45 protein-coding genes (2 of these 45 running past the window's edge) are annotated in these 57,671 nt (G+C 60.2%); 38 read left to right on the forward strand and 7 right to left on the reverse strand.

Annotation, left to right across the window (positions count from 1 at the left end; all coding sequences use genetic code 11):
• The 16 genes from DW233_RS00555 to larD form a co-directional block, all read left to right on the forward strand.
• Positions 1–955, forward strand: the 3' portion of a protein-coding gene (locus DW233_RS00555) for a cell wall metabolism sensor histidine kinase WalK (protein ID WP_118266174.1). The gene continues 470 nt to the left of window position 1, outside the view; 955 of the gene's 1,425 nt are visible here — the last part of the coding sequence; the start codon falls outside the window, past its left edge; it ends in the stop codon at positions 953–955.
• Positions 956–1,150: 195 nt separating this feature from the next.
• Positions 1,151–1,807 (forward strand): YveK family protein, encoded by a 657-nt coding sequence (locus DW233_RS00560; RefSeq protein ID WP_055250503.1) that lies wholly within the window; start codon positions 1,151–1,153, stop codon positions 1,805–1,807.
• A gap of 2 nt (positions 1,808–1,809) precedes the next feature.
• Positions 1,810–2,547: a CpsD/CapB family tyrosine-protein kinase gene (locus DW233_RS00565; RefSeq protein WP_055250501.1), complete on the forward strand. Its 738-nt coding sequence runs from the start codon at positions 1,810–1,812 to the stop codon at positions 2,545–2,547.
• Positions 2,548–2,564: 17 nt separating this feature from the next.
• A complete protein-coding gene (locus tag DW233_RS00570) occupies positions 2,565–3,215 on the forward strand; it encodes a tyrosine-protein phosphatase (protein ID WP_055250497.1) in 651 nt (216 codons plus the stop codon).
• A gap of 39 nt (positions 3,216–3,254) precedes the next feature.
• Positions 3,255–3,755: a GNAT family N-acetyltransferase gene (locus DW233_RS00575; protein ID WP_117637372.1), complete on the forward strand. Its 501-nt coding sequence runs from the start codon at positions 3,255–3,257 to the stop codon at positions 3,753–3,755.
• 202 nt (positions 3,756–3,957) lie between these two features.
• Complete coding sequence (htpG, locus tag DW233_RS00580; RefSeq protein ID WP_118266175.1) at positions 3,958–5,982, forward strand: molecular chaperone HtpG; 2,025 nt, start codon at positions 3,958–3,960, stop codon at positions 5,980–5,982.
• 554 nt (positions 5,983–6,536) lie between these two features.
• Positions 6,537–9,311, forward strand: coding sequence for a YhgE/Pip domain-containing protein (locus DW233_RS00585; RefSeq protein WP_233547886.1), 2,775 nt, complete (start codon positions 6,537–6,539; stop codon positions 9,309–9,311).
• Entirely contained in the window at positions 9,312–11,501 is a 2,190-nt protein-coding gene (locus tag DW233_RS00590; protein ID WP_118266177.1) for a YhgE/Pip domain-containing protein, read from the forward strand.
• A gap of 200 nt (positions 11,502–11,701) precedes the next feature.
• Complete coding sequence (locus DW233_RS00595) at positions 11,702–12,685, forward strand: DMT family transporter (RefSeq protein WP_118266178.1); 984 nt, start codon at positions 11,702–11,704, stop codon at positions 12,683–12,685.
• Between the two features lie 116 nt (positions 12,686–12,801).
• Entirely contained in the window at positions 12,802–14,100 is a 1,299-nt protein-coding gene (locus DW233_RS00600; protein ID WP_118266179.1) for a M20 family metallopeptidase, read from the forward strand.
• A 123-nt stretch (positions 14,101–14,223) separates the two neighbouring features.
• Positions 14,224–14,406, forward strand: a complete 183-nt coding sequence (locus DW233_RS00605; RefSeq protein ID WP_118266180.1) for a hypothetical protein — start codon at positions 14,224–14,226, stop codon at positions 14,404–14,406.
• 10 nt (positions 14,407–14,416) lie between these two features.
• Positions 14,417–14,632, forward strand: a complete 216-nt coding sequence (locus DW233_RS00610) for a hypothetical protein (RefSeq protein WP_199574551.1) — start codon at positions 14,417–14,419, stop codon at positions 14,630–14,632.
• A gap of 304 nt (positions 14,633–14,936) precedes the next feature.
• Positions 14,937–16,250: a histidine--tRNA ligase gene (hisS, locus tag DW233_RS00615; RefSeq protein WP_117640032.1), complete on the forward strand. Its 1,314-nt coding sequence runs from the start codon at positions 14,937–14,939 to the stop codon at positions 16,248–16,250.
• Between the two features lie 257 nt (positions 16,251–16,507).
• On the forward strand, positions 16,508–19,321 hold the full coding sequence (locus DW233_RS00620; protein WP_370448029.1) for a phosphoenolpyruvate carboxylase: 2,814 nt from the start codon (positions 16,508–16,510) through the stop codon (positions 19,319–19,321).
• A 418-nt stretch (positions 19,322–19,739) separates the two neighbouring features.
• Complete coding sequence (gene larA / locus DW233_RS00625; RefSeq protein ID WP_164473274.1) at positions 19,740–21,017, forward strand: nickel-dependent lactate racemase; 1,278 nt, start codon at positions 19,740–19,742, stop codon at positions 21,015–21,017.
• Between the two features lie 49 nt (positions 21,018–21,066).
• Positions 21,067–21,798, forward strand: coding sequence for a D/L-lactic acid transporter LarD (larD, locus tag DW233_RS00630; protein ID WP_117765423.1), 732 nt, complete (start codon positions 21,067–21,069; stop codon positions 21,796–21,798).
• A gap of 302 nt (positions 21,799–22,100) precedes the next feature.
• Here the strand turns inward: larD and DW233_RS00635 are convergent, their stop codons facing one another.
• From DW233_RS00635 to serB, 4 genes are all read right to left on the reverse strand, one after another.
• Positions 22,101–22,640 (reverse strand): TetR/AcrR family transcriptional regulator, encoded by a 540-nt coding sequence (locus tag DW233_RS00635; RefSeq protein ID WP_118266183.1) that lies wholly within the window; start codon positions 22,638–22,640, stop codon positions 22,101–22,103.
• Between the two features lie 2 nt (positions 22,641–22,642).
• Positions 22,643–23,560: a LarC family nickel insertion protein gene (locus tag DW233_RS00640; protein ID WP_117842803.1), complete on the reverse strand. Its 918-nt coding sequence runs from the start codon at positions 23,558–23,560 to the stop codon at positions 22,643–22,645.
• A 10-nt stretch (positions 23,561–23,570) separates the two neighbouring features.
• Positions 23,571–24,353, reverse strand: a complete 783-nt coding sequence (gene larB, locus DW233_RS00645) for a nickel pincer cofactor biosynthesis protein LarB (RefSeq protein WP_118266184.1) — start codon at positions 24,351–24,353, stop codon at positions 23,571–23,573.
• Between the two features lie 114 nt (positions 24,354–24,467).
• Complete coding sequence (gene serB, locus DW233_RS00650) at positions 24,468–25,103, reverse strand: phosphoserine phosphatase SerB (protein WP_118266185.1); 636 nt, start codon at positions 25,101–25,103, stop codon at positions 24,468–24,470.
• A gap of 256 nt (positions 25,104–25,359) precedes the next feature.
• On the opposite strand from serB, the gene aspS reads away from it, so the two are divergent.
• On the forward strand, positions 25,360–27,147 hold the full coding sequence (gene aspS / locus DW233_RS00655; RefSeq protein WP_117862452.1) for an aspartate--tRNA ligase: 1,788 nt from the start codon (positions 25,360–25,362) through the stop codon (positions 27,145–27,147).
• Positions 27,148–27,452: 305 nt separating this feature from the next.
• Here the strand turns inward: aspS and DW233_RS00660 are convergent, their stop codons facing one another.
• Positions 27,453–28,469 (reverse strand): LacI family DNA-binding transcriptional regulator, encoded by a 1,017-nt coding sequence (locus DW233_RS00660; RefSeq protein ID WP_117736199.1) that lies wholly within the window; start codon positions 28,467–28,469, stop codon positions 27,453–27,455.
• Positions 28,470–28,845: 376 nt separating this feature from the next.
• Here DW233_RS00660 and DW233_RS00665 point away from each other — a divergent pair, with 376 nt between their 5' ends.
• The 17 genes from DW233_RS00665 to ligA all read left to right on the forward strand — a co-directional run bounded on the left by DW233_RS00665 (position 28,846) and on the right by ligA (position 49,441).
• Positions 28,846–31,854: a glycoside hydrolase family 2 TIM barrel-domain containing protein gene (locus DW233_RS00665; protein WP_118266186.1), complete on the forward strand. Its 3,009-nt coding sequence runs from the start codon at positions 28,846–28,848 to the stop codon at positions 31,852–31,854.
• Positions 31,855–31,857: 3 nt separating this feature from the next.
• Entirely contained in the window at positions 31,858–32,313 is a 456-nt protein-coding gene (locus DW233_RS00670) for a hypothetical protein (RefSeq protein WP_118266187.1), read from the forward strand.
• Between the two features lie 152 nt (positions 32,314–32,465).
• Complete coding sequence (locus DW233_RS00675; protein ID WP_117736197.1) at positions 32,466–33,929, forward strand: amino acid permease; 1,464 nt, start codon at positions 32,466–32,468, stop codon at positions 33,927–33,929.
• Positions 33,930–34,350: 421 nt separating this feature from the next.
• Positions 34,351–34,599 carry an HPr family phosphocarrier protein gene (locus tag DW233_RS00680; protein WP_117634215.1) on the forward strand — a complete coding sequence of 83 codons (249 nt, stop codon included), beginning with the start codon at positions 34,351–34,353 and terminating at the stop codon, positions 34,597–34,599.
• A 185-nt stretch (positions 34,600–34,784) separates the two neighbouring features.
• Positions 34,785–35,027: a FeoA family protein gene (locus tag DW233_RS00685; protein ID WP_231500839.1), complete on the forward strand. Its 243-nt coding sequence runs from the start codon at positions 34,785–34,787 to the stop codon at positions 35,025–35,027.
• Positions 35,028–35,066: 39 nt separating this feature from the next.
• On the forward strand, positions 35,067–35,288 hold the full coding sequence (locus DW233_RS00690; protein WP_006234774.1) for a FeoA family protein: 222 nt from the start codon (positions 35,067–35,069) through the stop codon (positions 35,286–35,288).
• Positions 35,289–35,411: 123 nt separating this feature from the next.
• Positions 35,412–37,739, forward strand: a complete 2,328-nt coding sequence (locus DW233_RS00695) for a ferrous iron transporter B (protein WP_118266188.1) — start codon at positions 35,412–35,414, stop codon at positions 37,737–37,739.
• Positions 37,740–37,914: 175 nt separating this feature from the next.
• The gene (locus DW233_RS00700; protein WP_118258538.1) at positions 37,915–38,115 is read left to right on the forward strand and encodes a hypothetical protein; all 201 of its coding nucleotides are present in this window, start codon (positions 37,915–37,917) and stop codon (positions 38,113–38,115) included.
• A gap of 102 nt (positions 38,116–38,217) precedes the next feature.
• Positions 38,218–40,167, forward strand: coding sequence for an NAD(P)/FAD-dependent oxidoreductase (locus DW233_RS00705; RefSeq protein WP_118266190.1), 1,950 nt, complete (start codon positions 38,218–38,220; stop codon positions 40,165–40,167).
• Positions 40,168–40,373: 206 nt separating this feature from the next.
• The gene (locus DW233_RS00710) at positions 40,374–41,066 is read left to right on the forward strand and encodes a GntR family transcriptional regulator (protein ID WP_118266192.1); all 693 of its coding nucleotides are present in this window, start codon (positions 40,374–40,376) and stop codon (positions 41,064–41,066) included.
• A 123-nt stretch (positions 41,067–41,189) separates the two neighbouring features.
• Positions 41,190–42,212, forward strand: a complete 1,023-nt coding sequence (locus tag DW233_RS00715; RefSeq protein ID WP_158567771.1) for a LacI family DNA-binding transcriptional regulator — start codon at positions 41,190–41,192, stop codon at positions 42,210–42,212.
• Positions 42,213–42,254: 42 nt separating this feature from the next.
• Positions 42,255–42,749 carry a type II toxin-antitoxin system RelB/DinJ family antitoxin gene (locus DW233_RS00720; RefSeq protein WP_118266195.1) on the forward strand — a complete coding sequence of 165 codons (495 nt, stop codon included), beginning with the start codon at positions 42,255–42,257 and terminating at the stop codon, positions 42,747–42,749.
• The gene (locus DW233_RS00725) at positions 42,736–43,107 is read left to right on the forward strand and encodes a DUF86 domain-containing protein (protein WP_118266197.1); all 372 of its coding nucleotides are present in this window, start codon (positions 42,736–42,738) and stop codon (positions 43,105–43,107) included. Before DW233_RS00720 ends, DW233_RS00725 begins: the two co-directional genes overlap by 14 nt.
• A 134-nt stretch (positions 43,108–43,241) precedes the next feature.
• Positions 43,242–44,579: a glutamine synthetase family protein gene (locus DW233_RS00730; RefSeq protein ID WP_118266199.1), complete on the forward strand. Its 1,338-nt coding sequence runs from the start codon at positions 43,242–43,244 to the stop codon at positions 44,577–44,579.
• A 50-nt stretch (positions 44,580–44,629) separates the two neighbouring features.
• Positions 44,630–45,292 (forward strand): response regulator transcription factor, encoded by a 663-nt coding sequence (locus DW233_RS00735; protein ID WP_006234733.1) that lies wholly within the window; start codon positions 44,630–44,632, stop codon positions 45,290–45,292.
• 208 nt (positions 45,293–45,500) lie between these two features.
• A complete protein-coding gene (locus tag DW233_RS00740) occupies positions 45,501–46,964 on the forward strand; it encodes a S1C family serine protease (RefSeq protein WP_118266200.1) in 1,464 nt (487 codons plus the stop codon).
• A gap of 248 nt (positions 46,965–47,212) precedes the next feature.
• The gene (gene ligA / locus DW233_RS00745; protein ID WP_118266202.1) at positions 47,213–49,441 is read left to right on the forward strand and encodes an NAD-dependent DNA ligase LigA; all 2,229 of its coding nucleotides are present in this window, start codon (positions 47,213–47,215) and stop codon (positions 49,439–49,441) included.
• A gap of 58 nt (positions 49,442–49,499) precedes the next feature.
• Here the strand turns inward: ligA and DW233_RS00750 are convergent, their stop codons facing one another.
• Complete coding sequence (locus DW233_RS00750; protein ID WP_233547889.1) at positions 49,500–50,339, reverse strand: MerR family transcriptional regulator; 840 nt, start codon at positions 50,337–50,339, stop codon at positions 49,500–49,502.
• 63 nt (positions 50,340–50,402) lie between these two features.
• Positions 50,403–51,749 (reverse strand): MATE family efflux transporter, encoded by a 1,347-nt coding sequence (locus DW233_RS00755; RefSeq protein ID WP_118266206.1) that lies wholly within the window; start codon positions 51,747–51,749, stop codon positions 50,403–50,405.
• Between the two features lie 261 nt (positions 51,750–52,010).
• On the opposite strand from DW233_RS00755, the gene DW233_RS00760 reads away from it, so the two are divergent.
• The 4 genes from DW233_RS00760 to moaA form a co-directional block, all read left to right on the forward strand.
• On the forward strand, positions 52,011–53,846 hold the full coding sequence (locus DW233_RS00760) for an ABC transporter ATP-binding protein (protein ID WP_118266208.1): 1,836 nt from the start codon (positions 52,011–52,013) through the stop codon (positions 53,844–53,846).
• Positions 53,839–55,737 carry an ABC transporter ATP-binding protein gene (locus DW233_RS00765; RefSeq protein ID WP_118266210.1) on the forward strand — a complete coding sequence of 633 codons (1,899 nt, stop codon included), beginning with the start codon at positions 53,839–53,841 and terminating at the stop codon, positions 55,735–55,737. The genes DW233_RS00760 and DW233_RS00765 overlap by 8 nt, the downstream gene beginning before the upstream one ends.
• Positions 55,738–55,952: 215 nt before the next feature.
• A complete protein-coding gene (locus DW233_RS00770; protein WP_117800027.1) occupies positions 55,953–56,990 on the forward strand; it encodes a hypothetical protein in 1,038 nt (345 codons plus the stop codon).
• A 234-nt stretch (positions 56,991–57,224) separates the two neighbouring features.
• Positions 57,225–57,671, forward strand: the 5' portion of a protein-coding gene (moaA, locus tag DW233_RS00775) for a GTP 3',8-cyclase MoaA (protein ID WP_233547887.1). The gene runs 609 nt beyond the window's last position; only the first 447 of its 1,056 coding nucleotides appear in the window; its start codon is at positions 57,225–57,227; its stop codon lies beyond the right edge, outside the window.

Here is a 57,671-nt window from a genome sequence, read left to right on the forward strand (position 1 = left end):
TTTGCTGTCGATGCTGGCGCCGATGCTGCTTATCGCAGCAGCGGGTGCAGTACTCTCGTTTTTTATGGCGCGCCGTGAGTCCCGCGCCATCATCGCGCCGTTGCAAGAGGTGGATTTGGATCACCCACGCCGTAGCTATGAGCACGCCTATGCCGAGATGGTCCCCATGCTTGAGCGCATCGAGTCGCAGCGCCAGGAACTCAAGCGCCAAATGGCGGTGCTAGCGGACAACGACCGTATGCGCCGCGAGTTCACGGCGAATATCACCCATGAGCTCAAGACGCCGCTTACGGCGATTTCGGGCTATGCCGAGCTCATCGCAAATGGCATGGTCGAGGGCGAGGACGACCTGCGCAACTTTGGCGGTCGCATCTATCGTGAGGCGGGCCGCTTGGCAGCGCTTGTCAACGACATCCTTACGCTGTCTAACTTGGACGAGGCCGAACGTGCAACTGAAGGCGAGGCAGTGCCCATTGGGTCCACGGAGCCTATTGAGCTCTCGCGTGCGATCTACGCGGTTGAGCAGCGTCTTGAACAGGTTGCCCGTCAGGCGAATGTGACGATAAGTCATGAGGCCAAGCCTGTGGTCATCGAAGGCGTGTCGCGCTTGGTCGACGAGCTCATCTATAATCTGGCAAGCAACGCCATCCGCTACAATCGGCCCGGCGGTACGGTTACGCTGCAGTGCGGCACCAACGACGAAGGCCATCCGTTCCTCGCTGTCGCCGACACGGGAATCGGTATCGCGCCTGAAGAACAGGGCAAGGTATTTGAGCGGTTCTATCGCGTGGACAAGAGTAGGTCCAAGGCACGCGGCGGAACCGGCCTGGGGCTTGCCATTGTCAAGCATGCGGCCCTGTATCATCACGCCACGCTCGATCTGTCGAGCGAGTTGGGCGTGGGAACCACCATTACGGTGACGTTTCCCATACAGCAGGACGAGCCATTCGCATAGCGATACAACATAGATATTGATGTAGACGCCGCATTTGACTTTCGGGTGCGGCGTTGTTGTGCAATTTTACGATTGCTTCCGACATTTTTACAGGAGAGCCTGTTTCTTATGTATAGAGTTTGGTCTCGGTAAAAAGATGCGATAACATACGGACAGTTTTGTCAATCCGAACTGGGGAAATGAAAGGCAAGCTGCATGACCCTTCTCGAACTGTTCCAGCTGCTGAAGAAGCACCTCAAGCTGGTCATCACCCTTCCGGTGGTCTGCGCGATCGCCATGGGCATCGTGTCCTTCGTTGCGATGGACAACACCTATACCGCGACGACGAGCATGTACATTCTCGCCAAGACCGACGATAGCGGTCAGATGAGCTACAACGATCTCTCGGCGAGCCAGATGCTTTCCAACGATATCGCCACGCTGCTGGATAGCGATAGCGTTAAGAGCGGCGCCGCCAAAGAACTGGGCCTCACCGATTTGGATGACTACAAGGTGTCTGTTTCCTCCGAGACCACCACGCGTGTCATTACGCTTTCGGTTACCGGCACCGATGCCAAGGAGACGGCTGAGGTCGCAAAGGCCATTGCCAGCTCGGTGAGTACGGTCGCTCAGAACGTCGGCGCTGCCCAGAGCATCAACGTTATCGACGAGGCTAAGACCCCCGAAGCCCCCAGCGGCCCCAAGCGCACGCTGTATATTGCCGTCGCGTTCCTCGCCGGTATCTTTATCGCAGTTGCCTATGTCGTTTTGGCAGACATGCTCAATACCCGCATCCGCGGTGCCGAAGAGGCAGAAGAGCTCCTGGGTATTCCCGTTGTTGGCCGAATTCCGGCTATGAAAGGTGGTAAATAGGCATGGCTAAGGCAAAGAACACCGATAAGCTCGTTGTGCAGAATGCCGCCAAGACCCTTCTGGCCAACATCCGCTTTGCGAGCGTGGACGACCCCATTCGCACCATCACCGTTACCTCCTCGATTCCCAACGAGGGCAAGTCTACGGTTTCCATTAACCTTGCTCAGGCAATCGCCACGAGCGGCAAGTCCGTGCTCCTGGTCGAGGCCGATATGCGCCGCAGGTCCCTTTCCGATATGCTCGGCGTTCGTTCGCGCGGCGGACTCTATGCGGTCCTTTCCGAGCAGATCTCCATTGACCAGGCAATTGTCGAGACGGGTCAGAAGAACTTCTACTTCCTCGATGCCGAGCCGCACATTCCCAATCCTGCCGACATCATCGTCTCCCATCGCTTTGCCAAGCTGGTAAAGGCACTGTCCGCCAAGTTCCAGTACGTCATCTTCGATGCTCCTCCGGTCGGCACCTTCATCGATGCTGCCGAGATTGCCAGCTTGACCGACGGCGCGCTGTTCGTGGTGCGCGAGGACTTTACCAAGCGCGAAGAGGCGCTCAACGCTATCGCCCAGCTTAAGAAGTCCGAGAAGGTCAAGCTCATCGGTACCGTCATGAATTACTGTGAGACCGAGACCAGCGAGTACTACTATTCTTACTACACCAAGGACGGTAAGAAGGTTAAGAAGGGCTCCGACGATCAGGGCACTTCCAAAAAGGGCATCTTCACCAACCGAGCAAACGTTTAGTTGATTAAGGCTGACCTATGCGTGACATTCATTGCCATATCTTGCCGGGTGTAGACGACGGCGCCGCCGATCTCGAAGAGAGCTTGGCGATGCTCGAGGCTGCCAAGCGGGCCGGTGTAACCAGAATCGTTTGCACTCCTCACTGCCGTGATCCCTATTTTGATTACGACAAGATGTGGGATGCCTTTGAGCTGCTGCGCGATAACGCTGACGGTTTTCCGCTCCAGATGGGCTTCGAGGTCAACCATCGAAAGCTCGTTGAGCTTGGTATCGATGCCGCGGATCACTTGCATTTCGATGGGACCAACGAGTTTCTGCTCGAGCTTTCGACGCATGCCGATGCGTATGCGTTTAGAGAGTACGAGAACACGATTTACGATTTGCAGTGCCGTGGCTACCAGGTGATCATCGCTCATCCTGAGCGCTATCGTGCGGTTCAAAAGGATGTAAGCGTGGCGGAGCGCCTGGTCGATATGGGCTGCAAGCTGCAGGCTTCGGCGGACTTTATTGCCGGCGGTCGCTTTGGTCGCGAGAAAAAGCCGGCACAGCGCCTGTTCGATCAGAACCTGTACAGCTTCATCGCGAGCGATGCCCATAACGTGGGTCATTACGACTGCCTGGCGAAGGCTCGCGCGAAGTTTAGCGTGCGCGGAGCTCACTTTCGCTAAAATCTGTCCCTAACGTTCGCATTGAATGAAAGGGCAGCCATGGATATCCAACTTAAGACGGGATGCTTTGATGACGCGGCGTTGGTGCGCCGCGTCGTTTTTATGGACGAGCAGGGCTACGAGAATGAGTTTGACGCTATCGACGAGGATCCGAACTGCATTCATGTGACGCTCTATGTAGACGGTGAGCTTGCCGGTTGCTCGCGCGTGTTTCCCGAAGAACTCGAGCGCGCAGCTGACGCAGAGGCTCCGGTGTCGCCGGCGTGCGACTTGGACGAAGGCGTCGCGGCGGGGGAGACCTACATTATGGGGCGCGTGGCCGTGCTGCCGAGCATGCGCCGTCGCGGTTTGGCGAGCAAGATTGTCGAGGCCAGTGATACGTGCGCGCGTGATGCCGGCGCCAAGCTCATTAAGCTGCATGCGCAGGAATACGTGCTGCCGCTCTATGCCAAGGCGGGTTACACGCAGATTGCCCCGGTGGACTACGAAGACGAGGGCCAGCCCCATGCTTGGATGGCCAAGCGCGTAGATGGCAGATAGGGACGTTCCTTTCCTGCCGGCAGTCGGGGACACTCCTTGGCAATTGGCGCATCAGAGCGTTTGGACATACAGTTTTTCGATTCCGTATGTATATATGCGCGCTAATGGGTTATAAAATCTAAGTCTGAACATAGCAGGTCTGCAATGCGGCTCGGGCAACCGGGCCGTTTTTGCGGACGGGGGTAGCGCGAAAGGACTGCACATGCGTCAATTTAAGACCGAGAGCAAAAAACTGCTCGACCTCATGATCAACTCCATCTACACCAATAAGGAAATCTTCCTGCGCGAGCTTATCTCCAACGCGAGCGATGCCGTCGACAAGCTCAACTTTAAGAGCCTGCAGGACCCGAGCGTCAAGCTCGACCAGGGCGACCTGGCTATTCGTGTTTCCTTTGATAAAGATGCCCGTACCATCACCATTTCGGATAACGGCATTGGCATGACCGCCGAGGAGCTCGAGCGCAATCTGGGCACCATCGCCCATTCCGGCTCCGAGGAGTTTAAGACTGAGAACGCCGAGCAGCAGGGTTCCGATGTCGACATCATCGGTCAGTTTGGCGTGGGTTTCTACTCCGCCTTTATGGTCGCCAGCCACGTGAAGGTCGTCAGCCGCGCTTATGGCGAGGATATCGCCCACGTTTGGGAGTCCGACGGTCTTGAGGGCTACACCATCGAGGATGGCGAGCGTGCTGAGCACGGTACCGATGTCATCCTGACGCTGCGCGAGAACGAGAAGCTCGACGCCGACGGCGAGGCCGAGACCTACGATCGCTTCCTGACCGAGTGGGGCCTCAAGAGCCTGATTCAGCAGTACAGCAACTATGTGCGCTACCCGATTCAGATGATGGTGAGCAAGAGCCGCCAGAAACCCAAGCCCGAGGACGCCGGCGACGACTACAAGCCCGAGTACGAGGACTACCAGGAGCTCGAGACCATCAACTCCATGACGCCGATTTGGAAAAAGCGCAGCTCCGACGTTGAGCAGAAGGATTACAACGAGTTCTACAAGTCCACGTTCCACGATTTTGACGATCCCGCGCGCACTATCAGCTTCCATGCCGAGGGTACGCTTGAGTACGATGCGCTGCTGTTTGTGCCGGGTCGCGCCCCGTTCGATCTGTACAGCAAGGACTACGAGAAGGGCCTGGCGCTCTACAGTTCCAACGTGCTGATTATGGAGAAGTGCGACGACCTGCTGCCCGACTACTACAACTTTGTGCGCGGTGTCGTGGACTCTGCCGACGTGACGCTCAATATTTCGCGTGAGACGCTGCAACAGAACCGTCAGCTCAAGGCCATTGCCAAGCGTGTCGAGAAGAAGATCACTGCCGATCTTGAGGACATGCGCGATAACGACCGCGAGGCATACGAGAAGTTCTTTGAGAACTTTGGTCGCGGTCTGAAGTACGGCATCTACTCGAGCTACGGCATGAAGGCCGACGAGCTCGCCGACCTGTTGCTGTTCTGGTCTGCCAAGGAGCAGAAGATGATCACCCTTGCCGAGTATGCCAAGGGCATGCCCGAGGGCCAGAAGGCAATCTACTATGCCGCCGGCGATTCGCGCGAGCGTCTGGCCAAGATGCCCGTCGTGAAGGGCGTGCTCGACCGCGGCTACGATGTATTGCTGCTGACGCAGGACGTGGATGAGTTCACCTTCCAGGCCATGCGTGAGTACGTGGCTGCCGATATGCCCAAGGTCTACGAGGATGACGCTGCCCGCGAGGCTGCCGAAAAGGCCGTGGCCGACGGTGCCGAGCCCGAGGTCGAGGATCGTCATCTGGAGCTCAAGAACGTTGCGACCGGTGATCTTGACCTGGCGACCGAGGACGAGAAGAAGGAGGCCGAGGACGCCACCAAGGAGAACGAGGACCTCTTTAGCGCTATGAAGGAGGCGCTCGGTGACAAGGTCGAGAAAGTTGCCGTCTCCGCGCGCCTGACCGATGCCCCCGCTTGCATCACCACCGAGGGCCCGCTTTCGCTTGAGATGGAGAAGGTGCTCCAGAAGGGACCCGAGGGCGCGCCCGACGGCATGCCCAAGAGCCAGCGCGTGCTCGAGCTCAACGCCAAGCACCCGGTCTTCGACAAGCTTGTCGCTGCCCAGAAGGCAGGCGACGCCGACAAGATCAAGCAGTACTCCGGCTTGCTCTACGATCAGGCCCTGCTGGTCGAGGGCATCCTCCCCGAGGACCCCGTTGCCTTCGCGGCGGCTGTCTGCGAGCTTATGTAATTGGGTAGTTACGCGGTTCTACGAACCGCGTAACTACTCGACGCTGCCCTTCGTTCCGCCGTTCTAACGAACCTATTGGTTCCGTCGTTCTAACGAACGACGGACCGGTCGACGCTGCAAACGCCCCTAAGCGGCAATCTGACGTTCAATCGTCGGTCGCGTACCAAAGTACGCTTCCCTCCTCTTTCACGTCACCTTGCTCGCTCAGGGGCGTTTTCGCTGACTTATGCTCAACCTGCGACGCTTTCGTGGCCCTAAGTAGTCATTGGGGACGTTCTTAAATGACTAGTCGTTGGGGACGTTCTTGTTTGACTAGTCGTTTAAGAACGTCCCCAATGACTATCCAACGACTATTCGAACTGCTAGTTTGTGCGGGTTGTGGTTTTGTGAGCTGCGGGAATTTAAGATACTGTACATCTGTACACTAACTCATCTTCGTAGTATATTGCTACCCGCAAAACTCAGCACCATTGTGCCGCGAGGCACTAAAGCGCCTACGTACAATGGTTGTCGATAGTACGATTCGATTCAACGACAGGATGGATGGTCCAAGCGTGAGTCTCGGCAGCAAACTATCCAACGCAAAGGTCTCCTTTGCGATATTTAAGCGCGACATTAAGCGACTGCTTATGAACCCCGTCGCCCTGGTGGTTACCCTGGGCGTGTGCGTCATTCCCTCGCTGTATGCCTGGTACAACATCGTTGCTAACTGGGATCCGTACGGAAATACCCAGGGCATTAAAATCGCCATCGCCAACAACGATCAGGGCACCCAGAACGACCTAGTGGGCGAGCTTAACGCAGGCGATAAGGTGGTCGACCAGCTCAAGGAGAACGAGCAGCTGGGCTGGACCTTCGTCGACTCGGCGGCAGATGCCAAAGAGGGCGTCGAAAGTGGCGAATACTATGCTGCCATCGTGATTCCCAAGAACTTCTCCGACAATCTCGTCTCGATGCTCGACGGCAATTACCATCAGCCGAAGCTCACCTATTACGTCAACGAGAAAAAGAGCGCCATTGCGCCCAAGGTCACCGATACCGGTGCCAACACCATCGAGGAGCAGATCAACTCTGAGTTTGTCTCCACGGTGGGCGAGACCGTCGCGGGCATTGCCAAAGATGCTGGCATCGATCTTAAAGACAAGGCAACCCAGACCCAGGATTCGCTGGCGGGCTCGGTGTCCGAGGCGTCTGATACCCTGGGCGAAGTGCGTGATTCCATCGGCGACATGAACACCGCCATCGACAAGACGAGTAGCTCGATTGCTTCGGCCGATGCTGCGTTGGCGGGCCTGCAGGGACAGGCGCCTTCGCTAACGCAGGCAATCGCTCAGGGTAATGATCTGCTGGGCGAAGCTCGTACCACGGCTGGCAAGTCCATCACCTCGCTCTCCAAGGCGCTCTCGGAAGGCAGCCTTGCGCTAACCAAGACATCGGCCTCCGCGAACGCTGCCATCGGCAAGCTGACGGGCACGGTCACATCTACGACCACCCGCATCGACAACTCGCTCGAGTCTCTCCAGGCAACGATCGATCACAACACCGCAGTTATCGGCCACCTGCAGATTCTTGCCGGCGATACCTCGACGGGATCGGATCGGATCGACGCACTGATCGCCTCGACGATCGATACGCTCAAGAAGCAGAACGACCAGCTGCAGAGTATCAAGAACAGTCTGTCCGCGCAGTCGAGCGCCATGGCAAATGACGCCACGGCCGTCTCGAACGCGAGCAACGCACTCAACGCGGCAATTCAGACCGGTACGGCTAACCTCGGTCAGGCTCAGACCGATCTGGGTCAGAACGCACTTCCGAAGGCTTCGAGCGCGCTTGACTCCTTTGCCGCCGTTTCGGGCGATTTGACCGGCATTGTATCGGGTATGACCCCCACGATAGCGAGCGCGCGCGGCACGCTGGCGCAGCTCGACGCCACGCTCAAGCAGGCAAAGACCACGCTGTCCCAAACCGACGCCTCCCTTGCCAAGGTTCAGGACAAGCTCGCGACCGCCGCCAATGACATTGCGGCGCTGCAGACCTCTGAGTCTATGGGCGAGTTAGCCGACCTCATGGACGTCGACGTCAATGACGTGGCAGATTTCATGGCATCTCCGGTTGAGCTGATGTCCAAGTCAATCTATCCGGTCAAGAGCTTTGGCTCGGGCATCGCGCCCTTCTACACCAATCTGGCGCTGTGGGTAGGCGGCTATGTGCTCATCGCTATCTATAAACTCGAGGTCGACCGCGAGGGCATCGGTAGCTTTACGGCGCGTCAGGGCTACTTTGGCCGCTGGCTGCTGCTGGTGATCCTGGGTGCGTTGCAGGCCATCATCGTTACGGTGGGAGATCTGGTCATTGGCGTTCAGTGCGTCAACCCGCTGCTCTTTGTACTGGGCGGCATCGCTATTTCGTTCACCTACGTCAACATCATCTATGCGCTGTCCACCACGTTTAAGCATATCGGTAAAGCCATTGGCGTCATCCTCGTCATTGTGCAGATCCCCGGCTCGTCGGGCATGTATCCCATCGAGATGATGCCCGGCTTCTTCCAATGGCTGCATCCGCTGCTGCCCTTCACCTATGGCATCAACCTGCTGCGCGAGACCGTCGGTGGCATGTATTCGTTCAACTACCTGTTCAACCTGTGCATCCTGGGCGTGTTCCTTGCCATCGCACTCTTTATTGGCTTGCAGCTGCGTCCGCTGCTGCTCAACCTCAACCTGCTCTTTGACAAGCAGCTTTCCACGACGGGCCTCATGATCTGCGAGTCCAACGACCTGCCGCGCCAGCGCTATTCGCTGCGCACGGCCATGCGCGTCATGCTCGATTCGGATTCGTACCGTCGCGAGCTGCTCGATCATGCCGTGGCGTTTGAGCATCGCTACCCGTACTACATCAAGGGCGGTTTTGCCGCCGTGGTAGGCGTGCAGGTTCTGCTCTTTGTGCTTTCGACGGTGCTCGATATCGACAATAACGGCAAGATCATCCTGCTCGTTATCTGGATCATTTCGGTTATCGCCATCTGCGGCTGGCTCATCAACATCGAATACATCCGTGCGAGCCTCAATACCCAGATGCGTATCTCGGCGCTTTCGGACGAGGACCTTCGCCGCGAGATGCGCGAGCACACGGCTGCCATCCCTGCCGCCCGTCGCATGTTTGGTCTCAACGCCAGCGAGCGTGGCGCCAAGGGAGGCGAACAGCCTACGAGCCGTCTGTCGCATATCGGTGCGCATCGTAAGGCTCAAGATGCCGACGGCGCTGACAACGTAAACGGAAACGACGGGGACACCACCTCGCTTGGCAAGCACTCTAAAGGAGGTGAGGCATAAATGAAAAACATCCTGCACCTGTTTAAGCGCGATGTCCAAAACGTGTCTCGCTCCGTGATCGGCATGGTCGTCGTGATGGGCCTGATCATCGTGCCATGTCTCTATGCATGGTTTAACATCGCCGGAAGCTGGGATCCCTACGGCAATACCGGCAACCTTAAGATTGCAGTGGTCAACACCGATGAGGGTTACGAGAGCGATCTGATTCCCGTCGAGGTCAACGTGGGCGAAAACGTAACCGCCACCCTGCGCGGCAACGAGAACTTCGACTGGGTCGTCCTCAACGACCGCGATAAGGCGATTGAGGGCGTTAAGTCGGGCGCGTACTACGCTGCCGTCGTTATCCCTAAAACGTTTAGCGCCGACATGATGACGCTTTTCTCGACCGAGGTGAAGCACGCCGATATCGAGTTCTATGAGAACCAGAAGGCCAACGCCATCGCACAGATCGTGACTGAAAAGGGTTCGAGCGCCGTCCAGAGTCAGGTCAACGAGACCTTTACCAAGACCATCACGACCATCGGCCTTAAGACCGTGTCCAGCCTGCTCGACTATATGAGTACCGACCAGGTGAGCAACTTTATCGCCAATCTGTCCTCGACGCTGGGCGATTCGGTCGAGGACCTGCAGGACGTTCAGACGAGTGCGACGTCGCTCGCGGGCATTTTGAGCTCCACGTCCGATTCACTGACATCGGCGGGCGGCATGCTCAAGCAGACGGGCACCGTTGATGAGTCGACGAAGCAGCTGATGGAGCACGCCAAGAGCGGCATCAATGATTCCAAGGAAGCGCTCAAGGCCGCCAACGATGCCGTTGACGCGGCGATTGACGGAAGCGCGGGCTCGTTCGACAACGTGTCCGCCGAGCTTGCGAAGGCATTCGATGCCGCGAATCAGCATGTTTACCTTACGGTGTCTCAGCTCAACGAAGCCGCAGCGGCGCTCAATACGCGTGCTGACGATATCGATGCGATGGCCGATCAGCTCCGCAACCTTGCCGACCAGGTGAGTGATGACAAGCTCAAAGACGGTCTCGAGTCCGCTGCGACGTCGCTGGGCAGAATTGCCGTGGAGTACCGCAACAATGCGAAGGACCTGACGGCGACCGCAAAGTCCCTTTCGGACGGCATGGCGGAGGTCAACAACTCGCGTGCCGAGGTCGACCAGGCCATCGCCGATGCCAAGGCGGGTATCTCGGGAGCCAAGTCCGACTACGATTCCACGTTCTCGGTTAAGGCCAAGGAGCTCAAGAAGACCATTTCGGGCGTTCTGGATTCCCTGAACGGTATCTCGGGTGACTTGGATAGCGCCGTGAGCGGTCTGACCGACGCCTCTGGCTCGCTCGCAAAGGGCCTCTCCAAGGCTGCGACGCTGGTCAACAAGGCTTCTGATCAGTTGGGCAAGGCGTCGGACAAGATCAGCGCTTTTAAGGACGAGCTTGATAGCGCTCTGATGTCGGGTGACCTGGCCATGATTAAGACAATGATTGGCAACGACCCCGAGGGCCTCGCCGTGTCGCTTTCTGGCCCCGTTGCGCTCGATCGCAAGCCGGTCTATCCGATCCGCAACTACGGTTCGGCCATGGCGCCGTTCTACACGATTTTGTCGCTGTGGGTGGGCTCGATTGTTCTGGCGGCCATGATGAAGGTCTCGGTTGACGATGAGCTCATCAACGAGCTCATCCCCGTGCGCCTGCACGAAATCTACCTGGGCCGTTACCTGTTCTTTGGCGGTCTGGCTCTGCTGCAGGCAACGCTCGTGTGCGCGGGCGACATCCTGTTCTTTGGCATCCAGTGCGACAACCCGCTGCAGTTTGTGCTGGCGGGCTGGGTTGCGAGTCTCGTGTTCTCCAATATCGTCTACACGCTTACGGTGTCGTTTGGCGATATCGGCAAGGCCCTGGCCGTTGTGCTGCTGGTCATGCAGGTCGGCGGTTCGGGCGGCACGTTCCCCATCGAGATGACCGGCCCCGTGTTCCAGGCGATCTACCCGTTCCTGCCGTTTACCCACGGCATCAACGCCATGCATGCCGCCATGGCCGGCGCCTACCATATGGAGTACTGGATTGAGTTGGGCATTCTGGCGAGCTATCTGATTCCGTCGCTGGCCCTGGGTGTGGTCTTCCGCCGCCCGGTCATCAAAGCCAACGACTGGATTATCGAAAAGCTGGAGTCAACCAAATTGATTTAGCGCGACAATGTGGCGTTGACGGAACATCGAGGCCTTCCGGCTCGACGCTTTAGTTGAGTGAATTGCATGAGCTGCTTGGTTGTTGCTACAGTAGCGGGGCGTGCCGGGGGTCCGGCGCGTCCCGTTTTTATTTGACCATGAGGCGGCACGCAGCCATACGCGTGCGGACACCACGCCCAGATTGAGTGCGAGGATGTTCCATGGCCCAATACGCTGCCAACGAAATCGAAAACATGCCCGATAGCCCTGTAGCCCGTGAGGATTTGGGCGCGGGTGGTATTCCCCGGGGTGCCGGCGCACGCTCGCCGTTGTTCTGGAAAGTTCTACTGCTTTCGGTGGCGATTATCTGGGGCTACTCCTTTACCACTATGAAGGACGCACTCGACACCATTCCGGTGTTCGAGCTGGTCTATGTTCGCTTTCTCCCGGCATCACTGGTTATGTTTGCAATTTTCCATAAGCGCATCATCGCTCATTTCAATGCCCGCAACCTGATCGTCGGGCTTGGCATGGGCGCGCTCATGTGGGGTGCCTACGGTTTGCAGACGATCGGCCTGGCACAGACCACGGCGGGCAAGAGCGCTTTTTTGACCGGCACGTATTGCATCCTTGTGCCGTTTGCAAGCTATGTCCTGAGCGGTGAAAAGCTTACCCGGTATAACCTGGGTGCAGCGTTGTTGTGCCTGGCGGGTATTGGCCTGGTAGCGCTCGATAGCGTCGAGTTCAATGCCGGCGATGTTATTACCTTGGGCGGCGCGATCTTCTTCGCCATCCAGATGGCGGTGACTGCCAAGTACGGTCGCAAGATGGACATCAACGTCATCACGTTTTGGATGTTTGTGGGCAATGGCGTTTTGAGTTTAATCACGTCGCTGCTATTCGAGACTCAGGCACCCCTCTCTGCATGGACGCCGGAGTTTATCGGTGTGGCTGTTTTCCTCTCGGTGGGCTGCACATGCGCGGCGCTGCTCGTCCAAAACGTCGGTTTGGCGCATGTCCCCGCCCCGACGGGCTCACTGCTTCTTTCGATGGAGTCGCCTTCGGGCGTGTTGTTTTCGGTGCTGCTGATGGGGGAGGCGCTCACCTCGCGCCTGCTCGCCGGCTTCGTGCTTATCTTCCTGTCGATTATCTTGAGCGAGACTCACTTCGATTTTTTGCGCAAAAAGCCGCGCCCGCAATTGTAAACAACTTGTTGCGCCGCCCTCTCGGGGCGGCATTTTTTATGCCTCGCCCTTAAAGTAGTACCTTGCACTTTACGCTATCAAAGTGCTTGCTGCAAAAACGATACTGGAGGGCATCTATGGCACCAGCTTTGTCCGATCTTCAACCGCAATCAGCGCCCAAGGCCACCGCCGCGGCGCAGACCGCTATCGGTGACGGTCTTGTTGCAGAAGCTCAGGCTTTTGCAGACGAGCTCGCTGCGTGGCGACACGATCTCCACCAGATGCCCGAGCTGGGTAATAGCCTTCCACAGACCTCTGCGTATATCCAAGCGCGCCTGACCGAGATGGACATCCCGTTTGCCACGCTCGTCGACGGCTCCTGTGTTGTGGGCCTCATCGGTGCCGGTGCGGCCGTGGCGGCCCAGGGCAACGGTACGTGCACGGACGATCAGGCCGGCACGGTCATCATGCTGCGCGGTGACATGGATGCTCTTCCCGTCGCGGAAGAGTCGGGCGAGTCTTTTGCCTCTGTCAACGGCTGCATGCATGCTTGCGGTCACGATATGCACGCGACGGCGCTGCTTGGTGCGGCTCGTATGCTCAAAGCGCGCGAGACTGAGCTTGTTGATGCCAACGCCACGGTTAAGCTGCTGTTCCAGCCGGGCGAGGAAACCTTTGAGGGTGCCCGCGCCGCCATCGCCGACGGTCTGCTGCAGAACCCGCGCCCTCAGGTCGCCTTTGCCATGCATGTCAATAGCCAGTCGCCGCTTGGCCTGGTGCTTTACGGCAGTCCGGCGCTCTCGGGCGTGTACGGTTTCCGCATCACGCTGCAGGGCAAGGGCGGTCATGGCTCGAGCCCCGAGATCTGCATCGACCCCATTACGGCGGGTGTGCACGTGCATCTGGCACTTCAGGAGCTTATCGCTCGCGAAGTGCCGGCGGCCAAGGAGGTCGCGCTTACCGTTGGCAAGTTCGCCGGCGGTCAGGCCGCAAATGTCATTCCTGATACTTGTGTGCTCGAGGGAACGCTGCGTGGCTTCGATGTCGAGCTCATGGAGCACCTCAAGGCCCGCATCGCGGAGGTCGTCAATGGCGTCGCGGCAACGTATCGCACGCCGGCGACCATCGAGACGCTCTCGGATGTTCCGCCGCTCGTACTCGATGACGATATGACTCAGGCATCGCTGGGCTATGTGAGTGCGACATTGCCCAAGGCAGCTTTCCTGCCGTTGTTCCACGCCATGGCGAGCGAGGACTTCGCGTTGATCTCGAGCGAGATCCCGAGTGCGTACTTTACCGTGGGCGCCGCTGTAACCGATACGGATGAGCATTTTGCCCAGCACCATCCCAAGGCACGCTTTAACGATGCCGAGCTGCCGCTCGGTGCCGCGGCCTATACCGCCGTCGCTTTGGGCTATATCGCCGACCACCGGTAGCACCCAACCTTGCCTTTCAAGCCTGCGGGCATGGCCGTAAGGCCTATGCCCTTGTCTTTCAAGGCAATCTTGGGCACTACCGGCGCCCGGCGCCGGCTATTCGTTTGTTAAATAAGGAGCAGTATGTCCCAGCAGCGTAAGTTCTTCCCCGGCTGGCTCGTGGTGGCCTCTGGCTTCGTGATCGTGGCCACGTGCTACACGATTTTCGTCAACTGCATGAGCCTGTTCCAGCCGTTGATCGTCAGCGACTTGGGCATTTCCCTTGCGCAGTACAACATCTCCAACGCCCACGATCGCTGCGTCTAAGCAGTTTGGCATGGCCGACCTGGGTAAGGTCACGGGCACCATTACCTCGCTCGAGATGGCCGGTGGCACCGTGGGCGCCATCGTCTCGGGCGTGCTGTTCGATGCCACGGGCTCCTTTGCGAGCACCTGGATTGTATGCCTGGCGTGCTCCGTGGTCATGCTCGTGTTCCTGCTGGCATCCGAGCCCATTGCCGCCAAGCTGCGCGCGAGCGCGGCGGGAGAGTAAGGGCGCTGCCGCGTTTGCCGGCTCACCCTGATCTGCCCGCGGCGGTCTTGGGAGCCGAATGGATGCTCGTACCATCATTCGGTTTCCAAGGTCGCCGCAGGTCAAAGGACGGTCCGCTTTCCTTCGTCCCCAGCAGATCATGTGACCCGAAGGGGTCGGAGGAAAGCGGATCAGCTGTCGCGGCGGTGCATCTGGCCGAACGAGTCCCCATACCCTCGTTCGGTCAGATGCACCGCCGCGGTTTGAGTTTGTGCCGTATAATGACCACTACCTATGACGCGATACAAAAGAAAGGTGTTTGCCCATGCAGGCACAGAAGGCGGAGGGAACCCGCGACCTTATCGGCGCCGAGATGCGCGCCTGGCAAAAGATGCAGCAGATTGCGGCCGGCGTGTTCGAGCCGTTTGGTTTTAAACCCATCGAGACGCCCGCGATCGAGCAGGTGGACGTGTTTGTCCACGGTATCGGCCAGTCGACCGACGTCGTGCGCAAGGAAATGTTCCGTGTGTTCAGCGGTGCCAACCTGGAGCGCGTCTTTACCGAGGGCACCGACACCAAACTCAAGCCCAAGCAGCGCCTAGCACTTCGCCCCGAGGGCACGGCCGGCGTGGTGCGCGCCGTCGTCGAGAACAATCTGGTGCCCCAGGGCTCCACGCCGTTTAAGGCGTACTACGCCGAGGCCATGTTCCGCGGCGAGCGTCCCCAGAAGGGCCGCCTGCGCCAGTTCCACCAGGTGGGCATCGAGTGGCTCGGCGCTCCCGATCCGGCGGCAGATGCCGAGTGCATCATCATGCTCATGGAGTTCTACAAGCGCCTGGGCTTCGATCTTTCCAAGCTTCGTCTGCTCATCAACTCGATGGGTGACGCCCAGTGCCGTCCGGCTTATCGCGAGCAGGTTAAGCAGTTCATCCTCGATCACGCCGACGAGATGTGCGATGAGTGCCGCGAGCGCGCCGAGCTCAACCCGCTGCGTGCCTTCGACTGCAAGAACGACCACTGCCGCGAGATCATGGCCGAGGCTCCGCTGATGGGTGACAACCTGTGCGATGAGTGCCGCGAGCACTACGAGCAGGTCAAGCGCTATCTGGATGCCGCCGGTATCGAGTATGTCGAGGATCCCACCTTGGTGCGCGGCCTGGACTACTACACCCGTACTGTCTTTGAGGTCGAGGCCCCTGGCGCCGGCGTCGGCTCCATCGGCGGCGGCGGCCGCTACGATGGCCTGGTCGAGCTCGAGGGTGGCAAGCCCACGGCGGGCGTCGGCTTTGCTGTCGGTTTTGAGCGCGCCCTGCTGGCCCTGCAGGCCTTTGGCAGCGATTTGGGTGCCGATGAGGCCCCGTGCGTCTATGTCGCCAACGCCGGCAAGGAGCTGCGTCAGAACGTCTTTGCCATTACGCAGGAGCTTCGCGCCGCAGGGATTGTGACCGAGGCCGACTATCAGGGTCGTTCGCTCAAGGCCCAGTTTAAGCAAGCCGATAAGGTAGGCGCCAAGCTCATCTTGGTCCTGGGTGGCGACGAGCTTGCCGCCGGCAAGGTCAAAGTGCGCGACATGCAGAGCCATGACGAGGTGCTCGCCGATCTGGACAACGTCGTCGAGGCGGTTCGCGAGCGCCTGTAGCGCATCTTTTTGAGCTTCGGGCCTGCTAACGTGCCCTGCTCATGGAGAGCGATTGTTACGGGGGTGTTTCGCTTTTATGCGGAATGCCTCCGTTTACGTATGCCGCCCACCGAGAAATACGACCATTTAGGGCAAAAACCTTTGCAATGCAGAAAATACTTTTGTGTGGTAAAGCGCAATCAGTGTCGAAAGTATTTCTCAAGCGCCTATAATGAATACCGCATGTTACGTGCATAGAAGGAGGAATGGGAGGAAACGTGGCTGAGAACCTAAGCAACCAGTCTGTACCCGAAGCCGCGGCGCGCGTCGCTGCCGTGGTCAACCGCCTCGTTAACCGAATCGGCTCGAATGCCGAGTCCAGGGAGCGTCTCGCCGAGATCGAGATCCCCGAGGAGCTGCGCGACAATCTGGCGCTGTTCTTGCGCCTGGAGCGCCGTGTGCTTAGCGAGTATGATCCCGAGATCGCGGACCTGTTCGACAAGATTTTGACAGCCGAGATTGTGGTCAATGCCGGCAACCCCGGTACCTGCGCTGCCGACGAAGCCGTCGACGAGCAGGGCGTGCCCACCGCCGACGAGCCCACTGCCGTGGCATTTCGTGAGGTCGTCGATTTGATCGACAGCCTGCCGCTCGATAAGCAGCAGGTCATTGTCCGCGCCTTTACGAGCTTTTTCCATCTGGCAAACCTGTCGGAGGAGAACTACCGTGTGGCGCAGCTGCGCGAGCGCGAGGCCGGTGCGTCGACCGATACCGAGGTCGATCCTGCCAACGAGCTTACCGTTGCCTATCACCAGCTGGTGAATGAGCTGGGTGTCGAGGGTGCCAACGAGCTGCTCGACAAGCTCGAGTTCCACCCTGTCTTTACCGCACATCCCACCGAGGCCCGTCGTAAGGCCGTCGAGGGCAAGATCCGCCGTATCTCCAACCTGCTGGAGGAGCGTCCGCGTCTGGGCGGCTCCGACCTGGTGGAGAACGAGCGCCATATGCTGCAGGAGATCGACGCCCTGGTGCGTACGAGCCCCATCGCGCTCAAGAAGCCCACGCCGGTCGAGGAAGCCGATACCATCATCGACATCTTCGATAACACGCTGTTCGACGTTATCCCCGTTATCTATCGTCGTTTTGACGATTGGGTGCTGGGCGACAAGGCCGGTACTGTGCCGCCGCTGTGCCCGGCGTTCTTCCATCCCGGCAGCTGGATCGGTTCCGACCGCGACGGTAACCCCAACGTCACCGCCAAGGTGAGCCGTGAGGTCGCCGCCAAGTACTTTACGCACATGGTGCTCAAGCTCGAGGACAAGTGCCGCCACATCGGCCGCAACCTCACGCTCGAGGCTACCTACAGCAAGCCGTCGGCCGAGCTCATTAACCTGTGGAACCATCAGGTCGAGATGAGCCCTCGGTACACGGCCCGCGCCGAGCTGATCTCCGAGCACGAGCCGCATCGCGCCGTCATGCTCGTCATGGCCGACCGTCTGAACGCCACCGTGCGCCGTATCACCGACACCATGTACCACAGCGCCGACGAGTTCCTGGATGACCTGCGCGTCGTCCAGCGTTCGCTGGCCGCCTGCGGTGCCGTCCGTGCCGCCTACGGCCCGGTCCAGACCATCATCTGGCAAGTCGAGTCCTTCGGCTTCCATATGGTCGAGATGGAGTTCCGTCAGCACTCCGTGGTGCATGCCCGCGCCCTCAAGGATATCCACGAGAACGGTATCCATGGCGACCTGCAGCCCATGACGCGCGAAGTCATCGATACCTTCCGTGCCATCGGCTCCATCCAAAAGCGCTACGGCAAGAAGATGGCGCACCGCTACATCATCTCGTTTACCAAGAGCGCCCAGCATGTGGCTGACGTCTTCGAGCTGGCCCACCTGTCCTTCGCACACGAGGAAGATGTCCCCGAGCTCGACGTGATCCCGCTATTCGAGCAGCTCGAGGACCTCGAGGGCTGCGTCGACGTGCTCGACCAGATGCTTACGCTGCCCGTGGTGCAGAAGCGTCTTGCCCAGACCAACCGCCGCATGGAGGTTATGCTGGGCTATTCCGACTCCTCCAAGGACGCCGGTCCTACCACGGCCATGCTCGCGCTGCATTCCGCGCAGGAGCGCATTGCCAAGTGGGCCGAGAAGAACGATATCGACCTGGTGCTCATGCACGGTCGCGGCGGTGCCGTTGGCCGTGGCGGCGGCCCGGCCAACAAGGCCGTGCTGGCGCAGCCCAAGGGTTCGGTCAACTGCTTCTTTAAGCTCACCGAGCAGGGCGAGGTCATCTTTGCCCGTTACGGCAACCGCACGCTGGCTCAGCGCCATGTTGAGTCCGTTGCCGCCGCAACGCTTTTGCAGTCGGCCCCGAGTGTCGAGAAGACCAACACAGAGACCACGCAGAAGTTCTGGGGTATGGCCGAGAAGCTTAACGCTGCAAGCCACGAGCGCTATCTGGACCTGCTGAACACCGAGGACTTTACACCGTGGTTCTCGACCGTGACGCCGCTGACCGAAGTCGGTCTGCTGCCGATCGGCTCGCGTCCCGCTAAGCGCGGCCTGGGCGCCAAGTCGCTCGACGACCTGCGTACCATTCCGTGGATCTTCAGCTGGAGCCAGGCACGCATTAACCTGGCCGCTTGGTACGGCCTGGGCACCGCCTGCGAGCAGCTTGGTGACCTTGACCAGCTCAAGGCTGCCTACCAGGAGTGGCCGTTCTTCCGCACGTTCATCGACAACATCGAGATGTCGATTGCTAAGACCGATCAGCGCATTGCCAAGATGTATCTACACCTGGGCGATCGCCAGGATTTGTCCGAGAAGGTCTTCACCGAGATGCAGCTCACGCGTAAGTGGGTCCTTGCCATCGTCGGTGACGAGTGGCCGCTGCAGCGTCGTCGCGTGCTCGGCTGCGCCGTTCGCGTGCGTAACCCCTATGTCGACGCCCTGTCCATCGCCCAGGTCCGCGCCCTTCGTGAGGTGCGTATGAACCAGGACGAGATGGCCGAGGAGAAGAAGGCCGAGTACATGAGCCTGATTCTTTCGACTGTGACTGGCGTCTCGGCAGGATTGCAGAACACAGGGTAATCGATAGCCCTGTAGTCGTCCGGGCCCGCCATAGGTTTACTTTTAGGCACGTCCTCGGACATGCAAGAAGCCCTCGCTGCGCACTTCGTGCGGCGAGGGCTTCTTGCGTCCTGCGGAGTGTGCCTAAAAGTAAACCTATGGCGGGCCCTACGATGTCCGGTCTTCGGCGGATTACTGCTGAGGAAAAGATAGCGCGCTTCGCGCGTTTTGGATGGGGTCTATCCTGGTGGCGCATTTGGCGCTTCTCGCCTTATGACTGTTGCGGCCGCGGTCCCGTTTGGGATCGCGGCCGTTTTGTTGTGGGTCAAATATGAACGTTGTGTTAACGACTCGGTGGACGGTGGTGTTTTTCGGTGAGCGGCGTATCCTTCCAACGGTTTATCTAGTGTGTCAGTTGAAAGGAAGAGGGCGCTCGTCATTGTTTGAATGTGAACTACCGTTTGACCATAAGACGTTGCATCTAGAGCTCGAGGATAAGAACTTCGCGGGTGTGATGGAAGGCCATCAAAACGAGTTTAAGACTACAAAATCGCAGGAAGAGCTGGTAGAGGAGTCGCTTGCCAACCCTTATGGCTCACCTTCGCTCGAGGAGCTTTGTGCTGGCAAGAAGGATATCGTCATCATTAGCTCCGACCATACGCGCCCCGTTCCCTCGCGTGTGACGATGCCTATTCTGCTGCATCACATCCACTCCGCTGCGCCTGAGGCGCGCGTTCGCATTCTGGTTGCTACGGGTATGCACCGTCCGTCGACGCACGAGGAGCTCGTCAACAAGTATGGCGAGGAGATCGTTGCCAACGAGGAAATCGTTATGCACGTCGCGACTGACGACAGCATGATGAAAAAGATCGGCACCCTGCCTTCTGGTGGCGAGTGCATCATCAACAAGATTGCTGCCGATTGCGATCTGCTGCTTGCCGAGGGCTTCATTGAGCCGCACTTCTTTGCCGGTTTCTCTGGCAGCCGCAAGTCCGTCCTGCCTGGCATCGCCAGCTACAAGACCATCATGTACAACCACAACGGCCAGTTTGTGAACGATTCCCATTCGCGCGCCGGCAACCTGTGCCACAACCACGTGAGCGAGGACATGTTTGCCGCCGCTGAGATGGCCCACCTTGCCTTTGTGCTCAACGTGGTGCTCAACGGCAAGCACGAGGTCATTGGCTCCTTTGCCGGCGACATCCACAAGGCGCACGAGGCTGGCTGCGAGTTCGTGAAGAGCCTTGCCGGCGTTGAGCCCGTCGAGTGCGAGATCGCCATCACCACCAACGGCGGCTACCCGCTCGACCAGAATATCTACCAGGCCGTGAAGGGCATGTGCGCTGCCGAGGCCACGCTTCCCGAGGGTGGCGTGATTATCGATGTCGCTGGTTGTGCCGACGGTCACGGCGGCGAGGGCTTCTATCACAACATCGCCGACAACGACCCGGCGGAGTTTGAGCGCGCCTGCATCGATCGTCCCAAGGACGAGACCCTGCCCGACCAGTGGACGAGCCAGATTTTCGCTCGCATCCTGGCACATCACCCCGTGATCATGGTTACCGACCTGTGCGATCACCAGATGCTCAAGGATATGCACATGACGCCGGTCAACACCCTCGAGGAGGCGCTCAAGCTCGCCTTTGAGATGAAGGGTGCCGACGCCAAGGTCGCCGTCATCCCCGATGGCCTGGGTGTTGTCGTCGCACAGCACTAGTGCGCGGCTTAAACGAATCGTTTGTAACCGATAAGAAAGATAAGGTTTTATGCTTACCAAACTCCTCTGCGAATTCGGCGCGACGGCCCTCATGATCGTCTTTGGCGTGGGCGTGCACTGCGATACCGTGCTCAAAGGCACCAAGTATCAGGGCTCCGGTCACATGTTTGCCATCACCACTTGGTCTTTTGGCATCTCGGTCTGCCTGTTTGTCTTTGGCGGCGCCGTGTGCATGAACCCGGCTATGGTGCTTGCCCAGTGCATCGTCGGCTTGGTGCCGTGGGGCAACTGCATCCCCTTTATGCTTGCCGATATGCTCGGCGGCTTTGTGGGTGCCGTAATCGCTTGGTTTATGTATGCCGATGAGTTCAAGGCTTCCGAGGGCGTCGTCGACCCCATTGCCCAGCGCAACATTTTCTCGACCAACCCCACCACCGAGGGTACCAACTATGCCCGTAACTTCTTCTGCGAGGCTATCTGCACCTTTGTGTTCATCAGCGCCATCCTTGCTGCCGCTAGCCGCGCCGGCGAGAACGTTCTGATGCTCGCCATCTGCGTCGGTCTGATTGTTTGGGCTGTTGGCATGGGCATGGGCGGCATCACCGGCTTCGCCATGAACCAGGCACGTGACCTTGGTCCTCGCATGGCCTATCAGGTGCTGCCGATTAAGAACAAGGCTGACAACAACTGGAAGTATGGCCTGCTTGTTCCTGGCATCGCGCCGTTTGTCGGTGCTATCGTGGCCGCGCTGTTTGTGCATGGTTTCTTGGGCATGTTCTAGTCCAAGGCTACATAGTTGTCCGCTGGCCGCATGGGGTAACTTCCCAGCGCGTCCTCGGACATGAAAGAACCCCCGCTGCGCACTTCGTGCGGCGGGGGTTCTTTCGTCCTGCGGAATGCGCTGGGAAGTTACCCCATGCGGCCAGCTGCGGGATCTTAGTCGCGTTGGAACAAGCAACCCAACATATATATCTGAATATGGATGGGAGGGGCGCTTTGTTTTTGGGTGCCCTTACAAGAAAACGTGACTTGGGGAAGGGATGGGCGCTTTGTTGGGATGGCGCTTTGGGATGGGAGCCTTACTTAGCTGAAGAGGGGCTGTATGGCTGATAGGTAGTCTTTGGCTACTTCGGCCTTATCTGCTTGGAAGTTGTGCCAGGCCCACCATTGGACCATTCCTACGAAGCTTGAGGCTATGTGGTGTAGTAGGAAGCTTCGGTCCATGGTGGCGGCGGGGCCGTTTGGGTCGGTAGGGACGGTTTCGGCTGCCCGTGACATGATGGTCTTGCGTAAGCAGTCGGCGAAGACGCGTGAGCCGGCGCCGGCTACGAGGGCTCGTACACCCTGGCGGCGCTCCCAGAGGTTGTTGAGGATATGCTCGACCTGCACGAGTGGGTCGTCGAGCGGTGTGCCATCGTCGTCGAGGGCGTGGGTGCAGATGTCGCTCACGAGTTCGGACAGTAGGTCATCTTTGCTTTTGAAGAGGCCGTAGAACGTGGCCCGACCCACATGGGCGCGAGCGATAATGTCGCCGACGGTGATCTTGCCGTAGTCCTCTTCGCGCAGCAGCTCGGAGAACGCCGCAACGATGGCAGCGCGGCTTTTTGCCTTGCGGGCATCCATGGCTATGCGTCCGCGTGAACGAGCAGGCAGCGGAGCGTACCGGAGCAGCCCTCGTAGGGGCGCTTACCGGCGCCGTAGCCGACGGCCTCGATGCGGTAGCGGGCCGGCAGGTGCTCGGACGTGCGCAGCGCGGCGATGATGGCGGCACCCGTGGGCGTGACGAGCTCGCCGGCGACCGGTGCGGGCGTGAGGGCGATATTGCCCGCCTGGCACAGGTTGACGACAGCGGGGACGGGAATGGGCATGAGACCGTGGGCACAACGGATGGTACCGTGACCCTCGGAGAGCGACTCGACCACGATGTCCTCAATACCCAGGGCATCGAGGCAGATGGCGACAGAGCAGACGTCGACGATGGAATCGACGGCGCCCACCTCGTGGAACATGACGGTCTCGGGCGTTTTGCCGTGGGCCTTGGCCTCGGCGGCGGCGAGCGCGGTAAAGATGGCGAGCGCGCGACGCTTGGCGCCATCGCTTAGCTGCGAGCCATCTATGATGGCGGTGACGTCCGCCAAAGAACGGTGGTGATGGTGGTGGGCGTGATGGTGACCCTCGTGGCCATGACCGTGGCCCTCATGGTCATGCTCGTGGCAGTGCTCGTGTTCGTGCTCGCCATGATCATGATGGTGGTGCTCATGCTCGTGCGTGTGCTCGGCAGCTGCTTCGTTGCCGTAGAGCCAGGCCATATCGTGATCGTGGTTCTCGAGCTCCTCTGCAAGCTGGACGTCGAAATCGCAGGCGTTGATGCCATGCTTGCTTACGCGTGTGACGGCGATCGTAAAGCCGTCGACCGGCAGCGTGGCGAGCTGCTCGCGCAGGTGCTCCTCGCTGGCGCCTAGGTCGAGCAGGGCCGCGACGGTCATATCGCCGCTGATGCCCGAGGTGCCGTCGATGATAAGCGTGTGCTGATGATTGGACATGGAATGCTCCTTAACGGGCGCAGGGCGTGCCGGCGCTCAGATGATTGATAAGACTTGCCTGGTAGGCGGCACCAAAGCCGTTGTCGATGTTGACGACCGAAACGCCGCTGGCACAGGAGTTGAGCATGGCGAGCAGCGCGGCTACGCCACCAAAGCTCGCGCCGTAACCCACGCTGGTGGGAACGGCGATGACCGGACAGCTCACCAGGCCGCCGATAACGCTCGCCAACGCGCCCTCCATGCCGGCAATGGCGATGACCACCTGTGCCTGGGCAAGTTCCTCGGCATGCGCAAGCAGACGGTGCAGGCCGGCGACACCCACGTCGTAGAGGCGGTCGACCTCGTTGCCATAGAACTCGGCCGTCAACGCGGCTTCTTCGGCGACGGGCAGGTCGCTCGTGCCGGCGCAGGCGACGACGATGCGTTCGTTGCCGGTAGGGGAGGGCTTGCCGCCCACGAGGGCGAGCTGTGCGTCCGGGACATATCCCAGGTCGATGCCGTTGCCAAGAAGTTCAGCGGTGCGCGCGGCTTTTTCGGCATCCAGGCGCGTGACCAGGATGCGCTCCTGGCCGGCATCGCGCAGTGCTTCGATAATGGCGGCAATCTGATCGGCGGTTTTACCGGCCCCGTAGACAACCTCGCCGGCCCCCTGGCGCACCCCGCGCGAAAGATCGAGCTGCGCAAAGCCCAAATCGGCGGTCGGAGCCGTCTGGATGCGCGTGAGGGCGTCGGCAGGGGTGACTGCTCCGCCGGCAACATCGCTCAGCAATTGCTCAAGATCTCGCTTATCCATATATGTTCCCTTCGACGGCGCAAAGTCTAGCACTCAAAGGGTATATTTCCGAACACTAAGACAAAATTGTTCGGAAACTATAGGACAGACTGATCCAATTGTTGGACGGATCGACTAGTCGCGCAGGATGATGTCCATGGCGAGCATCAGGTTGCGCTCGTCGATGGTAAACGGGGCGGCCTCGCGCGTCTTGGGCTTGGCGCAAAATGCGATGCCCGTGCCTGCGGCCTGGATCATGGGGATGTCGTTGGCGCCGTCGCCGATCGCGACGGTATGGGCCATATCGACGCCGCACTCAACTGCCCAGTCCAGCAGCTGGATGAGCTTGGACTCCTTGGTCACGATGTCTGCCGCCAGCTTACCCGTGAGCTTGCCGTCCACGACCTCCAGGCGGTTAGCCAGGCAAAAATCGATGCCCGCGGCGGTCACGATCTTATCGGCGACCTCGTGAAAGCCGCCGCTTACCACGCCGACCTTCCAGCCCTTGCTGTGCGCCGAGCGCACAAGCTCCAGCGCGCCGGGGGTAAACGTCACACGCTCAAAGGTGCGCTCGAACACGCTCTCGTCCAGGCCGGCGAGCAGCCCCACGCGCTCCTCGAGTGCCTGCTTAAAGTCAAGCTCGCCGCGCATGGCGCGCTCAGTGATCTGTGCCACCTGCTCGCCTACGCCGGCCTCCTCGCCCAACAGGTCGATGACCTCCTGGTTGATGAGGGTGGAGTCGATATCCATAACGATGAGGTGTGCGGTCATGACGGGCCTTTCCGAGTGCAGTTGTATTGGGGCACATTGTCGCACGTGACGAGCGCGGGCGGGTGCCGCGGCGCGTCAATTGTTTCGTCTCCGTCAAGTCTTTGGGCAGGAGCTACTTTTCCGCGGCACATCGACACAGGTGCGATAAGATAGAACGCCATGTCTGGCTGCGCGGTTTACGCAGGCCGGGCAAATCTGTACGACGCCGCCCGGAACGACACGGGGCGGCACAGATCCATAAAGGAGGATCACTGGTATGAGCCAGACCCGTCCCATCGACGAGCATTCCATGCACACCCGTACCTGCGGCGAGCTTCGCAGCGAGAACGTGGGCGAAGAGGTCACCCTCACCGGTTGGGTGAGCCGTCGCCGCGACCACGGCGGCCTTATCTTCTGCGACCTTCGCGACCGCGAGGGTATCACGCAGCTCACCTTCGACCCCGAGCACTCCGACGGCGACGCCTTTAAGATCGCCGAGACCATGCGTCCCGAGTGGCCCATCAAGATCCACGGCGTCGTGCGCGCCCGTGGCGAGGAGACCACCAACACCAAGCTCGCGACCGGCGAGATCGAGGTCCTGACCGACCACGCCGAGGTGCTCAACACGTCCGTCACCCCGCCGTTCCAGATCGAGGACGGCATCGAGACCAGCGAGGACACCCGCCTGCGTTATCGCTATCTGGACCTCCGTCGTCCCGAGATGATGGCCAACCTCAAGCTGCGCTCCGACTTTACCTTTGCCATTCGCGAGGCGCTGCACAACCGTGAGTTCATGGAGGTCGAGACGCCCTCCCTGTTCAAGTCCACGCCCGAGGGCGCCCGCGACTTCATCGTCCCCAGCCGCATCCAGCCGGGCAACTTCTACGCTCTGCCGCAGTCCCCGCAGCTCCTGAAGCAGCTGCTTATGGTCGGTGGCGTCGAGCGCTACTACCAGGTCGCCAAGTGCTTCCGCGACGAGGACTTGCGTGCCGACCGTCAGCCCGAGTTCACCCAGGTCGATATCGAGATGTCCTTCGTGGACCAGAACGACGTCATGAGCGCGCTCGAAGAGGTCCTGGCCGACGCCTTCGGCCGCATGGGTGTCGAGATGCCCACGCCGCTGCGCCGCATGGACTATTGGGAGGCCATGGACACCTATGGCTCCGACAAGCCCGATACTCGCTACGGCATGCACCTGGTTGACCTGACCGACATCTTTGCCAACTCCAAGTTCAAGGTCTTTGCGACTGCTGCAAACGAGGAGGGCTCTGTCGTCAAGGCCATCAACGCCAAGGGTGCCGGTGTCTGGGCTCGCGCCAAGATCGACAAGCTCGCCGGCGTGGCCTCCACGTTTGGCGCCAAGGGCCTTGCCTGGATCGCCTTCCGCGAGGACGGCTCCATCAACAGCCCCATCGTCAAGTTCTTCTCGGACGAGGAGATGGCTGCCCTGCGCGAGCGCATGGACGTCGAGCCCGGCGACCTTGTGATGTTCGCCGCCGGCCCGCGCCTGCTCTCCGACGAGATCCTGGGCGGCATGCGTTCCCACATGGCCAATGCGCTCGAGGTCAAGCGCGAGGGCCACGACTTCCTGTGGGTCGTCAACTTCCCGCTGTTCCACTGGGACGAGGATCGCAAGGCCTATGCTGCCGAGCACCAGCCCTTCACCCTGCCGACCGAGACCGACATCGCCAAGATCGAGGCCGACCCGCTGGCAGCCGGTTCCTGCACCTACGACTTTGTCATGGACGGCTTTGAGGCCGGCGGCGGCGGTATGCGTATCCACAACGCCGAAATGCAGATGTCCATGCTCAAGCTCCTAGGCTTTACCGAGGAGCGCGCCGAGTCGCAGTTCGGCTTCCTCATGGAGGCTCTCAAGTTTGGTGCGCCCCCGATGGGCGGCTTCGCCCTGGGCCTGGACCGCGTGTGCATGCTGCTCACCGGTTCCGACTCCATCCGCGACGTCATGGCGTTCCCCAAGACGGCCAGCGGCTCCGACCTCATGTCGGGCGCCCCGAGTGCCGTTAGCGGCGCCCAGCTCAAGGACGTCAGCCTGCGCCTGATGTAGGCAAGCGGCTACATATTGCCCGTAACGAGGGAAGGACACGTGCCTTCCCTCGTTTTTTATACGCCGAGATTGTGGGGGCATGGGATGACCGGGCGTTGCGGAAAGTACGTCCCGGAATCTGCGTCCAGAACGGGTCGCGCTTTCCCAAAGGGGGTCCTCTGGGAAAGCGCGACCCAGAATTCGGCAAAATAATGGGACACAGTTTCCGCTTGAGCGGTCTAACGGAAACTGTGCCCCAGAATGAGCGCTCAAAACGGGGCAGGCTTTCCGCAACAACTGTCTGGCGAAAAGCCCGGCCCAGTTTCCTACAGCGAGTCTCTCTGAACGAGCTGCATGTGCATCACGGAGGTGGTGGGCTCGGCGCCCTTGATCATGTCGAGCGCAATGTTGGCGGCCATGTGGCCTTCTTCGCGCAGGGGCTGGCGGACGGTCGTGAGTGCGGGGACGCAGCGCGCCGCAATCTCGTGATCGTCGAAGCCGACGACAGAAACGTCCGCCGGAACGGATAGGCCTGCCTCGTTGAGTGCGGTGATGACGCCAGCCGCGATACGGTCCGATCCGCAGAGCACGCCATCGAAAGCAATCTCGCGCGCGAGGATCTGGTGCATGGCCTGATAGCCGTCTCCGCTGTTCCAGCCGGTATAGATAACGTTTGCGCCTGGGAGGTCTTCGCCCAGGACGGTGCGGTAGCCGCGCAGGCGGTCGACAACAGCGGGGTTGTCTTGCGGTCCCAACACGGCGACGATATCTTTGCGCCCGCGCTCTTTCATAGCGAGTGCCGCAAAGCGTCCACCCTCTTCGTCGTCAGAGTAGACTGTCGAGAACACATCGCGATAGGGGTGGCCCTCGAGCTGGCCGCACAACACGGTGGGTACGCCCAGCTCGCGCAGCACCTCGAGCAGCTCGCTGCCCTTGTAGGGGGAGACATCGATCACGGCGTCGAACGAGCGGCGCTCAAAGTGCTCGCGTGCGCGGTTGCGCTCATGCGTAGAAGACGCCTGCAAGATAACGGGCAGATAGGACGACTCCGACAGTTCCTCGGTAATGCCGCTCAAAAATTCGCTATAGGTGGGGTCGCTGAAGAGCTCACTCAGGGGCTCGGTCACGAGCACGGCGATGATTTCCGTGCGCCCGACAGCGAGCGCTCGGCCGCGAGCGTTGGGGACAAAATTGACTTTCTTGGCCGCCGCACGGACGCGCTTTTTGGTTTCCTCGCTAATGCGGGGCGAATCGTTGAGGGCGCGCGATGCCGTGGAGCGCGACACGCCGGCAGCTGCGGCAACCTCGGCAAGCGTAGGTGCGGTGCGAACTGGCTGGGTCATGGCGTCTCCTGGAAAATGCGGTCGATGTTGTCACTGATACGGGCTGGTGCGGATACAGCTTACTATAGTGCACCTGAACAGCGTTCATGATATCCGGTGACAGGTGTCGTTTTGCAACCAAGCCGCAATCGAATACGTCTCGTGTGGGTGAGATATCAGCGGGCGTGGCGGTTGCCTACGAGCTTAAGAACGATGTTTTGCGTTGAGTTTCGATATTCAGGGTGACATAAGTGTCGCGGTTGTACAACCGGTTGCACCGTTAATCCGGCCAAATCGACCGTTCAGCGGACAACCGGTTGCACAGTTTTTTGCATCGCCCGTAAGATAAGGACAACCGGTTGCACAAGAATCACTACGATGACGAAGGAGCATCACCATGGACGCCATTAACGATTGGGAAAACCAAGCGCTCACCCACAGGAACCGCCTGGCACCCCATGCGTACTTTATGGGTTATGAGACCGCCGATCTCGCCGCTACGTACAGCCGCGAGCTGTCGCGCGGGTTTGTCCAGCTGTCTGGCTCGTGGCAGTTCCGCCTCTTTGAGGGGCCTGCTGCCGTCTCCAACGAGGAGCTCTCCACGTACAAGTCCGAGTGGGATCACGTGGAGGTCCCGCACCTGTGGCAGGTAGATGGCTATGGCAACCTTGCCTATACCGACGAGGGTTTCCCGTTTCCGGTGGATCAGCCGTTCGTTCCCTCCGACGACCCCACGGGCGTCTACCAGCGCATCGTCAACCTTCCCGCCGTTCCTGCCGGCGCCCGCGAGATCATTCGCTTCGACGGCATCGAGAGCTATGGCGAGCTGTACGTCAACGGCCAGTTTATCGGCATGACCAAGGGCTCGCGTCTGTCCGCCGAGTTCGACGTGACCGACGCGCTCGTCGAGGGCGACAACCTGTTTGCGGTCAAGGTCCTGCAGTACAGCGATGGCAGCTATATCGAGGATCAGGACATGTGGTGGGCTTCGGGCATCTTCCGCGATGTGTACCTTATGCAGCGTCCCGCCGCGCACCTGGTCGACTTTAGGTTCCGCACGCACCGCGAGGGCGATGCCGCTCTGATCACGCTCGATACGGTGGCCGAGGGCGCTACCCGCGTCGTGTTTACGCTCAGCGATGGCGAGAACGTGGTCGCTACGGGCGAGTGCGTCGACGGCCATGCCGAGTGCAGCGTTGCCGATGCCCACTTCTGGAACCCCGAGGACCCCTTCCTCTATGACCTTACGTTTGAGGTCTACGACGGTGACGAGGTCAGCGAGTACGTTCCGCATCGCCAGGGCCTTGCCGAGGTGACGGTCGAGGGCAATCATATCTACCTCAACGGCACCTACTTTAAGATGCATGGCGTCAACCGCCACGATCACGACGATCACAAGGGCCGCGCCGTGGGCCTCGATCGCATGCGCCGTGACCTGGAGCTCATGAAGCGACACAACATCAACGCGGTGCGCACCTCTCACTATGCCAATGACCCGCGCTTCTACGAGCTGTGCGATGAGTATGGCATCATGCTGGTCGCCGAGACCGATATGGAGAGTCACGGCTTCGAGAATATCGGCAATATCGCCCTGGTCACCGACGACCCGGCATGGGAGCCGGCCTACGTCGACCGCATTGAGCGCCTGGTGATGCAGGAGCGCAACCACGCCTGCATCATTATGTGGTCGATGGGCAACGAGAGCGGCTATGGCTGCAACATCCGCGCGATGTACGCCAAGGCTCACGAGCTCGATGATCGTCCGGTCCATTACGAGGAGGACCGCAACGCCGATACCGTCGACGTCATTTCCACGATGTACTCCCGTGTGTCGCAGATGAACGACTTTGGTGAGCATCCGTTCCCCAAGCCGCGCATCAACTGCGAGTACGGCCACTCCATGGGCAATGGCCCCGGAGGCCTGTCCGAGTACCAGGAGGTCTTCGATCGCTGGGATTGCATCCAAGGCCAGTTTATCTGGGAATGGTGCGACCACGGTTTGGCTGCTGTGACCGAGGACGGCGTTGCTTACGATATGTATGGTGGCGACAACGGCGATTACCCCAACAACAGCAACTTCTGCATCGATGGCATGGTGTTCCCTTGGCAGCAGCCGAGCCCGGGCCTCACTGAGTATGGCCAGGTCATCTGCCCGGTTCGCATGGCTTATGACACCGAGGCGGGCGAGCTGACCGTCACGAACAAGCGCTGGTTTACTACCCTCGAGGATGTCTGCCTGTCGGCGGAGACCCTGGTAGACGGCGATGTAGTGTGCCGCAAGACGCTTATGCCCGGCGCGGTGGCTCCCGGCGAATCCGTCCAGCTGCCACTGGTGATTCGCGAGGCCGCGGTAGGCGAGACCCTGCTGACCGTGTGCGCCTACACCATGGCGGCTCACGCCTGGTGCGAGCCGATGTTCCAGCTGGGCGCAAGCCAGTTTGCCATCGCAAACCATCCGGCGCCGGCCATCGCCGCCCCCGCTCGTCCTGAGCTTACGGTCGAGGAGACCGAGCAGGAGATCCGCATTCACTCCCTCAACGGCGAGCTGACCTTCAGCAAAGTCAACGGTACCGTGAGCGAGTGGAAGGCATCCGGCCGCGACGTAATGGCCTCTGGTCCCCAGGTTGGTTTTTGGCATCCGCTCGTCGACAACCACGCTCAGGAGTATGACTCCCTGTGGAAGGACAACTTCATCGATGTGATGCAGACGTCTACCCGCAAGGTTTCTTGGAAGCAGGACGGCAATGCGGTCGTCGTTACCGTGAGCCAGCGTATCGCTCCTCCCGTCCGCGCGTTCGGCATGCGCGTCGAGCTCGTCTACACCGTGCTTCCGAGCGGTCGCGTCGACCTCAAGGTTTCCGGCGAGCCCTACGGCGATTACTCGGATATCATCCCGCGCATCGGCATCTCCTTCGAGGTCCCCGGTTGCAATCGTGCCGTCGAGTGGTATGGCCACGGCCCGGGCGAGAACTATCCGGACTCGCTGCGCGCCAACCCGGTCGGTCATTACCACACTACGGTCGACGACATGTTCACGCCCTACGTTATGCCTCAGGACTGCGCCAACCGTGAGGGTACCCGCTGGGTTGCCCTGCGCTCCAGTCACGGTGACGGCGTGTTGGTGACTCGTCCGGCTGATGCCGCCTCCAACCCGTTCTCGTTCTCGGCATGGCCCTATAGCTGCGAGGCAATCGATAACGCCAAGCACGTCTACGACCTTGTCAAGGGCGATACGGTCACGGTCAACATCAACGACCAGCTGCTCGGCCTTGGCTCGAACTCTTGGGGTTCCGAGGTGCTCGATTCCTATCGCACCCGTTTTGAGAGCTTCAGCTTTGAGGTGTCCCTGCGACCGCTGACGTCTGCCGACCTTGCTCAGGCGCTGGCACCCATTAAGGAGGCATAAGTCATGCATGTCTTTAACTCGCGCGCCGATTTCGACGCTCAGATGAAGTCCGTCAAGAAGTGGATGCGCACCGGCCAGGCGCTCGATGGTGTTGCCGACCTGCAGCACGACGTGGCTTACTCCATCGGCGACTCGTTGGTGTACTGGTGGGTGAACGCCCACGAGGCAGCTACCGCCGATCTGGTCGGCCACCGTCGCTACCATGCCGTGCTCGCCCCGCTCGACGGCGACCTGACCGTCGAGGTGGCTTCCAAGACGGATCTTACCCGCACGCGCGCCTACAGCGATATCGACGATCGCGAGCGCTTTGAGGGTACGGGGGAGACCGTGGCGATTCCCGCCGGCGGCGTTGCCGTCGTCGAGATCGACGAGGCCTACCGTGTCGTGGCCGATGCCGCGGATCCCCGCGTCGTGGTACTGCACGTGACGGTTGAAGGTTACTCCTTCCCCAACAAGTAGTATTCGTCCGTTTGGGCGTTTGCTTCGCGCCGTTAAGGGGGATGGCTTTGTTGACTCCCTTTTCCCCATTCCCCTTAGCAGGTGTGTCGTCCGTGATTGCGTTTGCAGCCCGGACGGTTTTAGATGACATATACGGATGATTGGGAGGGCTTATGAGCTCTGAAAAACGAGGAACGATCGGTTCGTTCGCTCTGCTGGGCATGACGGTCGCCGCCGTGTTCGGTATCAAGAACATCATCAACAACAACGCGGCCATCGGCTTGGCAGCTGCGCCGTCGTTCTTCTTCGCCACGCTTTTGTACTTTGTCCCCTATACCCTGGTTACCGCTGAGTTCGTCGGCCTCAACAGGGACTCCGAGTCTGGCGTGTACGCATGGGTTAAGACCTCGATGGGTGGTCGCTGGGCGTTCCTGACGGCATTTAGCTACTGGTTCGTTAACCTGTTCTACTTTGCGTCCGTCCTGCCCAACGTCATCATCTACGCGAGCTACGTGTTCTTTGGTGCCAATGCAGAGCTTTCGCAGCTGTGGATCACCATTATCGAGATCGTCGTCTTTGCTATCGCCACGTGGGTTTCGACCAAGGGCGCTAAGTGGATCGGCTCCATTTCCTCCTTCGGCTCGACCGCGGCTCTCGGCCTGACTGCCGTGTTCATCTTGCTGTCCCTGGCTGCTGCCTTTGGCGGCGTCGAGTTCGCTACGGCTCCTACCCCCGCTAACATGGCTCCCGACATGAGCAACTTCGCAACTATGTGGGGCTTCTTCGGTACGCTTGCCTGGATCATCCAGGGCGTTGGCGGCGCTGAGTCTGTCGGCGTGTTCCTTAACGACCTTAAGGGCGGCGTCAAGGCCTTCGTGCGCACCGTCGTTATCGCCGGCCTGACCATCGGCCTTCTGTACGCAGGCGCTTCGCTGCTGGTCAACCTGTTCATTCCCGAGGGCGGCGTTGCCATCTCCACCGGTATCTTCGACGTATTCGGCGCTGTCTTTGCCCACTTTGGCATTCCCATGGAAGTGTCCACGCGCGTCATTGGCCTGATCCTTCTCGCTGCCACGCTGGGCTCCCTCATGATGTGGACCTCTGCTCCCATCAAGGTCTTCTTCACCGAGATCCCCAAGGGCGTCTTTGGTAGCAAGATCGTCGAGCTCAACGAGCACGGCATTCCCGCCCGCGCCGCTTGGCTGCAGTTCGCCATCGTCGTCCCCATCCTGATCATCCCGGCCTTGGGATCTGGTAACCTCGACGACCTGCTCATGATCGTCACCAACATGACGGCTGCCACTGCTCTGCTCCCGCCGCTGCTGATCCTGCTTGCCTACTTTATGCTGCGCAAGAACTTCGACGCCGCTCCCCGTGACTTCCGCATGGGCTCGCGCAGCTTTGGTCTGGTCGTTGCCGCATTCCTGCTTGTGGTCTTCTGCTTTGTGCTTGTCTGCGGCACCATCCCGCTCGATCAGCCGCTGTGGCTGACGCTGGTCTACAACGTTGGCGGTGTGGTTGTCTTCCTGGGCCTTGCCGTGATGTGGTACAACCGCTATATCAACCGCCTGCGCGAGACCGATCCCGAGGCCGCCGAGAGCGAGCTGCGCCCCTCCGTCCTCGACATGATGGAGTAGCGGCTAGGATTAATCTACAGCTGTGGAATAAATCGATTCCCTTTCCTAAGGAGGGGCCTTACGAGGCCCCTCCTTTTGTGTTTTGGGGCATGGTTTTGGACCCCGTGGTCAAAAAATGCCAAATATGAGTACTGTTGCAAAAGAGGTGACATATTTTTCGGCCTGTTCTGAGCAAAAACGGGCTCAAAATCAATTTATATAACCCCCTTTAAAGGGCGTTTGACGGCTTTCAACCTCTTCGAATCGCTCAAAGGAGGCAATTTGCTCTCGATTTTGCTGCTACTAAATTGGTGACAGTACTCATATTTGCCACTTTTTGCCCACGAGGTGTTCAGAGGAGCTCTCGACAAGCATCTAACGCTACAATAACTACCACGTGGCTGGGTTTGCCGGCCGAATGTGCGATGCCGTGGGAGGGGACATGGTCGAGTTTACAAAGACGATTAAAGATCCGTTGGGACTGCATGCCCGCCCGGTTGCGCTGCTCTATGACATAATTGCCAAGCATCGTAGCAACGTATCGGTCAGCATCGGCGATCGCCATACCGACGGCCGCGATGTAATGGGGCTCATGGCTCTCTACGGCGAGTGCGGCGAGGACATCATCTTCCGCATTTCGGGCGTAGACGAGGCCTCGTGTGTCACGTCGATCAGAAACCTCTCCCTCTAAACGCAACAATGTGACAAAGGGGCTGTCCCCTTGTCACACCTGTTTCATATGGGAAACTTTTTCGAAAACTGAATAGGGACCCTTTCCAAAAAGTTAACCACGTGCTAGTTTACTGTAGCGAACATAGACGTGGTTAACTTTTGCTGCGTCGATGTTGAGGACGAACTGACGTTAGGAGCACACTCATGTCTTGCGGACCGCAGATGCCGGCCATGCCGCTTTCGATGGTGAAAGCGGGCGAAACCGTGCACGTGTCTCGTGTAAAGGGCAATGAGGACATGAAGCACCACCTCAAGGACCTCGGCTTTGTCGAGGGCAGTGAGGTTCACGTGGTGAGCTCGAGTGGTGCCAATATCATCGTCACCGTGCTGGGCGCACGCTTTGGTATCGATACCAAGGTCGCCATGCACATCATGACCGTCGGTTAGTTCGCAGCATTTCATTAAAGCTGAAAGGGGGAAAAGAATATGAAGACGTTGGGTGACGTTAAGGTGGGCGAGAGCTCTACCATCGTCAAGCTTCACGGCGAGGGCGCGCTTCGCCGTCACCTTATGGACCTGGGCCTCATCAAGGGCACTTCGTTCAAGGTCGTTAAGGTTGCACCGCTCGGAGATCCGGTCGAGATCAACGTGCGCGGCTACGAGCTTTCCATCCGCAAGGAGGAGGCTGCCGTCGTCGAGGTCCAGTAAGGGCCCGCGGCAACTATTTATGCAGATAAAGTTAGGTTTTTCTAACTTAAATTTGCAATGTTGAAGCACATTATCCAGCCCGTGCGGAGAAAGCAGCGCGGGCACACAAGGAAGAAGGATTGAATGGCGGATTCTCAGATCCATGTCGCGCTGGCGGGTAACCCCAACTGCGGCAAGACCACGCTTTTCAACCTGATCACCGGCGCCAACGGCTACGTTGGCAACTGGCCCGGCGTCACGGTTGAGAAAAAGGAAGCCAAGCTCCTGAGTGACAAGAACGTCACGATTACGGACCTCCCCGGCATCTACTCGCTTTCCCCCTACAGCCCCGAGGAGCAGTGCTCGCGCGATTACCTCATGAGCGGCGAGCCCGATGTGGTCGTCCAGGTTGTCGACGCGACCAACCTTGAGCGCAATCTGTACCTGGCACTTCAGGTCATCGAGACCGGCCTGCCCGTGGTCGTGGCCCTCAACATGGCCGACTTGGTCGAGAAGAACGGCGACAAGATCGACACGGACAAGCTCTCCAAGAAGCTCGGCTGCCCGGTCATGATGATCTCCGCTCTTAAGAACAAGGGCATCACGGAGCTATTCGAGCAGGTCAAAAAGTCCGCTGCTTCCAAGGGCCAGGTGCCGGAGCACAAGTTCGATTCCTCCATTGAGGACGTTCTGGACCACATCGAGAACAATCTGCCGGCGAGCGTTCCCGCCAACAAGCGTCGCTACTACGCCGTCAAGCTGTTCGAGCGCGACGCGGACGCCTGCAAGCTCATCAACCTCACCAAGGAGAAGGCCGCTCGCGTCGAGCAGCTGGTCGCCCAGTGCGAGCAGGATTGCGACGACGACGCCGAGTCCATCATCACCGGCGAGCGCTACGGCGTGATTGCCCACATCATCGACGAGTGCCTCACTAAGGCTCCGGCAAAGATGAGCACCTCCGAGAAGATCGACCGCGTGGTTACCAACCGTATCCTGGGCCTGCCGATCTTTGTGGTCATCATGTTCTGTGTGTACTACATTGCCGTCTCTACCTTGGGCGGCACGGTGACTGACTTCACCAACGACCAACTCTTCGGCACCGACGGCTGGTACGTGCTCGGTCAGGGTCGCGACGCCTATGACGCAGCTGTTGAGGCTGCGGGCGACAATGCCGACTCGGTCGACCCGGCACAGTACGGCCCCTATGTCCCGGGTATCACCACCATGGTGCACGACGCCCTTGTGGCGGGCGGCACCGAGGACGGCGGCCTGGTCGATTCGCTGGTCTGCGACGGCATCGTCGGCGGCCTGGGCGCCATCTTCGGCTTCGTCCCGCAGATGTTCCTGCTCTTTGTGATGCTGTCTTTCCTGGAGGACTGCGGCTACATGGCCCGTGTCGCCTTCATCATGGACCGCGTGTTCCGCCGGTTTGGCCTGTCCGGTAAGTCCTTTATCCCCATGCTCGTGTCCTCGGGCTGCGGCGTCCCCGGCGTCATGGCCACCAAGACCATCGAGAACGAGAAGGACCGTCGCATGACGGTCATGACCACCACGTTCATTCCCTGTGGCGCTAAGCTGCCGATCATTGCCCTGCTCATGGGTTCCATCATCGGCGATTCTTCTACCACCGCCGCGTGGATTAGCCCGCTCTTCTACTTCCTGGGCGTCTTTGCCGTCATCGCCTCGGGCCTCATGCTCAAGAAGACCAAGCTCTTTGCCGGTCGCCCGACGCCGTTCGTTATGGAGCTTCCTGCCTACCACTTCCCGGCGATCCGCTCTTGGGCGCTGCACGTGTGGGAGCGCTGCTGGGCCTTTATCAAAAAGGCCGGCACGGTCATCTTCGCGTCCACCGTTGTGGTTTGGTTCCTCTCCAACTTTGGTAGCTATAACGGTTCCTTTGGCTTCCTGCCCGCGATGGACGGCATCCCCGAGGAGTTCATGGACTACTCCGTGCTTGCCATGCTCGGCAACCTGGTCGCCTGGATCTTCGCCCCGCTCGGCTTTAGCACCTGGCAGGCCACCGCGCTGACTGTCTCTGGACTTGTCGCCAAGGAGAACGTCGTCGCCACCGCCGGCTCGCTGCTGTCGGTTGCCGACGCCGCCGAGACCGACCCGAGCCTGTGGACCGCGTTTGCCGGCATGTTCCCGACTATGGGCGCTTGCGTTGCCTTTGGCGCATTCAACCTGCTGTGCGCCCCGTGCTTTGCCGCCATGGGCACTATCCGCAATCAGATGGACTCCGGCAAGTGGACCGCGATCGCCATCGGTTACGAGTGCGCCTTCGCTTGGGTGATCGCCCTGTTCATCAACCAGTTCTACAACCTGCTTGTCCTTGGCCAGTTTGGTATTTGGACGGTTGTAGCCATCGTTCTGCTGGTTGCGATGCTCTTCCAGATCTTCCGTCCCATGCCCAAGCACGCTTGGACCGACGAGGACGAGACCAACACCGCTTCCGCTGCAGTTTCCGCTTAAGTCCGAATAAGGATCAGCCCCTTTCCACGAGCCCGGGTGTCCCAGCGACACTCGGGCTTTTTGGTGAGGGAGATGTGGCGTTTCCGCAGATAAAACCGACCAAAATATACCTGTCCCTTTTTGGAAGGTGGAGAATGGGGTAAAGTAAGTGGTGGTTAACTAGAGGAGGCTTGCTATGGCACCTATCGATATTGTTGTACTGGCTGTTATCGGCATTGCGTTTGTCGCCGTGTGCGTGCGCATTTATCGCAAGGGCACCTGCGCCGACTGCGCTCAAGGTGGCGTTTGCACGGGACATTGCTCCAACAAAAAGACGTGCGCCGCGCTTAAGGGCGTGGACAAAATTGCCGAAGATTTGAGCCGCGGTATTCATTAGCCGACCAGCGTTTGGGAATGCATTACTTCGGATACGGCAGTTGCTGATACGATAAGTACGTTAGCAACTGCCGCCGAGCGGCCCAAACGAAAGGAACCCTGTATGGAGTCCTCCGCCTACCCGATGCTCTTTAGTCCGATCAAGGTCGGTACGACCGAGGTCAAGAACCGCGTCTTTATGCCGCCGGTGTCCACCAACCTGGCCGATCATGGCTATGTGACCGACGACTTGGTCGATCATTACCGTGCCCGTGCCAAGGGCGGCGTGGGCCTCATCATCACCGAGGTCGTGACGGTCGAGCCTACCTATACCTACCTGCCGGGTGACATGTGCTGCTACGACGACACGTTTATCCCTGGCTGGGAAAAGCTCGCCGCGGCCGTCCACGAGTATGGCTGCAAGATTATGCCGCAGCTCTTCCACCCCGCCTACATGGCCTTTAACATTCCGGGCACGCCGCGCCTCGTCGCCCCGTCCTTTGTGGGCCCGTCCTATGCCCGCGAGGCGCCGCGCCCTATCACGGTCGATGAGATCCACGAGCTCACGCATCAGTTTGGCGACGCTGCCGTGCGCATGCAGAAGGCCGGTGTCGACGGCGTCGAGGTCCATGCGGCGCACGCCCACGGCATGCTCGGCGGCTTTTTGACCCCGCTCTATAACAAGCGTACCGACGAGTACGGTGGCTCGCTCGATGCCCGCATGCGCTTCTTGCTCGAGGTCATCGCCGAGATTCGCGAGCGCTGCGGCAAGGACTTCATCATCGACGTCCGTATCTCGGGCGACGAGTACACCGATGGCGGTCTGACCCTCAACGACATGATCTACGTCTCGCGTCGCCTGGAGAAGGCTGGCGTCGACATGATCCACGTGTCGGGCGGCACTACCATCAAGCGCGGCTCCGCGATTCCCGCCGCCGGTACGCAGCAGGCCTCGCACGCCGCCTGCTCGCGCGAGATCAAAAAGCATGTGAACATTCCCGTCGCCACGGTCGGCCGCATCAATGAGGCATGGATTGCCGAGGAGCTGATCGAGGACGGCGCTGCCGACATCTGCATGATGGGCCGCGCCAATCTGTGCGATGCCGAGTTCTGCAACAAGGCCGCTGCCGGCAATGCCGATGATATCCGTCCCTGCATCGGTTGCCTGCGCTGCCTGAACGGCATCATGTTTGGCAAGCGCATCTCCTGCACCGTCAACCCGGACGTGGAGCGCGACGAGGCCGGCTACGAGCCTGCCGCCGAGGCCAAGAACGTACTGGTTGTTGGTGCTGGTCCTGCGGGCATGGAGGCAGCCTACATTGCCGCCAAGCGCGGTCATAACGTGGTGCTCGTGGATAAGCAGGACGAACCGGGCGGCGAGATGCGCATCGCAGCCGTTCCGCCGGCAAAGCAGGAACTCACCCGCGTGATCAAGTATCAGTACCGTCGCCTGGCCGAGGCCGGCGTCACGTGCGTCTTTGGCACCGAGCTCTCGGCCGAGGACATTCAGCGCGACTACGCGGGTTACGAGGTTGTCCTGGCCTACGGCGCCGAGCCCATCGCTCCGGCATTCATGCAGGGCTTTAAGCAGGTCATGACGGCTGACGACCTGTTGGGTGGCAAGGCTTTCCCGGGCAAGAAGATCGTCATCGTGGGCGGCGGCACCGTCGGTTGCGAGACGGCCGATTACCTGGCCCCGCTGGTCAACGACTTGTCGCCGGCCAACCGCGACGTCACCGTCATCGAGATGACCAAGACGCTCGCCGCCAACGAGGGCGGCGCCGGTCGCGCGGTGCTCATCACGCGCATGCTCTCCAAGGGCGTTCACGTGCTGACCGAGGCCAAGGTGACCGAGATTACCGAGGACACCATCAGCTACGAGAAGGACGGCGAGATCCAAACCATCGCCGATGCCGATACGCTGGTACTTGCCATGGGCTATCGTCCCAACACCAAGTTGGCCGACGACCTGGCCGCAGCCGGTGTTGCCACCCACGTGCTGGGCGATGCCAACAAGTGCGGCAACATTCGCGATGCCATCGGCGATGGCTACAAGGTCGCCTGCGAGCTCTAGTCAACCCCTTGGTGCATGAGGAGGGGCGTTTCTGCGCCATCCGATAGCAAAATAGCGGTGGTGTCCCGGGTTTCGGGATGCCACCGCTTGCTCTTGCGGTGCTGGCGACGTGAGCACTCCCTCTTTCACCGCAATTGAGGGGATGGGGGATGCGATAGTATTACGTGGTGATATTCGACAAACCGTGAGCTTCATTCGAGGGCTTTATGGAACAACACCAGCATTATCAGAGCCTGCAAGATCAGGCATACAACGCATTGCGCTCCAAGATCATCTATGCCGAGCTCAAGCCCGGCACGCGCCTTTCGGCGATTGGTCTGGAAAAGGAGACGGGAATCGGGCGCACGCCCATTCGCGAGTCCTTTGTGCGTCTGCGTGAGCAGGAGCTAGTGGAAACGCGTCCCAAAAGCGGCACCTATGTCTCAAAAATCAGCATGGAGCGCGCCGAGAACGCCTGTTTCTTGCGCGAGAAACTCGAAAGAAGCGTACTCATTAAATGCTGCTCGGCAGCCACGTCCGAGCAGAAGCATCGGCTTGAGCAGATTCTTGCCGAGTCCGAATCGCTCGACCATCGCGAAACGCGTCGCTTTTTCGACTTGGATAACCTGTTTCATGAGACGTGTTTTGTGATTGCCGGCCGTCACATGTTGTGGGATTGGATGAAGAGCATCAATACGCATTTTGAGCGATACAACTGGTTGCGTATGGTGTCGCAGGATCTGGATTGGGAGCCGATTCGTCGACAACATCGTCGGATTCTCGAGGCCATTAAGAGGGGCGATACCGACACGGCGAGCTATCTTGCCGAGACGCACTTGCACCTGATGCCCGAGGAGCAGGGCCCGGTTATCGCCGTGCATCCCGACTATTTCGAGCTTTCCAAAGACTCGTCTATCTAGCCCATCACCGCATCTGCTCGAGACGCAAAAACGATGCTGCTCACCTACAACGTTTTGCAAGCGAGTTTTTTAAAAATGCCTAAAATGGCTCAGACTGCCGACAATTGGGGAACGGGGTGCGCTATGGCGCAGATGAGGATTAAGGACATTGCCGCCGAGGCGGGCGTGAGCCCGGCCACGATTTCGCGCTATCTCAACAACCGCCCCGGGCAGATGACCGAGGAAACTCGCGCGCGCATCGCGGCGGTTATCGAGCGCACTGGCTATCGCCCACGTGCCGCCGCGCGCAACCTGCGCAGCTCGCGCACCAACCTCATCGGCGTGATCCTGGCCGACATCGCTAACCCGTTCTCGAGCGCCATGCTCGAGGGCCTTTCCGCCAGCGCCGCCGCGCGCGGCTGCTCGCTCATGACCGCCATTAGCGGCAACGACCCCGCCAAGGAGGCAGAGTCGCTCACCAGACTTATCGATGCCGGCGTAGACGGCCTGGTCGTCAATACCTGCGGAGGCAACGACAAGGCGATCGCCGCGGCCGCGGGGCGCCTGCCCGTTGTGCTGCTCGACCGCGATGTTGCCGACGGTGGCATCGATCTGGTGACCTCTAACAACCGTGAGCTGGTTGCCGGCCTGGTAGACGCCTTGGCCGCTGCTGGCAGCGAGCGCCTGCGCCTGCTCACCGAGGCAAGCGATGACAGCCCCGTGCGTCGCGAGCGCGCCGAGGCCTTTGCCGACGAGCTTTCGCGCCGCGGTCTGGCCGGCGAGGTCGTTACCCTGGCCGACGGTGGCGCCACGGGTGTCAGCCGTCTGGACGGAGCTATACGCGGCTATGCGGGTAAAAAGCTCGGCCTCATTGCCGTCAACGGCCTGGTCTTTCTGCGTCTGACCGAGGCGCTGGCACAGTTGGGACCCTCGTTGCCGGCGGGTCTCAAGATTGCTACGTTTGACGACTATCCCTGGAACCACGTGCTCTTTGGCGGTGTGACCACGGCCGCGCAGGACACCCCCACCATTGCCGAGCGCGTGGTCGAGCGTCTCTCCGAGCGCATCGACATCGTTACCACTACGGTGGGCGACGCCGCAAAGCTCGCCCCCAAGCGCATCGAGATACCCGGCCACATCGAACACCGCGCTTCGACCTCGCGCTAGCCTGTGTGATATTATATAGACAATGTCATACAGGAGGTGCCCATGGCTGCGTCTGTACTGAGTGTACGAGTGGACTCGTCAATTAAAGATTCATTTGCCGAGCTATGCGAAGAACTCGGCATGACTTCGTCTGTAGCGGTCAATATGTTTATGAGGCAGATGCTGCGCGAGCGCTCGCTGCCGTTTGTTCCTTCACTTGGTAAAAACTCTGCGAGCGAAAACGTCGCCGCAGACATTTTGGATATTGCTCAGATTGAGTCCGCCGTCCGCGAGGCGGCCAGCCCGATTCCCGCCATCAAAACCGTGATTCTTTTTGGTTCGTATGCCCGTGGCGAGGCGCGTGTCGATAGTGATATCGACTTGCGTCTCGAAGTCGATCGCGAGCAGGGCTTTGGTCTATTCGCGTTGTCGGCATTCGGCGAGGCGGTGCGCAAAGAAACTGGGAGGCAGGTTGACCTCGTCTCGAGCGACCATCTTGATGGCGATCTTGCCGCGGTAATCGAGCGCGAAGGAGTGATCCTTTATGATCGCGCGTAAGTCAGACTGTCTCCGCGCCCAAGAGGTCTTGGATGCCATCTCTGAAACGAACGAGCGCATCAAGGCCTTTGGTATCACCGAGGACCAGTTTCTGCATGCAAATGACGTGCGGACGAGGGCGTTGGCGGACTCCCTTTTGATGTGTGCGCTTAGGGTGACGGAAGAAGCGGGCAAGTTGTCAGAACGCTCGCAGCGGCTTCATCCCGAAATTGAGTGGCGTGGAATTATCGGCATGAGAAATTATCTTGCGCATGATTACGGCAATGTCGACCGCTCGGTTGTTTGGGATGCAGTGACGATGGAGTTCCCTGCGCTGGAACGAGCCTGTAGACAAATTGTCTCCGAATCTGAACGCTAGCCGCTCGCTCGCAACGGCCTGCTCGCGCACGTTTTTTGAGCGCTTGATACGCTTTAACCCTGCGGAAACATTTTTCTGCGATAGTATCTGCGGTATAGACCAGTCGAAACCCGCCCGAAAGAAAGGGGAGCGACATGAACCAGCAGAACATCGATTACGTACTCCGCTCCGTAGAACAGCGTGACATCCGCTTTGTGCGTCTGTGGTTTGTCGACATTCTCGGCCGCCTCAAGAACTTTGCCATCAGCCCCGAGGACCTCGAGGTCGCATTTGAGGAGGGCATTGGCTTTGACGGCTCGGCCATCGAGGGCTTTGCCACGCCCGAGGAAGCCGACATGCTGGCGTTCCCTGATGCCTCGACCTTCCAGATTTTGCCGTGGCGTCCGAGCCACAACGGCGTCGCCCGTGTGTTCTGCGACGTGTGCACTCCCGATCGCGAGCCCTTCGCCGGCGACCCGCGCGCTGCGCTGCGCCGCATGTTCCATAAGGCCGAGAAGGCCGGCTACCTGCTCAACGTTGGTGCCGAGCTGGAGTACTACTATTTCCCCGACGAGCGCACGCCCGAGCCGCTCGACAACGTGGGCTATTTCGATCTTTCGGTGAGCGACGCCGCGCGCGACCTGCGCCGCAACACGGTCCTTACGCTCGAGAAGATGTCCGTGCCCGTGGAGTACACCTTCCACGCCGCCGGTCGCTCGCAGCACGGCATGAGCCTGCGCCACGCCGAGGCCCTGAGCATGTCCGACGCCATTACCACGGCCAAGCTCATCATTAAACAGCAAGCTTACGAGAGCGGTTGCCACGCCTCCTTTATGCCCAAGCCGTTGGCGGGCGAGGACGGCAGCGCCATGTTTTTGCATCAGTCGCTGTTCGACCACGACGGCAACAACGTCTTTTGGGGCGAGGCCGACGAGAGGTACCATCTCTCCGACGTCGCCAAGCACTACATGGCCGGTATCTTGGCGCACGCGCGCGAGATCAGCGCCATCACCAACCCCACGGTCAACTCGTACAAGCGCATCACCACGGGTGGCGACTCCGTGCCGCAGTACGCCACGTGGGGCCTGCGCAACCGCGCGAGTATGGTCCGTATCCCGGTCTACAAGCCCGGCAAGCCGCTGTCCACGCGCATCGAGCTGCGCAGTCCCGACCCCATGGCCAACCCGTACCTGGTCAACGCCGTCACGCTGGCGGCTGGTCTGGACGGCATCGAGCGCAAGCTGGAACTCCCGCCCGAGGCCACGGCCGAGACGCTCAAGCTTACCGACCGTCAGATGGTCGAGGCCGGCTACGCGCCGCTGCCGCGCTCGCTCAAAGAGGCGCTCGACGTGTTTGAGGACTCGCAGTTTATGAAGGATGCTCTCGGCGAGCACATCCACAGCTTCTTCCTCAAAAAGAAGCGCGACGAGTGGCATAAGTTTGAGTCTACGATCACCGAGTGGGAGATCAAGCACTACCTGGCGAACTCCTAATCGCGCTGGCTTGTTCCAGTACGATTGAGCTCATTTCTTTGGAGGCCGATATGTCCGAAAAGAGTGCCCTGTTCATGGCGCGCACGACGCGCTTCCACGAGTTTGCCCGCAGCTTGACGACTACCCTGGGTGTCGAGGTGAGCCTGGCAACCCCTGATTCGCCAACTGCGGCGCACGACTTTGACCTGCTGATTCTCGATTCCGATGGCATCCGCAGCGACCGCATCGATCAGATTGCCAAGTGGCTTGACGACCGCGGCGGCGTTCCCATGCTGGTGATCGTCGACGACGAGGCGCTCGGCACCCTGCGCCTGCCGAATCACGCGCATGCCGACTTTGTATGCCCCACGGCGACGCCCAACGAGCTCAAGGCTCGCGCGCAGCGCCTGATGGGCGAGGAGGAGACCGTCACCGCCGACGATGTGCTCAACATCGATAACCTCGAGATCAACCTGGCTACCTACCAGGTGACGCTCGATAACGAGCCCATCGACCTGACGCTGATGGAGTACTCGCTGCTGAGCTTTTTGGCGACGCACCCCAACCGCGCCTACAGCCGCGAGGTGCTGCTGCACCGCGTGTGGGGCTTTGAGTACTGCGGCGGCACGCGCACCGTCGACGTGCACATCCGACGCATCCGCTCCAAGGTGGGCCCGCAGATCGCGGCACACATCACCACCGTCCGCGGCGTGGGCTATCTGTTTAAGGACTAGATTTCCACCACAAAGGGGACAGGCACCTTTGTGGTGGTTTTGACGCAGGTGCGGGTTTCTTTCGAGTTTGCAGCAGAACTTAAGCCTTCCTAAAAGATTGCGTTCTCGTACACGTACGCCCGCATATTGGGGTACAACTCAACGTGAACAATGATGGCCCGCCACATGTTTGGCGGGCCTTTGGTTATTTGACGAAAGGATCGCAGCCATGAGCGAGAACGATTCCCAGCGTCCCCAGGATGCGGGCAACGCCGGCGAGACTCAGCAGCAGCCGCGCGTGCAGGTGGAGTCGACGCCTGCCGACGGCAATAACATTCCCTACGTGCAAGCCTACGACACGCAGACCGGCAAGCCGCTGGGCGGTCAGCAGGTCGTGAACAAGCACACGGTGGTCAAGACCAAGACCAAAAAGCTGCCGATCTTTATTACGGCGCTTGCCGGCTGCGCGTGCGGCGCCCTGCTAGTCATCGCGCTCATCATGAGTGGCACGCTCGATATCGGCGGCGGTAAGAATGCCGTGACGGCGGGCGCTTCGGGTTCGTCGACGCAAAAGATCACCATCGATTCCGAAGACACCACGCTGGCCGAGGCTGTCTCTGCCAAGGCACTGCCCTCCGTCGTTTCCATTACCGCCACTTCGAGCGGCAACCAGAATGGCTCGCTTTCGCAGTCTGCCGACGATTCCGATAGCTCGGGCAGCGTCGGTTCGGGCGTTGTGCTCGATACCGAGGGTCACATCCTCACCAATAACCACGTGGTCGATGGCTATGACCAGTACGTAGTGACCATGGACGACGGCACCACCTACGAGGCCGAGTTCGTGGGCAACGATGCCTCGAGCGACCTGGCCGTCATCAAGCTCAAGGACGCCGACGCCTCCAAGCTCACCCCGATCGAGATTGGCGATTCCTCCAAGCTCAACGTGGGTGAGTGGGTCATGGCGATCGGCTCGCCGTTCGGCAACGAGCAGTCCGTCTCCACGGGTATCGTGTCGGCGCTGTATCGCTCCACGGCCATGAGCTCTACCAACGGCAATACCATCTATGCCAACATGATTCAGACCGACGCCGCCATCAACCCGGGCAACTCCGGCGGCGCGCTCGTCAACGACAATGGTGAGCTTGTGGGTATCAACTCGCTCATCGAGAGCTATTCGGGCTCCAGCTCGGGCGTGGGCTTTGCCATTCCCGTTAACTACGCCAAGAACATTGCCGACCAGATCATCGACGGCAAGACGCCGGTGCATCCGTACATGGGCGCTACGCTTTCGAGCGTCAATGCGCTCAACGCCCGCACCAACAAGCTGAGCACCGATAGCGGCGCCTACGTGGCGAGTGTCGTCGAGGACGGTCCCGCCGCCAAGGCCGGCATCCAGGAGGGCGATGTCATCACCAAGCTGGGCGACGACGAGATTACGAGCGCCGATGGCCTGATCATCGCGCTGCGCAGCCACGAGGTGGGCGAGAAGGTCGAGATTACGCTCATGCGCGGCAAGGAAGAGAAGAAGGTCACCGTCGAGCTGGGCTCCGACGAGGAGCTGCAGAACCAGCAGCAGGACGACAGTTCGACCGACACCGGCAACGGCGGTATTACCGACGAGCAGCTGCGCCAGTACCTGGAGGAGCTGCTGGGCCAGCAAGGTCAGGGTCAGGGCAACGGTCAGGGTTTCTAACGAGCCGTTTCGCACATGCCGAAGCCAGAGGGGCTGTTCCGCCAGCGCGGGACAGCCCCTCTTTTCGCGATGATCCCTTGGAGACGGAGGAAAACGGATCATTTAGAAACGGCAAGGGCATGGTTTAATCGCGCGATCCACCCCAGTCTGGCGGCTGCCGATTCGGTGCGGTTCGAAAGGGTTATTCGGCGCCATGGTGACCGGTGGTACTCTTGTATCCGTTTGAAATCGAGCGAAGGAGTGCCGCTATGGAGCAATCGAGCCTGTTTGGTGACGGTGTGGACATCGATACCGAAACGCCCGCGAGCGCGGATGCCGCCGCACCGACCGACGCCCGTGCCCAGGCGGCAGCGCGCGCGGCCGAGCTGCGCCACGAGCTCGATTACCACGCGTACCGCTACTACATGCTCGACGCGCCCGAGATCACGGACGCTGCCTTTGACAAAATGCTCGTTGAGCTGCAGGAAATCGAGGCGGCCTACCCCGATCTAGTGACGCCCGACAGCTATACCCAGCGCGTGGGCGGCTACGTGAGCGAGCAGTTTACGCCGGTCACGCATATGGCACGCATGTATTCCATGGACGATGCCATGGATCTGGACGAACTCGACGCGTGGCTCCAGCGTACCGAGGATGCGCTCGGTGCCGGTAGCGTCACCTATACCTGCGAGCTTAAGATCGACGGCCTGGGCGTGGCGCTTACCTACCAAAACGGAACCTTCGTGCGCGCCGCCACACGTGGCGATGGCACAACGGGCGAGGACGTGTCGCTCAACGTGCGTACCATCAAGGATGTGCCCATGCACCTGTCCGAGCCGGCGCTCGCCCACATGGGCGCCGACCGCGAGCGTACCATCGAAGTACGTGGCGAGGTCTATATGCCCAAGGGCAGCTTTGTGCGCCTAAATGACGAGGCCGATGCCGAGGGTCGCGACCCCTTCGCCAACCCGCGCAACGCCGCCGCCGGTAGCCTGCGCCAAAAGGACCCCAAGGTCACGGCGCGCCGCGATCTGGCCACCTTTATCTATGCCATCGCCGATACCGATCCGCTGCACGTCCACAGCCAGCGCGAGTTTCTCGACTGGCTGCGTAGCGCCGGCTTCAGCGTCAACCCCAACGTGGCTCGTTGCGCCACGCCGTCCGAGGTCCACGAGTTCTGTGCCCAGGCGCTCGAGCACCGTGGCGACCTGGATTACGACATCGACGGCGTGGTCGTAAAGGTCGACAGCTTCCAGCAGCAGCTCGACCTGGGCTTTACCGCTCGTGCACCGCGCTGGGCCATCGCCTTTAAGTTCCCGCCCGAGGAAAAGCAGACCGTCCTGCGCGAAATTCGCATCCAGGTGGGCCGCACTGGTGTGCTCACGCCGGTCGCCGAGTTCGACCCGGTGACGGTCGCCGGCTCCACCATCGCGCGCGCCACGCTGCACAACATCGACGAGATCCGCCGCAAAAACGTGCGCGAGGGCGACACCATCATCGTGCACAAGGCGGGCGACGTGATCCCCGAGGTCGTGGGTCCCGTGCTCGACAAGCGCCCGGCCGACAGCGTTGACTGGCAGATGCCCGAGGTCTGCCCCGTGTGCGGCAGCCCCGTGGTTCACGAGGACGGCGAGGTTGCCTACCGCTGCGTCTCCATCGATTGCCCCGCGCAGCTCAAGGAGCGCCTACTTCACTGGGTGAGCCGCGGCTGCATGGACGTTGACGGCCTGGGCGACGAGATCGTCGACAAGATGATCGCCGCCGGCCTGATCCATGATGTCGCGGACTTCTACCAGCTCACGGTCGACGACATCGCCGGCCTGGACACGGGCCGCACCTATGCTAGCTCCAACAGCAAAAAGGGCGTCAAGAAGGGCGACCCCATCCCGGTGGGCCTCAAGACGGCCGAGAAAATCATCGCCGAGCTCAACAAGTCCAAGAGCCAGCCACTCGGTCGCGTGCTGTTTGCCCTGGGTATCCGCCACGTGGGCAAGAGTGTGGGCGAGGTCATCGCCGAGCGATTCCTGTCGATCGACAAGCTCATCTTGGCGAGCGAAGAGGATATCGCCGAGTGCGAGGGCATCGGTCCCAAGATTGCGGCGAGCGTCAAGCAGTTCCTGGCCGTGCCCGAGAACCTCGCCGTGCTGGAACGTCTGCGCCAAGCGGGCCTTTCGCTCGAGGTCGACTTGGGCGCCGCTCATGCGCAAGCCGCGGCCGAAGCTGGCGTGGCGGGCGAGCTCGCCGACGCACAGCCGCTTGCGGGTCTGACCTTCGTGCTCACCGGCACGCTCGTCAACCGCACGCGCGACAAGGCAGGCGCGGCGCTCAAGGTGCTCGGCGCCAAGGTTTCGGGCAGCGTGTCGAAGAAGACGAGCTATCTGGTCGCCGGCCCCAAAGCGGGCTCCAAGCTCACCAAAGCCGAGCAGCTGGGCGTACCCGTGCTGGACGAGGACGCACTCGAGCAGATCTTGGCTACTGGTCAGGTGCCCCAGGCTTAGCGCATCGATAACCAAATTGAAGATCCGCCCGGAAAGCATGATGCCTTTCGGGCGGATTTTATTTGGACGGGGCAACGGGCACCGTGATCTGCGTCACGTAGGTTGCCGGATCATCGCTGATGATGTCGTCGATCAGGGCGATCTCGCGCGACGGACCGGCGGGCGTCAGGTTGTGCTCGCGCATATAGCCGAGCAGCTGCTTATAGCGTGGGCCCGCTTGTCCGTGCGTGCCGCGGAAGCTTATGGTCAGGCAGCGCGCGGCAGGTCTCGTCTCAACATCGCCCAGGTAATCATCGGTGTCATCGAGCAGCAGAAAGACCTCGTCGTAGCCATCAAAGTCTCCGGCGGCCAGGCGTTCGGGCGCGATACCCACACCCAGATTGCCAAGATAGGCAAAGGTTTCGTGCTGTCCCTGCTGAAGCTGGCGGATATGCCATCCCAGCGAATAGGCGTCGGTGGGATTGACGCGCTCGTGCAGCGCGGCGCAGCGAAGTTCGGGTTCCTCGATTTCGCTAATGGTGTCGAGATCAGCATTCAAAGCGCCACGAAGCAAGGCAAGCCGCTGGTCAATCTTGCGCGACATGCGCTCCAACTCACGCCGCCTGTGCTCAATTAACTCCTGTTGCTTGGTCAGTTGCCGTTGCATCAAATCCATATCGCGCGTAGTGACAAACTCGCGAATTTGCGCCAACGGCAAGTCGAGAACGCGCAGGTTGCCGATGGTGTTGAGGGTGGAGAGCTGCCGGGATCCGTAGTAGCGGTACCCGCTCGTCGGATCGACATATGCCGGCTCCAATAGCCCCATCTGTTCGTAATGGCGCAGTGTGCCCACGCTCAAATTGAGCAAGCGCGCCACCTCGCCAATGCGGAGCAGGCCCTCGGTGTGTTCGCTTGGCATGTCGGTCACAGGACCGCTCCTTTCGGCAAAACAGGGGAGAGGCGCTAGGCCTGCGTCGCCTCGCTACGCCACCAGCTTGTCAAAAGTTCCGCGGCGGTTGAGCACGGTAAATGCAATCACGCAGATGACCGCCGACAGAATCGATCCGCACGGCGAGGCGATACCCATGGGGAACAGCGTGTCGGAATAGGCGTTCGACAGCAGCCACGCGCCCGGCACGCGAATGAGTGCCACAGCCAGCACGTTGTGCGCAAAGCCGATGTAGCTCTTGCCGTATGCAGCGAAAAAGCCGCTAAAGCAAATGTGGATGCCGGCAAAGATTGCATCGAAAATATAACTGTGCATATAGCCGGTACCGGCCGCGACCACCGCGGGGTCCTTGGCAAAAAAGCCAATAAACGGCGGCGCCACCAGCCACATCAGCACCGTGATCAGGCAGCCGTACACCACCGAGATCGTCATGGCGTCCTTGAGTACCTGACGCGCGCGGTCGCCCTTGCCCGCGCCGGCGTTTTGCGCCGTGAGTGCGCTGACGGTGGCACCCATGGAACTCGGCACAATGAACAAAAAGCTGATCATCTTCTCGACCAGGCCCACGGCGGCGGCGTCGACCAGACCGCGGTGGTTGGCGATGACGGTGATAAACATAAACGCTACCTGGATGCAGCCGTCCTGCACAGCCACGGGCACGCCGATTTTAAGAATGCTGCCGAGCACCTCGGGCTGGGGGCGCAGGTCGCTGCGCTTAACGTGGATGTTTGTGCGACGGCTCTTGAGCCACACGAGCGCGAGGGCAACGCTGGCTGTCTGCGCGGTCACCGTGCCGAGCGCCGCGCCCACGGGGCCGAGCCCCATGTGGCCGATAAACAGAAAATCGAGCGCGATGTTGATGATGCATGCCACGCCAATTACGTACATGGGCGAGCGCGAATCGCCTAGCCCGCGAAAGATGGCCGAAAGAATGTTGTACGCGGCGATAAAGGGAATGCCGATAAAGCAGATACGCAGGTAGGCGGCAGTGCCTTCGACCGCTTCGGCCGGCGTGCCAATGAGCGCCACGATCTGCGGGCAAAGCGCGAGCAGGACAGCGGCCAGTACCACCGAGACACCCATAAAGAGCGTGATGGTATTGCCGATGGCGGTCTCGGCGCGATCGAAGCGGCGCGAGCCCACGGCGTGGCCGACGATGACCGTCGTTCCCATGGCCAGACCAACGAGTGTCACGGTAATGATATAGAGCGTCTGTGCGCCGTTGCCCACGGCGGTGATGCCGGCAGCGCCGCTAAACTGTCCCATCATGTACAGATCGGCCATGCCGTAGAGCATCTGCAAAAAGTACGAGAGCATATAGGGCAGGGCAAAGACCGCGATGGTCTTGAGGACATTGCCGCGTGTGAGGTCGTGTTCCATGGGCGGGGCACTTTCTGGCTTGGGTCGTTTACGTACCAGTGTAGTGAAAACCCTACAACGATTGTAGAGTCAAGGTTTGTGTCGGCAGTGGGGCGAAAAAGTCACGCTCGCGTTCATTTCTAATTGAATACGGACGTGCGCCCTGTGAGCATGGCGCCTGCACTAGCCTTGCAGAAATCGATTTCGCATCACTTGACACCGCCGCACGGCGCGCCATAATACGTGGGTTTGCGAACAACGTTTGATGGGGGATGAATCTGCGTGCGCAATCTCAAGATTTTGTTTTCCTATCTGGGGACATACCGCCGCGATGCCATACTCGGCGTGCTCTTTGTGACGGCCGAGACGGCGCTCGAGCTGTTTATCCCGGTCATCATGGCAAATATCATCGATGTGGGCGTGCCCGCGGGCGACATCAACTACATGCTGTTGCAGGGCACGTATATGTTGGTATGCGCCGCATGTTCGCTGGTACTTGGCTTGGGCTATGCACGCACGTCTGCTCGCGTCGCCTCGGGGCTGGGCGCTAACCTGCGCGAGGCGGAGTATCGCAAGATCCAGACGCTCGCTTTTGGCAATCTGGACAACTACGACGCCAGCTCGCTTGTCACTCGCATGACCACCGACATCACCGTGATTCAAAACGCCGTAGGTAACGGCTTCCGCCCCATGGTGCGCGGGCCGGTAAATCTGGTCATGGGCCTCGTCTACGCTTTTGCGCTCTCGCGCGAGCTCGCGGCGGTCTTTGCCGTCATTCTGCCGATGCTCGCCATCGTGCTTGGTATCATTACCGTGCGCGTGAGCCCGCTCTACCGCCAACTCCAGACCTCGATGGACCACCTCAACGGCGTGGTACAAGAGGACCTTACCGCCGTGCGCGCCGTAAAGGCTTACGTGCGCGCCGAGCACGAGTGCGACAAGTTCGACACCGTCAATACCGAGCTCGCCAGCACGGCGACCAAGACCTTTGGCAACGCTGTGCTCAACCTGCCGGTGTTCCAACTCTCGATGTACGTGGCTGCGCTCTCGATCCTGTGGATTGGCGGCCGCATGATCATCGAAGGTCGCTTGGGCGTGGGCTCGCTCACGGGCTTTATGAGCTACGTGCTGCTGATCATGAACTCGCTCATGATGATTTCCAACGTGTTTTTGCTGCTCACGCGCGCTCTCACGAGTGTGGGCCGTATCGCAGAGGTGCTCGATGAGGAGCCCTTTATCGCCAACCCTGCGGGAGACCTCGCGACTGCGGTGCCAGCGGACGGCAGTATCGAGTTTCGCGACGTTTCCTTTAAATACCGCGCGGATGCAGCCGAGGACGTGCTCGAGCATATCGACCTTCGCATCGAGAGCGGCTCGACGGTGGGCATCCTCGGCGGCACGGGTTCGGGCAAGAGCTCGCTTGTGCAGCTAATCGCGCGCCTGTATGACGCCACCGAGGGTGCCGTGCTTGTGGGCGGACGCGACGTGCGCGACTACGACCTGGCTACCTTGCGCGACGCGGTGGGAATTGTGCTGCAAAAGAATGTGCTGTTCACGGGCACCGTGCGCGAGAACCTGCAGTGGGGAAATCCGCGGGCGTCGGACGATGGGCTCCTCGCGGCTTGCCGCGCGGCGTGCGTGGACGAGTTCCTTGATCGCATCGGCGGGCTGGACGGCGAGTTGGGTCAAGGCGGCGCCGGTGTTTCGGGTGGCCAGAAGCAACGCCTGTGCATCGCGCGCACGCTGCTCAAACATCCGCGCGTGCTCATTTTTGATGACTCCACCAGCGCGGTCGATATGGCGACCGACGCTAAGATTCGCGAGCACATCGCTCGGATTCCCAATACGACCGTGCTCATCATCGCCCAGCGCATCGCGAGCGTCATGGATGCCGACCGCATTATTGTGTTGGACGACGGTCGTGTCCACGGCGTGGGCACGCACGAGGAACTGCTGGCGGGCGATAGCATCTACCAGGAGATTTACGCCTCGCAGATGGAGTTCGCGGGGAACGCGGACACCGGCGACGGCTGCGACGATGGCTGCGCGAATGATCCGTTTTCCTGCGTTCCCAGCGGATCACTTCAAGCCACGGAAGGAGGCGAGCAACATGCCTAAGACATCCGCTCAGGCCCGTCCCGCCAAACTGGCGCAGACGCTCCGCCGCCTGCTCTCCTACATGGGTCACGCCAAGTTCTCGCTGCTCGCAGTGGGTGTGCTTGCCTCTGTTGCGGCCATCGCAAGCCTTGCCGGTACCTACATGGTGCGCCCCATCGTCAACGGTTTGGCAACGGGCGGCGAGGAACTGCTCGCTAAGCAGGTTATCTTTACCGCTGCCATCTACGCCGCGGGCGTGCTCTCGGCCCTGGGCTACTCGCAGATTATGGTGCGCGCGGCCCAGCGCGTGGTGTCCGATATCCGCCGCGACCTGTTTGCCCACATTCAGACGCTGCCGCTGAGCTACTTCGACAGCACGCGCTCGGGTGACATCATGAGCTTCTTTACCAACGACGTCGACACCGTCTCCGAGGCGCTCAACAACAGCTTTGCCAACGTGATTCAGGCGATCATCCAGGTGGTCGGCACCACGGCCATGCTCATCATCCTCAACTGGCAGCTCACGATTATCACGCTCGTGTGCGATGCGGCCATTGTGCTGTATGCGCGCTACTCGGGCACGCGCTCTAAGCGTTTCTTTGCCGCCCAGCAGGCATCGCTTGGCGACCTGGACGGATATATCGAAGAGATGGTCTCGGGTCAAAAGGTCATCAAGGTCTTTAATCACGAGCAAGCCAACGTGGCTGGTTTTGACGCGCGCAACCAAGAGCTGCGCCGCACCGGTGGTGCCGCGCAGGCCTACGCCAACTCGATGGTGCCCATGACCGTGGTGATCGGCTATGCCAACTACGCCATCGTCGCCGTGGCGGGCGGCATGCTCTGCATCAAGGGGCTCGCCGACGTGGGCGCGCTTGCAAGTTACCTGGTCTTTGTACGCCAGGCCGCCATGCCCATCAACCAGTTTACGCAGCTGGGCAACTTTTTGCTCAACGCGCTGGCCGGTGCCGAGCGCCTGTTTGCCGCCATGGATCTTAAGCCCGAGGTGGACGAGGGCTGCGTGGAGCTGGTGCAGACGGGCGACGCCGCGTGGGCGTGGAAGATTCCCGAGGGCCAGGGCGTGGGCACATATGGGCACCTGCACGACGTGGCCGCTGTTGATGAGTCGGGCCGTGCGGTGGCCGCCGACGGTACCGAGCTTACGTGCGGCCTAGTTCCGCTTGCCGGCGACGTGCGCTTCCATGCCGTGGACTTTTCCTACGTGCCGGGCACCCGTGTGCTCACGGACCTCAATCTGTTTGCCAAGCCGGGGCAAAAGATCGCGTTTGTGGGCTCGACGGGCGCCGGTAAGACGACCATCACCAACCTCATCAACCGCTTCTACGAGGTCGATGACGGCGAGATCACGTACGACGGCATCGACGTCAAGCACATTGCCAAGGCCAGCCTGCGCGGGTCGCTCGGCATTGTGCTGCAGGACACGCACCTGTTTAGCGGCACCATTGCGCAGAACATCCGCTTTGGCAAGCTCGACGCGACCGACGAGGAGGTGCGCGCCGCTGCCGAGGCAGCCTGCGCCGACTCGTTTATTCGCCGCCTGCCTAGAGGCTACGACACGCCGGTCACGGCCGACGGCGCCAACCTGTCGCAGGGCCAGCGCCAGCTGCTTGCCATCGCGCGCGTGGCCGTTGCCGACCCGCCGGTGCTCATCTTGGACGAGGCCACGAGCTCTATCGACACGCGAACCGAAAAGCTCATCGAGCGCGGCATGGACCGCATCATGCGTGGCCGCACCACGTTTATGATCGCGCACCGCCTGTCCACCGTCCGCGACGCCGACGCCATCATGGTCCTTGAACACGGCCGCATCATCGAGCGCGGCACGCACGAAGAGCTGCTCGCCCAACACGGCGAGTACTGGCAGCTGGCACATGGCTTAAAAGAGTTGGATTAACCCGTTCGAGCACGATGCTTTGACCCCTCCGTGCCCCTCGCCTCGCCTCGAACCATCACAACATTCGACGTTTTTTGCCAAAATTGGGAAAAGCATCGAATGTTGTGATGGTTTTTCTGCCGCTCGATCGGGCGGAATCGCTTTCTTGCGCACGAAGGTGTGCGGACCCGTGGGCAGGGGAATAAGGTTGGTTATCCGACTCCATTGGAGGGCTCATGGACCTGCCGATCGTCCTGTCCCATAAGACTGCCTGGCTGTACCACAACGTGGCGCGCCCGTCCGAGCCGCTCTCGCGAGCAAGCAGCCTATACGATGAGGACTCGCTTGCTGGCGAGGCGGAGCTGACCGCGAGCCTGCCCAAATTGGGACTCGATGCCAAGGGGCTGAGGGCTTCAACGGCAGTTGGGATCGTTGCCGACTATCTGGTTTCGCTTGGTATTCCACGAGAAGAGCTCGATTATATCGACACACTCGTCAACTTTGATTTTGAGCGCTCGACGCCGGCTGGATTTAGGTGCCACGTGTTTGGGGCGCCGGTGCCTCCAGGCCATCTTATCGAGGTGGCGGAGGGCCTTCTGGTGGTTGATGAGGCCATGTGCTTTGTCCAAGCGGGTTCGTGGATGAGTGAGCCCGAGCAGCTGGAATATGGCTACGAAATCTGTGCCCGATACCATTTGAATCATTTGTCGACAGGCGATTATATCGAGATGGGGCAGAGGTATACCGTTGCCGATTTGATTGCCTATTGCAATGTGAACCGATCTCGTCAGGGGGCCATACGCGCGGCCGCCGTGATCAAGCGCGTGCACGATGGCGCGCGGTCGCCCATGGAGACGGCCACCGCAATCATGGTCGTAGCAAAACGTTCCCAGGGCGGGCTGGGATACGTCAAGATCGAGCTCAACCATAGGGTCGATGTTCCCAACGAGTTCAAGTATCTCGCAAAGGCCGGGTATTTCGAGATCGACGTATATGCGCCTGCGAGCGGTACTGGAATTGAATACAACGGCTCGGACCATCTTGATAAACAGCGCAGCGCGTCGGACGCGGAGCGTATGACCGTGCTGAGCGCGTTGGGCTTCAGGATGATTGTCCTTACCGGGACTCAGTTTGCCCACCAGCTGCAATTGCACCGGGCGATGAACGCCATTGCACTCGCTATGGGTCTCAAGTGCGACCGAAGCGAAGCGTTCCAAAAGCGGCAGAACGACCTGCGAGAATTCGTGATTCGACACTGGGACGGCGGTCTTTAGGGGCGCTTTGGTCCTTCTACGGGGCGCTGCGGGCAGGTAGACCATCACAACATTCGACGTTTTTTGCCAAAAACGGGAAAAGCATCGAATGTTGTGATGGATTGTATGCCAAGGATGGGCTTGGGAAGCCGGTCTTGCTCGAAGTGACCTGTCCTGTCGTACGGGTGTCGGCATGATTCTCTCGTGGGGTATTATGTTTTCCGAAGAATAAAACGCCGCGTGAGGGGAGGCTGCGTGGACGGGCACGTGCAACATGACGGCTTTGGCCGCGATATCAACTACCTGCGCATTGCCGTTACCGACAAGTGCAATTTCCGCTGCATTTACTGCATGCCGGCCGATGGCGTGGCGCCCCGCGCGCACGACGAGCTGCTCAGCGCCGAGGAAATCGCCCGCTTTGTGCGCTTGGTGGCGGGGGAGGGCATTCGCCGCGTGCGCCTGACGGGTGGCGAGCCGCTGGTCAGCCGCCGTATCATCCCGCTCATTCGCGACATCCGCGCGATTCCGCAGATCGAGGACATCTCGCTTACCACCAATGGCGCCCTGCTGCCCAAGCTGGCGCCGCAGCTCAAAGACGCGGGGCTTAACCGCGTCAACATCTCGCTCGACACGCTCGACCCTACGCTCTTTGGAAAGATCACGCGCCTGGGTCGACTCGAGCAGACCATGGCTGGCATCGAC

It is taken from the genome of Collinsella sp. AM20-15AC, from assembly GCF_003471405.1.
In the GTDB taxonomy this organism is placed as follows: Bacteria; Actinomycetota; Coriobacteriia; order Coriobacteriales; family Coriobacteriaceae; genus Collinsella.

Excerpts from the sequence above, each read along its gene's own strand:
- DW233_RS00560 (WP_055250503.1), top strand. The coding sequence starts at position 1,151 with ATGACCCTTCTCGAACTGTTCCAGCTGCTGAAGAAGCACCTCAAGCTG.
- DW233_RS00565 (WP_055250501.1), top strand. The coding sequence starts at position 1,810 with ATGGCTAAGGCAAAGAACACCGATAAGCTCGTTGTGCAGAATGCCGCC.
- DW233_RS00570 (WP_055250497.1), top strand. The coding sequence starts at position 2,565 with ATGCGTGACATTCATTGCCATATCTTGCCGGGTGTAGACGACGGCGCC.
- DW233_RS00575 (WP_117637372.1), top strand. The coding sequence starts at position 3,255 with ATGGATATCCAACTTAAGACGGGATGCTTTGATGACGCGGCGTTGGTG.
- htpG (WP_118266175.1), top strand. The coding sequence starts at position 3,958 with ATGCGTCAATTTAAGACCGAGAGCAAAAAACTGCTCGACCTCATGATC.
- DW233_RS00590 (WP_118266177.1), top strand. The coding sequence starts at position 9,312 with ATGAAAAACATCCTGCACCTGTTTAAGCGCGATGTCCAAAACGTGTCT.
- DW233_RS00595 (WP_118266178.1), top strand. The coding sequence starts at position 11,702 with ATGGCCCAATACGCTGCCAACGAAATCGAAAACATGCCCGATAGCCCT.
- DW233_RS00600 (WP_118266179.1), top strand. The coding sequence starts at position 12,802 with ATGGCACCAGCTTTGTCCGATCTTCAACCGCAATCAGCGCCCAAGGCC.
- DW233_RS00605 (WP_118266180.1), top strand. The coding sequence starts at position 14,224 with ATGTCCCAGCAGCGTAAGTTCTTCCCCGGCTGGCTCGTGGTGGCCTCT.
- DW233_RS00610 (WP_199574551.1), top strand. The coding sequence starts at position 14,417 with ATGGCCGACCTGGGTAAGGTCACGGGCACCATTACCTCGCTCGAGATG.
- hisS (WP_117640032.1), top strand. The coding sequence starts at position 14,937 with ATGCAGGCACAGAAGGCGGAGGGAACCCGCGACCTTATCGGCGCCGAG.
- larD (WP_117765423.1), top strand. The coding sequence starts at position 21,067 with ATGCTTACCAAACTCCTCTGCGAATTCGGCGCGACGGCCCTCATGATC.
- DW233_RS00635 (WP_118266183.1), bottom strand. The coding sequence starts at position 22,640 with ATGGATGCCCGCAAGGCAAAAAGCCGCGCTGCCATCGTTGCGGCGTTC.
- DW233_RS00640 (WP_117842803.1), bottom strand. The coding sequence starts at position 23,560 with ATGTCCAATCATCAGCACACGCTTATCATCGACGGCACCTCGGGCATC.
- larB (WP_118266184.1), bottom strand. The coding sequence starts at position 24,353 with ATGGATAAGCGAGATCTTGAGCAATTGCTGAGCGATGTTGCCGGCGGA.
- serB (WP_118266185.1), bottom strand. The coding sequence starts at position 25,103 with ATGACCGCACACCTCATCGTTATGGATATCGACTCCACCCTCATCAAC.
- aspS (WP_117862452.1), top strand. The coding sequence starts at position 25,360 with ATGAGCCAGACCCGTCCCATCGACGAGCATTCCATGCACACCCGTACC.
- DW233_RS00660 (WP_117736199.1), bottom strand. The coding sequence starts at position 28,469 with ATGACCCAGCCAGTTCGCACCGCACCTACGCTTGCCGAGGTTGCCGCA.
- DW233_RS00665 (WP_118266186.1), top strand. The coding sequence starts at position 28,846 with ATGGACGCCATTAACGATTGGGAAAACCAAGCGCTCACCCACAGGAAC.
- DW233_RS00670 (WP_118266187.1), top strand. The coding sequence starts at position 31,858 with ATGCATGTCTTTAACTCGCGCGCCGATTTCGACGCTCAGATGAAGTCC.
- DW233_RS00675 (WP_117736197.1), top strand. The coding sequence starts at position 32,466 with ATGAGCTCTGAAAAACGAGGAACGATCGGTTCGTTCGCTCTGCTGGGC.
- DW233_RS00680 (WP_117634215.1), top strand. The coding sequence starts at position 34,351 with ATGGTCGAGTTTACAAAGACGATTAAAGATCCGTTGGGACTGCATGCC.
- DW233_RS00685 (WP_231500839.1), top strand. The coding sequence starts at position 34,785 with ATGTCTTGCGGACCGCAGATGCCGGCCATGCCGCTTTCGATGGTGAAA.
- DW233_RS00690 (WP_006234774.1), top strand. The coding sequence starts at position 35,067 with ATGAAGACGTTGGGTGACGTTAAGGTGGGCGAGAGCTCTACCATCGTC.
- DW233_RS00695 (WP_118266188.1), top strand. The coding sequence starts at position 35,412 with ATGGCGGATTCTCAGATCCATGTCGCGCTGGCGGGTAACCCCAACTGC.
- DW233_RS00700 (WP_118258538.1), top strand. The coding sequence starts at position 37,915 with ATGGCACCTATCGATATTGTTGTACTGGCTGTTATCGGCATTGCGTTT.
- DW233_RS00705 (WP_118266190.1), top strand. The coding sequence starts at position 38,218 with ATGGAGTCCTCCGCCTACCCGATGCTCTTTAGTCCGATCAAGGTCGGT.
- DW233_RS00710 (WP_118266192.1), top strand. The coding sequence starts at position 40,374 with ATGGAACAACACCAGCATTATCAGAGCCTGCAAGATCAGGCATACAAC.
- DW233_RS00715 (WP_158567771.1), top strand. The coding sequence starts at position 41,190 with ATGGCGCAGATGAGGATTAAGGACATTGCCGCCGAGGCGGGCGTGAGC.
- DW233_RS00720 (WP_118266195.1), top strand. The coding sequence starts at position 42,255 with ATGGCTGCGTCTGTACTGAGTGTACGAGTGGACTCGTCAATTAAAGAT.
- DW233_RS00725 (WP_118266197.1), top strand. The coding sequence starts at position 42,736 with ATGATCGCGCGTAAGTCAGACTGTCTCCGCGCCCAAGAGGTCTTGGAT.
- DW233_RS00730 (WP_118266199.1), top strand. The coding sequence starts at position 43,242 with ATGAACCAGCAGAACATCGATTACGTACTCCGCTCCGTAGAACAGCGT.
- DW233_RS00735 (WP_006234733.1), top strand. The coding sequence starts at position 44,630 with ATGTCCGAAAAGAGTGCCCTGTTCATGGCGCGCACGACGCGCTTCCAC.
- DW233_RS00740 (WP_118266200.1), top strand. The coding sequence starts at position 45,501 with ATGAGCGAGAACGATTCCCAGCGTCCCCAGGATGCGGGCAACGCCGGC.
- ligA (WP_118266202.1), top strand. The coding sequence starts at position 47,213 with ATGGAGCAATCGAGCCTGTTTGGTGACGGTGTGGACATCGATACCGAA.
- DW233_RS00750 (WP_233547889.1), bottom strand. The coding sequence starts at position 50,339 with ATGCCAAGCGAACACACCGAGGGCCTGCTCCGCATTGGCGAGGTGGCG.
- DW233_RS00755 (WP_118266206.1), bottom strand. The coding sequence starts at position 51,749 with ATGGAACACGACCTCACACGCGGCAATGTCCTCAAGACCATCGCGGTC.
- DW233_RS00765 (WP_118266210.1), top strand. The coding sequence starts at position 53,839 with ATGCCTAAGACATCCGCTCAGGCCCGTCCCGCCAAACTGGCGCAGACG.
- DW233_RS00770 (WP_117800027.1), top strand. The coding sequence starts at position 55,953 with ATGGACCTGCCGATCGTCCTGTCCCATAAGACTGCCTGGCTGTACCAC.